The sequence below is a fragment of the Cognatishimia maritima genome (genome assembly GCF_900129685.1).
Taxonomy (GTDB): domain Bacteria; phylum Pseudomonadota; class Alphaproteobacteria; order Rhodobacterales; family Rhodobacteraceae; genus Cognatishimia; species Cognatishimia maritima.
In genome coordinates this window covers 57672-115342 of sequence record NZ_FQWM01000007.1, presented here as the reverse complement: position 1 = coordinate 115342, position 57671 = coordinate 57672, and the positions used below count along the sequence as shown (strand labels likewise).

Below are 57671 nucleotides of genomic sequence, written 5' to 3'. Positions count from 1 at the left end.
AACTACCTGCGGGTGCTTGTGGTGCGCGAAGCCGGACCGACGTTTATGAGCCTGACGAACTACCAAGTCCCGATCTGGGCTGTGGTCATGGGGGCGTTGATCTTGGGCGAACCGCTGCCTCCAACGCTGTTGATTGCGCTGGCGCTTATCCTTTCAGGCGTTGGCCTTAGCCAATACGGAGCTTTACGCCGCCTCTTTAGAGGCAGCGCCTCAGGGACTTAGACACTCGCTTCGACTTCGGTCACGATGCTGTCCACGACATCGGACAGCAAATCGGCATCTTCACATTCCGCCATCACGCGGATCAGGGGTTCCGTCCCAGACTTGCGGATCAACAACCTGCCCTTGCCGTTCAGACGCATTTCAGCATCTGAAATAGCCGATTTGACCGAGGCGACCTCGAGTGGTGCCTGCCCCGCCTCATAGCGCACGTTTTTCAAGAGCTGGGGTACGGTTTCAAAGTTGCGGGCCAGTTCAGATGCGGTTTTGTTGCTTTCAACCATGGCGGCAAGGAATTGCAGCCCGGCCAAGAGGCCATCGCCCGTCGTGGCGTAGTCCGTCATCACGATGTGACCGGATTGCTCGCCCCCAAGGTTAAACCCACCCTGCCGCATGCGTTCAACCACATAGCGGTCGCCCACAGCAGTGCGTTCCAACCGCAGCCCGCGGTCCGTCAGATAACGCTCAAGGCCCAGGTTGGACATCACCGTCGCGACAAGCGCGCCGCCGGCAAGTTTGCCAGCATCCGCCCAGCGGCTCGCCAACAGCGCCATGATCTGATCACCGTCGGCCACATGTCCGGTTTCATCAATGATCATCACACGATCTGCGTCGCCGTCCAAAGCGATGCCCACATCTGCACCATGGGCGACAACCGCCTCTGCGGCGGTTTGAGTGTGGGTCGAGCCACAGCCAGCATTTATGTTTGTGCCATTCGGCGAAACACCCACAGGGATGACTTCGGCCCCAAGTTCCCAGAGCGCTTCGGGCGCAGCACGGTAGGCCGCACCATTCGCGCAATCGATCACCACTTTCAGGCCCTTGAACGGGACACCGGATGGCAAAGAACTTTTGACCCGCTCAATGTAGCGGAACCGCCCGTCATCAATCCGCTTGGCGCGCCCGATGTTCTGTGGCTGCACCGCCTCCACACCTTCAAGCACGAGGCGTTCAATCTCTAGCTCGGCCTCGTCAGACAGTTTGAAGCCGTCAGGCCCAAAGAATTTGATCCCATTGTCGATCGCCTGATTGTGGCTGGCCGAAATCATCACGCCCAGATCGGCGCGCATGGATTTGGTCAGAAGCCCGACGGCGGGCGTCGGCACCGGGCCAAGCAGCAACACATTCATCCCGGTCGAGGTCAAGCCAGCGGTCAATGCGTTTTCAAACATGTAACCAGACAGACGCGTGTCTTTGCCGATAACTACACGGTGCTGATTGTCACCATCATTGCGGAAATATCGACCCACAGCGGCGCCGAGCTTCAAGGCCATATCCGCTGTCATCGGATATTGGTTCGCGGTGCCACGCACCCCGTCGGTGCCGAAAAATTTACGCGACATCATGCGCTCCTTGCGTTGCGGCCTGCCAAAGTGTCAGGGCTTGTTGGGTTTCAGCCACGTCATGCACACGCAGGAACTGAACGCCTTGTTGGATACCGGCCAAAGCGATTGCCAAAGACCCCGGCATGCGATCATCGGTGTTCTTCGCACCTGAGATGTGGCCGATCAGCGCCTTGCGCGAAGCGCCCAAAAGGATTGGACAGCCTAAGCTGTGAAACAGGCTCAGCCGCGCCAAAAGGGCAAGATTGTGCGTCAGCGCTTTGCCAAAGCCGATACCGGGATCGACAATAATCTGATCCCGCTGCAGGCCCTTCGCCTCTAGCTGCCGAACCTGTGCGTCAAGGAAGTCAAAGACGTCCAGCAGAACATCATCATAGCTCGGATCGTCCTGCATTGTCGCGGGATCGCCCTGCGCATGCATCACACAGACGGGAACCTGTTTTGTGACCGCCAGATCCGCCAAGCCCGCATCAAAGGTAAAGCCTGACACATCATTGATGATCGCGGCGCCCGCTTCCAATGCGGCAGCGGCGACCGGCGCTTTACGCGTGTCGATGCTGATCGGCGCGCTGATGTTCGGCGCGACTGCGGCAATCACCGGTGCAGTGCGCGCGGTCTCTTCGTCGATCTCTACATAGTTAGACCCCGGCCGGGTCGACTCCCCACCGATATCAATCAGGTCTGCGCCCTGATCGATCATCGCCTGCGTCCGCGCCACAGCCTGATCAGGTGCGTTAAACCGCCCGCCATCTGAAAAGCTGTCTGGCGTCACGTTCAAGATGCCCATGATCTTGGGGGCCTTCATGCTCAGGCCGGCAATGTCGCTGCGCGCGCGGGTCATCTTCGCGATGACATCTTCGGGAACCTGCGAAGCGGCAATGACTCTGGCGGGCTTACCACGCTCAAGACATTCAACATGTGTAAACCACGCCCAGCCGCCAGCTAGTGTTTGGGCGGTATCGGGCCGGGCGATATCCGTTTGCGGAATGGGTCTGAAATAGGTTGTCATTTGCCGTGAATGAGCGATCTGAATTGGCTTGGCAAGACCTCAGCCTTCAGATTGATCCAGTGTTACAATCTCTACTGGAAATGTGTCAGTGGCGGGCAAGGTTCCGCCGACATCAATCACCTGCTTGGCCTGCCATTCTTGGGCGAACCAAAGCGCCAATTCAGCGAACCCTTCTGGCGGCGTATCAGTGGCATCATTGACAAGTTTCGCGGGCGCGCAGATGCAAGGCTGGCCGGTCTTCATCGCCCAATCGATCTCTGTCCGGGTGGCGGCGACACTGACGTCCTCAAGCTGCGCAGAGAGTTGCCACGCTGCTTGCTCGACGGCCAAAAGATCAATTTGGCGCTGACTGTTCGCCGACGCCGCCTGCGGCCGATCTTTTGGGAGATCAAGGACAATGACCAATGGCGATCCGGCTGTCTGAACCACTTTCGTCAGTCGCGCGACATTCGAAAGCGCCGCGTTGCTGACAAAGGCGACAACGGGTTGAACCACCTCGGTTGCAATGGCTCCGCCTTGCCCCGGGACACGTACGATTTCAACGCCTAGCTTGCCGTTGCCTTTGTCGAGTTTTTGGATGCGGACGAAGACCCGTTTTGCCTGAGGCTCTGCAAGGATACGGTCCGCGATGCGTTCAGCAAGGGTTTCCAGCAAGTTCAGCCGTTCAGCCGCAAGTTCGTGTTCAATCGCCCAAGTCAGACGGTCATAAGACAGAATGCGGTCCACATCATCTTCAAGATCGGCCTCGGGCGCGGCCACCTCGACCACAATGTCAAAGGCGACCCGCTGGGTCATATCGCGTTCTGCCTGAAAGGCGCCGATTTCGACCTCGACCACGTGATCGCGCAATGACAGACGATCATGGACATTGTCCATTGGCATGGCCATAGCCCGGTCTTCGGGATGGGAAAATGCGGTTTGCGTATCGTCGCCCATGGTCTGCCCTCGCACACAAAAGATTGACAGCGCTATAGCAGCCCGTCCCTCGGTAGACCAGCGGTGTGGCGGTGTTTGGATTAGTTCTGCGAAACGCGGATGTGCGGACGGTAGAAGTGATGCACGCCGATGGTTGTCGTGCGCGCAAACTTACGTGCCCAACGCGGGCTAACTGCAACCGTATGATAGTAAGTCGCGCCATCTGTCAGGTCACGTGGCGCACCGTCCAGCATATATTTTGCGATCTTGCCAACGCGAGCATAGGCTTTTTTCTCACGGATTGTTTCCGGGTTACCATCACATGTGAAAGTAAACTGGCAGGCAAATTTCTTGCCAGTGCCCTGATGGATTACGTTGCAAACTGAATTTGGGAATTTTGCGCTGTCGACCCGGTTCAAAATAACCTCTGCCACAGCAAATTGACCGCGCACGCTTTCGCCGCGGGCTTCAAAGTAAAGCGCCTGAGCAAGGCATTCCCATTGCTCATCGCCGCTTACCTTTGGCTGCGCATCCACCCATTCCTTCGAACGCTCAACCTGCAGCGTTTTGGATTTTTTGCGGGGGGCAAAGAAGTCTTTCAGTTTCTGTTTATCAAGTGACGCGATTTGCTGCTCTTCTGCAGAAATCGCCTGTTGGACAGGGTCAACACTCGCGCCGCTAAACGCGGTCTGGGACGCCATTAAGATGGCAAAGATCGAAATCGCTAACGTGCGCATGGCAGCCTCGCATTCGGTGAAACCGGACTCCCCGCCCCGGCAAACATCGCGGTGACTTACCCAAAAAAGAGCAATTCGTCTACCCGCTGAGCCATTTCAGAAATTTTGGCAAAAATGCGACCAATATGTTGCGCAATTGCGGCAGCTTTCTACCCGATCTTGTCTTGGATCGTCAGCTGGGCGGCGGCAAGCCGCGCAACAGGAACGCGGAAGGGCGAGCACGAAACATAGTCCATTCCGACTTTTCGGCAGAATGCAATCGATTCGGGGCTGCCGCCGTGCTCTCCGCATACTGACAGAGTCAGGTTTGGTTGCGCCGCACGTCCGCGCGTCGCGCCGAGTTCCAACAGTTCCCCGACACCCTCGGCGTCCAGCGTATGGAACGGATCCTCGGGATAGACACCCTGCTGCACATAGGCCGACATAAACCGCCCCGCATCGTCGCGCGAGAGACCATAGGTCATTTGGGTCAAGTCGTTTGTCCCGAAGCTGAAGAAATCACAATGCGGCGCAATATCTTCGGCCCGGAGCGCGGCGCGCGGTGTCTCAACCATCACACCCAGCCGAAAGCTAAATGCCTCACCGCGTTCCGTGCGCACTGCGGCAGCCACGGCGTCGATCCGTTTTTTCACCAGTTCGACTTCGCGTTTTGCGCTGACCAATGGGATCATAATCTCTGGTACGACGGGTGCGCCATCTTTGGAGGCATCCAACGTCGCTTCAAAGATTGCGCGTGCCTGCATGTCATAAATTTCAGGCACGGTGATCCCCAAACGCACACCGCGCATGCCCAGCATTGGGTTATATTCTGACAGCGCTTCGATGCGGCGCTCGACATCCGACAAAGGTAAATCCAGCGCTTCGGCCAGATCACGCATACCAGTGCGATTGCTGGGCAGAAACTCATGCAGGGGCGGGTCAAACAAACGGATACAAACCGGCTTGCCGCCCATGATCTTGAAGAGTTCGACAAAGTCCGCCCGCTGAATGGGCAGCAGTCGTTCCAAGGCGGCGCGGCGATCTTCGGGGTCGTCGGCAAAAATCATTTCGCGCATCACCGTCAAACGATCTTCTTCGAAGAACATGTGCTCGGTCCGGCAAAGGCCAATCCCCTGCGCTTTGAAGTTGCGTGCTGTTTTCGCGTCTGCTGGCGTGTCTGCATTGGCGCGGACGCCAATATCGCGGGTTTCGTCGGCCCAGATCATCAGCTGCTTAAAGGCCCCATCCAACGTGGCCTCCAGCATCTCTGGCTCACCAGAGAGGACTTCGCCGTTGGTGCCGTCGATGGTCAGGATATCGCCTTCGCGGAACACGCGGCCATCGCGGGCGGTCAACAGCCGCTGCTTGGTCTGAAACCGGAGACTACTGGCCCCAACCACGCAGGGCAGGCCGAGCCCGCGCGCAATCACCGCAGCATGACTGGTGACACCGCCACGCTCTGTCAAAACGGCTGCCGCCGCGTGCATGCCCCGAACGTCTTCGGGGCTGGTTTGACGGCGCACCAGAATGCAAGCTTCGCCCCGCGCCGCAGAGGCCTGCGCAGCGGCCTCGGTAAAAACAATCCGGCCACTTGCCGCGCCGGGGCTTGCCGCGACGCCAGCACCGATGACATCACGCTTGGCGTTTGGATTAACTTGCCGGTGCAAAAGTTCATTCAGCGCCCGCGGCTCTACCCGCATCAACGCTTCTTCATGGCTGATAATGCCCTCTTCGGCCAAGGCCACCGCGATCCGAACCGCCGCGCGAGCGCTGCGCTGAATACGCACGCCGTCCAAAATATAGACCTCACCGTCTTGCACGGTGAACTCCATCTGCATTTCTTCACGCAGTTTCTGTCGCATCAGCTGCGCATGGCTGATCAAATTGGCAAACGCCTCGGGCTGGGCCTCTTCCAAAGAAGGGCCACGACTGTCACAGGTCAGAAAGAGCGACTTGGCCCCGGCTTCCAAAGCCTCTCGGCCCTGCGATTGCGTCAAGTAACGCCCTTTGATGACTGGCATGCCGGTATCGCCATCAACCAGTTGCAGCACACCTGACCCGCTTTCACCCCGCCCAAGACCAAAGACCATGGCCTGTACGACAAGCCCCAACCCCGCATCCGCAGGCGCCCCTTTGGCCATCCGCAAGAGGCGCGCCGACGTGCCCTCCCACGCCCGCGCCATAGAGCGTAACACGCCACCCAACTGGGTCGCCATGTCTTGGGGAAACGGTTCCTCGGCTTCGTCTTCATAAACCTCAAGCGCCGCGCGCAGGGCATCCGGGCCAGAAAGATCAATGTCATCAAACATATCCGGATCAAGCCGCGCAACATGTTCGGAATAGGCTTGAATGAAACGCAGATAGATTTCATCTGCCGCTTCTTTGCCAATCGACCCAATCAACGCCGCATGCCGGTCGTGGTTGATGCCAATGTTCAGAATCGCGCGCGGCCCGCCCCAATCGGGGTCTTCGGAACTGGGGCGCACGCAGAGCAACTGATCGTCGCCAAATGGCTCAATCAAACGCGGGATATCAGGCATATCCCCGCTGGCCAGCCGGTGCACGGCGTCAAAGGAGAGCGCGACGGTGGTTGGCACCGGCAGGTCAAGACGAAACAGCCGCTGCAGACATTTTGCACGTCCGCCGTGTGTCTGCACCGCAATGGGCGCATCCGGCGTCACAAGCGTGATAAATGGACTGTTTTTCTGCACTGCGGCATCCTCCTGTGGCGTGCAGCATACGACGCCCGGCGGCTGTGGCAAGAAAAAGCTTTCAGTCCAATCGTCGCGTCACCGGAAAGGGCGCAGGCCGGATTTTCGATGAAAATCCGGCGTTTGAGTATTTTCGGAAAGATGAAATCGAGGGGCTTTAACCCTCGACCTTCGTCAGGTCAGCCACAGACAGGCAGAGTGTGCGAATGCGCGCCAAGAGGTTCAGGCGGTTGCGGCGCACAACCTCGTTGTCGCTGTTGACCTGCACCGCCTCAAAGAAGGCATCAATTGGCGCGCGCAGGCCCGCGAGGCCTGCCATGGCAGCGGCAAAATCTCCGCCAAGGATCGCTTCCGCGATGGGGGCTTCGAATTTGTCGAGCGCCGCAAAGAGCGCCTTTTCCGCATCGTCCTCAGCGTATTTGATATCTGCGCCGTAGGAGTATTCAACGCCGTCTTTATCTTCCGCTTGGCTGAGGATGTTGTTGGCGCGTTTGAAGCCTTGCAGCAGGTTCTCGCCGTCATCGGTGGAGAGGAAGGCTTGCAGAGATGCTATGCGTGCGTTGCTCCATGGGAGCACATCACCTGTCTGCAATGACAAAACTGCGTCTACAATATCGTGCTTGTAACCCATATCGCGCAAAACGACTTTATATCGATCAAGGAAGAACCCCATCAACTCAAATCGTGTGTGCTCATCCGGACGGGAATAGGGCTTGCCGTCGTGAGCTGCTAAACCCGGATCCAAAATCCCTTCTAAAGAGTGATCAATATTATTGACCAAAACCAACCGAATAACACCCAAAGCCGCGCGACGCAGCGCAAAGGGGTCTTTTGATCCTGTCGGCTTTTCATCAATCGCCCAGAAGCCTGTCAGCAGGTCCAGCTTATCTGCCAGTGCAACAGCCACCGAAACCGGTGCTGTCGGCACATCATCGGATGGGCCCAGCGGCGAGTAATGCTCGGTCGCAGCCGCAGCCACTTCCGCCGGATGCCCCGCGAACTCCGCATAGTAGCGGCCCATTAAGCCCTGTAGCTCAGGGAATTCATAGACCATCTCGGATGACAGGTCCGCCTTCGCCCAACGCGCGGCTTTTTCTGCCAGATCAGCATCAGCGCCAACAATCGGCGCAATCTCACGCGCCAGAGCGGCAATGCGATCAATGCGTTCCGCCTGAGACCCCAGTTTGTTGTGGAAGGTCACATTCGACAGCTTCTCAATCCACTCAGACGCGCCAGCTTTCGCGGTGCGCACGTCGTTTTCCCAGAAGAATTTCGCATCCGACAGACGCGCGAAGAGAACCTTTTGGTTGCCTGCCAAAATGGTCGCGCCATTGTCTTTGGTTTCACGGTTGGCAACGGTGATGAACTTCTCAATCCGGCCCGTCTTTGGGTTTTTCACAGAGAAGAACTTCTGGTGTTCTTTCATCGAGGTCTGCAGCACCTCGGGCGGCAGATTGAGGAAGTCCTCAGCAATGTCGCCCATCAGTGTGACCGGCCATTCAACCAGACCGGCAACTTCGGCCAAGAGGCCTTTGTCGTCCACAACTTCGAGACCCTGCGCAAAGGCGAGGTTTTGGGCATCTGCCCAGATCGCCTCGGCGCGCTCTTCTGCTGAAAGGATCACGTGGTTGCGTTTCAACTTGGCAGCATAGTCTTCAAAGCCAGTGACGGCAAAGCGCCCTGCCCCCATGAATCGGTGGCCTTCAGTGGTGTCACCCGATGTGATCCCGTCGATGTCCATTGGCACAACCTCGGTGCCCGCCTCATCCGACATGATGCAAAGAATGGAATGCAGCGGGCGTACCCAACGCAATGCTCCCTTGCCCCAGCGCATGGATTTTGGCCATGGGAAGTTGCGGATGGTGTCTTCCAGAACCTCTGCCACGATCTCGGCCGCCGGGCGGCCCGGCTTTTCGATCATCGCGAAATAGACAGCACCCTTCGGCGTGTCGCGCTCTTCCAACTGGTCCATAGTCAGGCCAGCACCGCGCAAGAAGCCTTCGATGGCTTTCTCTGGTGCGCCAACCTTCGGGCCTTTGCGTTCTTCGCGGATCGTTGGGCTTTCAGCCAACATCCCCTCCAGCGCGAGCGTCAGGCGCCGCGGGGTCGAGAAGCTGGAGGCATGCGCATAGGTCAGACCCGCGGCCACCAGCCCATCGGTCACGCGCTTTTTCAGGTCTTCCACCGCGCGGGCTTGCATGCGTGCAGGGATTTCTTCGGAAAAGAGTTCAATCAGCAGATCAGGCATAATTATTGGCCTTCCGGTTTTGGCGGGCAAGTGGCGGGGAGATCTTCGCCGTCAAAGGCAAGCTTTCCGCATTCGTTGATTTCGTGCCAGGCAAATCCCCGGCCATCGGGCATGATCGCAACAATGCGGTCGATCCCATAATCGATATTTTCAGTGCCCATAAAGGCCAGTGCCTGACCGCTGCGCAGGGCCGCGCCGATTTCGGCGGCGTCAAAGCAATCAAACCAGCCCGGCGCGTTCAAAGGCGTTGCTTTGTCGACCGGCTGATAGGTTTCGCTCAGCATGGCTTGGGACATCGATGTCGTGAAGCAGGCGCGGTAGCGGATTGGGGAGCTGCCCGCGTCAATTGCTTCGAAATCCTCATAAAGGACAACTTCGGGTTCGCCAGTTGCCAACAGCGTCATGCGCACATCGTCAGAGCCGGTGGCATTCACCGGTTCATAGAAGGCGTAAATCTGAGTGTACCAGAGGCCGATGCCCATCGCGATGGCTGACAAGACGAGAACTCCTGCGAGAAGCTTACCGGTCACGCGGCTTCTCCGGTGGCGGCGCGGGTTTGCACGAAGGCGTCCGCACATTGTTTCGCCAGAGCACGCACGCGGCCAATGTAGGCTTGGCGTTCGGTCACAGAGATCACGCCACGCGCATCGAGCAGGTTGAAGATGTGGCTGGCTTTGATGCACTGATCATAGGCCGGGTGCGCCATGATGATGGTTTTGCCGGTTTTCGGATCAACGTGCTCCTGCGCGAGGATCGCCTGACACTCGGTTTCAGCCTCTTCAAAGTGGCGCAGCAGAACTTCGGTGTTGGCGACGTCAAAATTCCAGCGGGCGTATTCTTCTTCGGTTTGCTTGAAGACATCGCCATAGGTCAGCGCAATAGGCGCGTTAGGGTCGTTGAATGGCATGTCCATCACGTGGTCCACACCGAGAATATACATCGCCAAACGTTCTAGGCCGTAGGTCAACTCACCTGACACAGGATGACAATCATAGCCACCAACCTGTTGGAAATAAGTGAACTGGCTGACTTCCATACCGTCACACCAGACTTCCCAGCCAAGTCCCCAGGCGCCCAAGGTCGGGCTTTCCCAGTCGTCTTCCACGAAGCGGATATCGTGCATCTCCATGTCGATGCCGATGGCTTCCAAGGAACCAAGATAGAGCGCCTGCAAATCCGGTGGGCTTGGTTTGATCAGCACTTGATATTGGTAGTAGTGCTGCAGGCGGTTCGGGTTTTCGCCATATCGTCCATCGGTTGGGCGGCGCGAGGGCTGAACATAGGCAGCCGCCCATGGTTTTTGACCCAAAGAGCGCAGCGTCGTCGCCGGGTGGAATGTGCCGGCCCCAACTTCCATGTCATAGGGTTGCAAGATCGCACAGCCTTTGCCCGCCCAGTAAGTCTGGAGGCGCAGAATGATCTCCTGGAAGGAGCGCGGTTTGCTGTCCGTGTTTGCCGAAATTGTCATGGCTCTGCCTTTTTCAAACGCGCGTTGTACCTATGCGCAACAGACAGGCGGGTCAATTGCGCCTGAAGCCAAATTAGGGGTGCAAGTGCGCCAAGAACTGGTAAAAGAACGAGCGAATAGGAAACTTTTTTCGATCAAAGGGCTCAACCATCGATGTCGCGTTTATTTTTGTCTATTCTGTTTGTGATTTTGACCGTCGGGCGACCCGCTTTTGCACAAGAAGATATTGCTTGGGTGCAAATTGAGGCCCAGCCCAGCCTGACCGAGGCGAATACAGAAATTCGCAATTACGCAAGCCGTCTGGAAGACGTGAATGGTTTTGCGCTTGGTGGTGGCTGGTATGGGATCGCGCTTGGGCCCTACACGCGCGAAGATGCCGAAGTTGTTCTGAACACCTATCGCAACGACGGATTGATCCCGCGCGACAGCTACATCACCTTTTCATCGACCTTTGAAAGCCAGTTCTGGCCAGTTGGAGCGAACCTTTTGAACTTGCGGTTGGAAGCGCCGGTTGCAGAGCCTGAAACCGACGCGTCCCTGACGACGGAGGAAAGCGCTGCAGAAGCAGATGTCGAAATCGCCATTCCAGATGAAACCCCACGCGAAGCGCGCGCCAGTGAGGCCCGGCTGAGCCGCGCCGAAAAGCAGGAACTTCAGACTTGGCTGCAATGGGCCGGGTTCTACAACAGCGCGATTGACGGCGCTTTCGGTCGCGGCACCCGCGCGTCGATGTCAGCGTGGCAGGCCGCGAACGGCCATGAAACCACGGGTGTTCTGACAACTGCGCAGCGCGCGCAGCTTAAGGCGCAATACAATGCGGTCCTCGATGGGCTTGATTTGCAGCCCTACACCAGCCTCGAAGCTGGGATTGAAATCATGATCCCAACCGGTGTGGTCGAGAAGGTCTCTGCCGAATATCCCTTTGTGAATTTTGCATCGACTGGCGACATTGAGGCACAGGTGGTTCTGATCAGCCAAGCGGGCAATCAGGCGACGCTGTTTGGCCTCTATGACATTATGCAGACGCTGGAACTGGTGCCTTTGGAAGGCCCACGTGAACGTCGCAACAACAGCTTTGTCCTTGTCGGCGAAGATGCCAATCGCATCAGCCACACTGAGGTCGAACTCGAGGGCGGCGAAATCAAGGGCTTCACGCTGGTCTGGCCTGCCGGGGACGAAGAACGCCGTCGCCGCCTGCTGTCTGAAATGCGAAATTCCTTTACGCGCCTTGATGGCGTCATGGACCCTTCTGTTGGCTCAGAGGCGTTGCAAGATCTGGATCTTCTGTCTGGCCTTGAAATCCGCCGCCCGAAAATGTCGCGTTCTGGTTTCTACATTGATCGGTCGGGCACTGTCGTCACCACCGCAGAGGTCGTGGGCAACTGCCAGCGCATCACGTTGGACAACGACTATGATGCGGAGCTGATGGGTGTGAACGACCAACTGGGTGTCGCTGTCCTGCGACCCTCCACGCGGCTGGCCCCGATGTCTGTGGCGACCTTCAGCGAAGCGACCCCACGTCTGCAGTCAGAGGTCGCGGTGGCGGGCTATTCCTTTGAAGGTGCATTGGGCGCACCAACCGTCACCTTCGGCACATTGGCTGACCTGCGCGGGCTGCAAGGCGAAGAGGAATTGACCCGCCTCGCCCTAGCCCCATTACCCGGCGACGCGGGCGGCCCGGTGTTTGATGCTGGAGGGTCTGTCGTTGGCATGCTGCTGCCGCCCCCAAGCGCGTCTGACCGCCAATTGCCAGCAGATGTTAGCTTTGCGGCACGCGGCGACTTAATCCGCGCGGTCCTTTCGGAAGAAGGCATCACGACGGCCACCAACACGGCCAACGCTGCCATGCCCCCAGAGGATTTGACAACATTAGCCGGAGAGATCACGGTACTGGTCAGTTGCTGGTAAGCCCCTCAAAACGAAACAGAAAAACCCCGCCATCGGCGGGGTTTTTATTTGCGGTCTGTTAGGTGTTCTTCCCAATTTTACCAAGATGCGTGGATTGGAAGCTTTCTTCTGATTTCAGGCCGTAGCCAAGCATCCGGTCAAATCCGCTATGCCCCAACAAAAGCACGCCGATTGCAGCCACTAAGGAAGCGTCAATCACATAGCCCAAGGCCATGATCAAAGCGCCCAGTCCGTAAAGGTGGCAAAGGTTATAAACACGCGCCCCAAAACGATTGTCTTTCAGGTAAGCTAAAAAGCTAAGATCAGGCGCAAAGAAAATTAGCAGAGCGCTCCACCACGCCAAGGGACTGTCCACCTGCGTGTATATCACCAGACTGGCCGCAAATACCGCAGCCCCCTCTGCCTGTTGCCATTTACGTGCAATAATCATTGTGCCCCTACTCCGCTCTGACATGGTGCAATCTTAGTCTGTAATACAAAAAAGGGAGCCGGAAATGTGGCTCCCTATGAATTCAGATGTGCATCGAAGATTAACGATCAAGGTCCAACGCTTCGAGAAGCTCTTGCAACGTGGCCTTTTCCGTTTGATTCATCTGCGCATTCCGAGACCGGAACAACGTCGCCTGCGACCGCAGGATTGGACCATCTGACAGAATCTTGAGGTGGTTCGCGCGCAGGGTCTCCCCGGTCGAGGTGATATCGGCAATCGCCTCTGCCGTCATGTTTTTGACGGTGCCCTCGGTCGCGCCTTGGCTGTCGACCAGTTGGTAATCCGCGACCCCGTTTTCACGCAGGTAATCCCGCACCAGCCGGTGGTATTTGGTGGCAATCCGCAGTCTGAACCCGTGTGCTTTGCGGAAGGCCGCCGCAGCCGCGTCCAAATCTTCGAGCAGGTCAACATCCACCCAGCATTGCGGCACGGCAATAATCAGGTCCGCGCGGCCAAATCCAAGTTCGGCAAGCGGTTCGACCTGTTGTTCCCACAGACCGAGCTTTTCCTGAATCAGGTCAGTGCCCGTCACACCCAGATGAATGCGCCCGGCTTTGAGTTCGCGCGGGATTTCCCCGGCGCTCAGCAGCACAAGTTCAACACCATCAATGCCGTCCACAGCACCTGCATATTCGCGCTCAGACCCAGTGCGCGTCAAAGAAACACCCCGGGCACCAAACCAGTCAAAAGTCTTTTCCATCAAGCGCCCTTTGGAGGGCACACCCAGTTTGATCGTCATGCCTGCCCCTCCAGCGCCAAAAGAACTTCGGGGCGGATCACCGCACCCACAGCTGGAATTTCATTGCCCCCGCCGAGAACGCGGGTCAGCGCGTCATAGCGACCGCCAGTTGCCACCGCAGGTAGGTCCGCTCGACCTTCGGCGTGGAATTCAAAGACGAAGCCGTCGTAATATTCCATGTTCGTACGGCCATAACTTCCTTCAAATTCAATCGCACCAACGTCGATGCCTTTGGCGTCCATCGCGTCAATCCGCTCGCGCAGGCTGAAAACGGCGTGGGTGATTGCAGGCATGTCGACCGCAATATCGCGCAGACGTTCCAGGGCAAACGGCAGGGTTTCCCGCACATCCAGCAAGGCATCCAGCAACTCGACCTGAACCGAAGAGATCGGGGCGGCGTTCACGTCTTCGCGCAGCGCCTCGATACGCTCTGAAATCTCATCCGGTGAGCGCAAGCCAATGAAAGGCACACCAGTTTGCAAAGGCGCATCCATGTCTAGCAGCGCCTGACGGCTTTGGGGCACCGTCATGCGGCCTGAATAACGATCCAGAAGCGCGCGGAATCGTCTTGGCCGCCAGATGTGGCGCTTCAAAGCCTCCTTGCGGCGGTCTGTCGTTTCAAGCCCTTGTACGGCCGCCATAAGCAACCCGATGTCTCCGGTGCTTGCGCGCACGTCGACATCTGCCAAAGCCACGTGGATTAAACCAAACACTTCTGCATCCGCAGCGGCTGGGTTGTCACGGTCAAAGACCTCGTATCCGACCTGCGTGTATTCGTTCGCACGGCTGGTGTCGGCATCCTGACGGCGGAAAACTTCACCGGCATAGGTATAGCGCGCCGGTTCTGCCCCGTGCTGCATGTGCATCTGCACCACTGGCACCGTGAAATCCGGGCGCAGCATCTGTTCACCCAGCAGGCTATCGCTTGTGACATAGGCACGTGCACGGATGTCCTCACCATAGAGGTCCAGAAGCACCTCGGCAGGCTGCAGCAAAGGGGTTTCGGCGACCGTTGCGCCCGCTGCCTCGAAGGTGGCGCGCAACTCTGCAGCGCGCGCACGGATCAACGCTTTTTGTGGCATCAGCCCTGCCCTTCCGACTGGCTTGCCAATATCTCGCGGACCTTTGCGACAAGATCACCGCGCGGCACTTCAAACTGGCTTGGGCGTTCTTTCCACTCTTCCAGAGTGGCGCTTTCGGCAATTTTTGCGCCAAGGATCAGGTCTTTGATCTGAATGACGCCATTTGCCTTTTCGTCGCCACCTTCGATTACCGCGATCGGAGATTGGCGTTTGTCGGCATATTTCAACTGGTTGCCAAAGTTCTTGGGGTTGCCAAGGTAGACTTCGGCCCGGATGCCAGCATTACGCAGCTCTGCAACCATGGCCTGATAATCCGCCATGCGATCCCGATCCATAACGGTCACCACAACAGGCCCCGTAGCAACGCCACCAATGCGACCCTTTTCACGGAGGGCCGCCAATAGGCGATCAACACCAATGGACACACCTGTCGCTGGCACGGCTTGACCTGTGAAACGCTTCACAAGGTCATCATAACGACCACCACCGGACACGGACCCAAACTGGCGCTTGCGGCCTTTTTCGTCGAAAATCTCAAACGTTAGCTCGGCCTCAAAGACGGGACCGGTATAGTAGCCAAGGCCACGCACAACAGATGGGTCAATTTCGATGCGGTCCGCGCCGTAGCCACCAGCGGCCAACAGGTCGCCTATCTGTTCCAACTCGGCAATGCCCTCGGCCCCCATCTGCGATGCACCAACCGCCGCCCGCAGATTTGCAAAGGTTTGAGCCACGTCATCTGCTTTGGAGGTCAGGAAGGCAATCACAGGCTCGGCCTGATCATCGGAAAGACCGACGCCATCAATATAAGCGCCCGACGCATCCAAACGCCCCCTGCCAAGCAATTCACGCACACCGCTTTCGCCGACCTTGTCGAACTTGTCGATGGTGCGCAGCACGTTGTCTTTGGCGGCTTGATCTTCGCCGAGCCCCATGGCTTCCAACACGCCATTCAGAACTTTGCGATTATTCACGCGCACCAGATAGTCACCGCGCGGGATGCCGACGGTTTCAAGCGTATCAGACAACATCGCGCAGATCTCAGCGTCCGCGGCCATGCTCGCCGTGCCAACTGTATCCGCGTCACACTGATAGAACTGGCGATAGCGCCCCGGTCCGGGCTTTTCATTGCGCCAAACCGGCCCCATGGCATAGCGGCGATAGGGTGTTGGCAGGTCATTGCGGTGCTGCGCATAGACCCGCGCCAAAGGCGCCGTCAGATCATAGCGCAGCGCCATCCAATCGCCTTGCCCGTCGTCATCGGATTCTTGCCATGCAAAAACGCCTTCGTTTGGGCGATCGACATCCGGCAAGAATTTCCCAAGCGCTTCGACGGTTTCCACCGCCGCGCTTTCCAAAGCGTCAAAGCCATAACGATGATAGACACCCGCAATCTGATGCAGCATTTCGGCGCGCTCGGTCACTTCTTCGCCGAAATAGTCGCGAAATCCCTTGGGCGTGATTGCCTTGGGGCGCGGGGCTTTTTTCACTTTGGCCATCGCTTTTCATTCCCTGATCGCTGGGTGGTCAAGTTTACTTGGCCCGCACTTACCCCAGCCCCATCGGGCAGGCAACCCAAGGTGCAGCGTCAAAGCCCATCGGACTGCAAAAGACATGATTTGGGCTAGTCGTCCTCGTTTGACCAGCGTTTGGTAAAGGGTTCCGACAGAAACATCAGCGCCACGATCATGAAAGTCACCCCCCCGGCAAGCCAAAGCTCACCGATTCCACAGATTAGGCCAATGACCCCGGCGCTCCAGATACTGGCGGCGCTCGCCGCGCCTTTGACATAGTCGCCCTGACGATACATCGCGCCAGCGCCCAGAAATCCGATTCCGGTCAAAACACCCTGCATAACCTTGGTCGCATCCACACTTTCCACCGTGCGTCCACCTGTCAGTGGAAAATCCAAGGTTGCGATCAGCACAGCACAGGCCACAACCGAGATGATCACAAAAGGTCGGAAATCTATGGGTTTCCTGTGCCAAAACCGTTCCAGCCCAATGGCCAGCGGCAACAGAATCGCCGCTATCAGTTTCAAAATGGCGTTCGCCCATGTCAGATTGTCAGGTGCAAAGAGTTCATTCATAGGAACAGTCTATACGGCAACCTCCTTGTATTGCTACGTTTTCCTAAGGGCGCATCGAAATCTTGACCTACTCACAGACAGCGCCTAGGGCAGAGCCATGGAAAAACTCGAAGAACAAATCGCCCACCTGACCAAAACCGTCGAAGACCTGTCGGATGTGATTGCCCGTCAGGACACGGATATCGCCCTGTTACAGCGGCGCGTTCAGATGCTTTTGGAACGCGAAGCCGACCGTGAAGCGGCTGGCGGGGGTGGCGTTGTCATCGGGGATGAGCGCCCGCCACATTATTAATCCGTTCGTAAATTTGATCCAAATATCAGCTTGGTTCGTAACTCTCCTACAACAAACTGGGAGAGAACCATGAAGAAGACACTTTCTGTAGCCGCTGTTTCGCTGATGTTTGCCGCCCCGGCCTTTGCTGGCGGGCATTGTGACGGTGACGCCTGCGTGGTCAATAAAGCAGGGAAAACCGTCTGGACCATCGATAGCCTTGAGAACCTAGAAGGCACCAACCCTGGCGGCAAAGGTCGCACCCAGAACGCGGCGGGCGGTCTTACCAAGGCCGTCGGCGCTGGTGGGCTAAATTTGGTCGTGCCATCTGAGGACTAAGAAGAACCTGAGACGGCAGATGCTGCCGTCTCAACGCAACGCCAGCTAAAGACCCTAGACCGTTTTTAGGCTTGGCAGCAGCGATGATTTCGTCTCTAGCAACCGGTCGCAGAACGATTAGGGTTAGTGTTTCGGCTGTATGTAGATGCCTCTTGCTCTTTGAGCTTCTTCATATGTGTCGAAGAACCCTTCAACATCTAACAAAAGCTTCTTGTCGGCGTAAAAGTCGTAAAAATCCCTCACGACGTTGCTTTCTTCAATATATTTCAGCAGACCAAGGCGAAACTTCCTTGATTTAGCTTTTGCAGGGAGGCGTGATAGCCAATGATTGTTGGGGCGACCTAGGCGTTGACCTTTCACCAAACTTCCTCCGCTGGGCAACGGATTCATTCCCATAACGAAAGTAAATTGATCCAATTCTGGCGGCATTGAAAACAGCAGCAAGATGTTTTGGTATTCTATCTCAAGTTGGCACCATAGTTTGGAGCTGGTCAGAAATGGATGCCGAACGACAGCTGGCCCCCTTTCAAATGACTGATTTGAATACGCGAACTTCCGAGCGCCAGCCCAACCACTAATGGGCCCCCAACAAAACTCCTTAGAATAGGTTAATTTCGCCTTCTTCACGCGATTAAAAATCCTCAACCGCCATTACGCCCGGCAGCGACTTGATTGCGCCTTTGATCTGCGGATTGGCCGGGAATTCCATGCCGGTGTCGATCTCCACCTCGCCGGGCAATTCAGGGTCCATGAGGTTCAGCATCACAGGGCCGCGCGGGCCGTTTTTGACCGCCTCGCGCGCGCCATTCAGGACGCTGGCGACATTCGGGACGGCCTCTGAATTTTCCACAAATATCCGCAAGCCAGCCGAACCTGCATCGGCCACGACGGTATCAATTGGCCCGATGGACTTGGCGAGCAATTTCAATTGATCGGCCTCCATCGTCGCCTCAACCGTCACAACAACTTTCGATCCGGTCTCCAGATGCTCTCGGCATTTTTCTAAGGTTTCCGAGAAAATTGTGACCTCATAGGCCCCGGTTGGGTCAGACAATTGCGCAAAGGCAAAGCGATTGCCACGCGCAGATTTGCGTTCCTGACGGCCAGAAACCCGCCCGGCGAGTTTTGCAACACAAGGACCAGAGCGCGCTTTGTCGGTCAACTCATCCAAGGTCAGAATTTTCTTCCGTTTCAACGCTGCCATATAGTCTTGCAGCGGGTGGCCCGACAGAAAGAAGCCAATCGCGCGCGCTTCTTCGTCGAGCTTCTCTGCCGGTAGCCAATCTGCGACTTTGCTTAGGCGTGGTTCTGGCAGATCATCCCCTGCTTCGCCGAACAGCGACACCTGATTGCTTTCTTTTTGTTCGTGAATGGCGGCAGAGTAATTCACCAGCCCCTCAAGACTTTCAAAGACTTTGCGTCGGTTGCGATCAAGTTCATCAAACGCCCCGGACCGCGCCAGCATTTCCAAAGGCCGCTTGCCCACCTTTTTCAGGTTCACCCGGCGAGCAAAGTCAAAGAGGTTGGTAAAAGGCTTATCGACCCCGTCCACCTTGCGGCCCTGCGTCAAAAGCGTCATCGCCTCAACACCCACGTTTTTTAATGCGCCCAGCGCATAGACCAAATGCCCGTCGCGCACGGTAAACGTCGCCTCCGACCGGTTCACGCAGGGCGGTATGTAGGGCAGCTTGAGAGCCTTTTTCACCTCTTCGAAATAGACCGCCAGCTTATCCGTTAAATGGATATCGCAGTTCATCACGCCGCCCATGAACTCGACCGGGTGGTTCGCTTTTAGCCATGCGGTGTAATAGGACACCACCGCATAGGCTGCCGCGTGGGATTTGTTAAAACCGTAGTTCGCGAATTTCTCAAGCAGGTCAAAGACTTCCGAAGCTTTCTTCTTGTCGACGCCATTTTTGGCGGCACCTTCTTCGAACTTTGGACGTTCTGCGTCCATCGCTTCTTTAATCTTTTTACCCATCGCGCGGCGCAAAAGGTCCGCGCCGCCAAGGCTATATCCCGCCATCACCTGAGCAATCTGCATCACCTGTTCCTGATAGACGATAATGCCTTGCGTTTCCTCAAGAATATGGTCGATCAGCGGGTGAACGGATTCAATTTCCCTAAGCCCGTTTTTGACCTCACAGTAGGTCGGAATGTTCTCCATCGGGCCGGGACGATACAGCGCCACAAGCGCAACGATGTCTTCGATACAGGTCGGTTTCATGCGCTTCAGCGCATCCATCATACCGGTGGATTCCACCTGGAAGACAGCAACGGTCTTGGCGGCTGCGTAAAGTTCGTAGGTCGCCTCATCGTCCAGCGGGATGGCGTTGATTTCATTCACCGCCCCTTCGGGCGGATCATAAAGCTTTGTGCCATCCGCCTTGATGTGAATATCGCGCCCTTCGCCGTTGATCAGGTTCACGGCGTTCTGCACGACCGTCAGGGTTTTCAGACCCAAGAAGTCAAACTTCACAAGACCCGCTTGCTCCACCCATTTCATATTGAACTGGGTGGCAGGCATGTCAGATCGCGGATCTTGATACAGCGGCACCAAGGCATCCAAGGGCCGGTCGCCAATTACAACACCCGCCGCGTGGGTTGAGGCGTTGCGCAATAACCCTTCGACCTGCTGGCCATAGGTCAATAGCCGGTCGACAACGGGTTCGGCCTTGGCTTCCTCCCGCAGGCGCGGTTCGTCCTTCAATGCCTTTTCGATAGAGACCGGCTTGACGCCCTCAACCGGGATCATCTTGGAAAGACGGTCCACCTGCCCATACGGCATCTGCAACACACGCCCAATGTCACGCACGGCGGCCTTAGAGAGTAGCGCACCAAAAGTGATGATCTGCCCCACTTTGTCGCGGCCATATTTCTCTTGCACGTAGCGAATGACCTCTTCGCGGCGGTCCATGCAAAAGTCGATGTCAAAGTCGGGCATCGAGACCCGTTCTGGGTTCAAGAACCGTTCAAACAGCAGCGAATAGCGCAGAGGATCAAGGTCGGTGATGAGCAATGCATATGCGACAAGGCTACCTGCCCCCGAGCCGCGCCCCGGCCCAACCGGGATGCCCTTATCTTTGCCCCACTTGATGAAATCCGCAACGATGAGAAAGTAGCCTGGGAACCCCATCCCCTCGATGATCCCCAACTCAAAATCTAGCCGCTCTTGGTATTCTTCGACACTTACGGCATGGGGAATCCGCGACAAGCGATACTCTAACCCTTCTTGGGCTTGGCGGCGCAGTTCTGCGACCTCGTCATCGGCAAACTTAGGCAGGATCGGATCACGGCGATAGGTCGCGAAAGCGCAGCGCTGCGCGATTTCAACCGTGTTTTCAATCGCTTCCGGCAGGTCCGCAAAAAGCGTCATCATCTCTTGCGGGGATTTCAGGTAATGCTGCGCCGTGAGGCGGCGGCGCCCCTCGGACTGATCGACATAGGCACCTTCGGCGACACAAATCAGGGCGTCATGCGCTTCATACATCTCGGGCTTTGGGAAATAGACATCGTTGGTCGCAACCAGCGGGATGTCCATCGCATAGGCCATTTCCACGAAGCCACGTTCCGACAGGCGTTCAGCCTCGGGCTGGCCATCCTCGCCCGGGTGGCGCTGCAATTCGACATAAAGCCGATCCGCATAAATCTCCTTGAAGGCGCGCATCATCGCCTCGGCCGCCGGGCGCTGCCCTTGGCGTAACATCCGCCCCATTGGGCCATCTGGTCCGCCTGTCAAACAGATCAGCCCGTCGGCATGGGTACCCAGTTCCTCCATCGTGACATGAGGCACCTCACCCGGTCGTGCCACATACAGGCACGAACTTAGCTTCATCAGGTTCTCATAGCCTTCTTCAGACTGGCTCAGCAGAACAATGGGCGCAGGTGGCGGGTCTTGAGTGCGGCCTGTCGGGTCATCGTGCGGCATCTGCAGATCAACCTGACAGCCCACGATGGGCTGAATACCAGCGCCCTGCGCCGTCACCGAGAACTCTAGCGCGGCGAACATATTGTTCGTGTCGGTGATGGCGACGGCGGGCATGTCCATATCCGCGCAGATACCGGGTAACTTCTTGACCCGAACGGCCCCTTCCAAAAGGGAATATTCAGTATGGACGCGGAGATGAATGAATCGGGCTGTGCTGCTCATGGGAGGAAGCTACCGCAGCAAGACCGATGATGGAATGACAGTTCTTCTGTGGTTTGCTAATCCTAGGCGAAACTTTCGTAGCCCAGACCATGCATTGGCTGTGCGTAAGAGTGAAGAACAAAGGCAACGCGACGTGGCGCGAACGAAATCTGGCAATAAAGATGCGCAGTTGCGCAAAGCGGCGATAGAGGAAGTGGCTGAACACGGGCTTGCCGCGGCCTCAGTGAACCGGATGGCTGACCGTGCCGAGGTCTCTGTCGGCACCGTCTATCGTTACTACGCAGACAAAAATGCCGTTCTGCGTGACGCCTATTTGCACCTGAAATTTGATCTAAGTCGTGCAATGCTTGAAGCGGCAGCGCCATGCGCAACATCAAAAGATAAAATTCGCACCGCGCTTCGGGCATTTGCCAATCACGTTTTAGCAAACCCGCAACATGTGATTTTCCTTGAAACCGTGGGGACGGCCACCATCCTTGGGCCCGAAGACCTGCAAAAGGTTGCGGCTATCGATGCTGATCTGAACCAGCTCCTGAACGACGGGATTGCGGATGGCACGCTTCGACCGGCACCGATAGAGGCAATTGCAACGATGTTGCTAGCCCCAATCATCCACACAGCGCGGCGTGCAGCGCACCAATCGATCCGGCAAAAGCCCGCGCATGTCGATGAAATCCTTGAAATGTGCTGGTATTCGGTTGCGCGCGACCATAAATGAGTAAGAACTCATTTATTAGAAGCCGGAGCCTCCATGCGCCTTTTCAAACTTACCCGACTGCCCTCACTTGCGCTTGCCGGCGCATTGCTTTCTGTCCCGACAATCAGTTCTGCTGAAATCACAACCGACGACATATTATCGGGCTACAAGACCAATGCAGCGCTGGCGCAGTTTTACCGCTGGTTCCAGTATTACGAGCGACCAGAAGGCGGGATCGAGAACGCGCTTGGTATTCTTGCTGACGACATTTTCGTTAAGTCCACTTTGGGTGAGGCCAACGGACATGACGAATACCGTAGCCGTGTCGAAAGCCTGCCGAAGGAATGGAAAAACAGTCATCAGGTGCAATCTGTTGGCGTAACGGTTGGTCCCGATGCCGCGATCTCGCTGACTGCAGAGATCATCTATCAAAACGTCGGCGTCCTGCCAGATGGCGCGACTCGTACAGCGCCGTTGGCTTACGAGATGCTGCTGACCGATCTTGATGGCGCTTTGCCCAAGATTTCCACTGTCACCATCGGCGGCCAAAACAGCAGTACAGATGTGCCCTATCAAGACGCCTATGCGGAAAACCGCGTGCGCAGCTTGATCCACTATTGGCTGAGCATCATCGAAAATCCAGCGCGCGACGCGTCTCCGTTCCGCAATATTCTGGCTGAATCCCCCAAGATCAATTTCTCCTCCGGTCTGATCGAAGATTACGACGGCCTCGCCGTTTGGCTGGCTGGTCCAGGCAGCCAAGTAAAAGCGAGCACGCATATCATCGAAGACCTAGAGGTCGCCGATTTGGATGGCGGTCTGTGGCAAGCCACTATGATCTTTGACTGGGCCGGCATCCTACCCGATGGGGCGGAATTGTCAGCGAAAACCAAACACACATGGGTCATCGAAAACGACGTGACAGAGCCTTTCGCGCGCATTCAACAGGTCGATGTTGAAGTGCTACAGCCTTTCCAGCCACGGCGATAATCTAATTGTTTCCCGGCCTTGGCACCTGTGCACGGCCGGGAACCCTACGGGTACCAGTTCCCGCGTCAGTGACTGAAAATTGAGCGAAAGACTTTCACGATCTCGTTGAAAGTCGCGCAAAACACAGCGATTTCAATGCCCTTGCCCCGCCGCGCGAATGACAAGAAAAGAGGCACTTAGCGAAACTGATCCCCTCTTCCGCCCAAGTTTTTCTTGCCAGACAGACCCATGGCTCCCTATCATTTCTTATAGGACAAAGGGGAGCCGCGTTTTTTCTACGTCGCATCGAGGAAACGCATCAGGGCGCAATGTATTGGTAAGGCGACGGGTTTTCTGAATGGATATCACGTTTCTTCTGAATGGAGAGACCGTGGAACTTCGCGACGTGGAAGCGAACACGACGCTATTGCAATGGCTGCGTGAGACACGCGGGCTGACTGGCACCAAAGAAGGCTGCAACGAAGGCGACTGTGGCGCGTGTTCTGTGCTGGTCACGGATCACGACGGCATCAAAGCCTTGAATGCCTGCATCCTGTTCCTGCCGCAATTGCAGGGCAAAGCCATCCGCACGGTCGAAGGCGTGTCAGGTCCAGATGGTGCGTTGCACCCGATTCAACAGGCGATGATTGCCCATCACGGCAGCCAATGCGGTTTCTGCACGCCGGGGTTTGTGACGTCGATGGTGGCCGCACATCACACGGGCCGAACCGATTGGGACGATCAATTGGCAGGCAACCTCTGCCGCTGCACAGGCTATGCGCCGATCATCAAAGCCGCCGAAGCTGCGAGTGAAGTGGCCCCGGTGGACTGGCTTGATGACGCCTTGCCGGATGTCTCCGAAGAAACTGGTGGCGGCGACATCATGCGCCCGGCGTCGTCGGATGAGCTTGCCAAACAATACCGGGACCACCCCGATGCCACGCTGATCGCTGGCGCGACGGATGTTGGCCTTTGGGTCACCAAGCAATTGAAAGATCTGTCCCCGGTTATCTTCCTGAACGGCTGTGGCGACCTTCAAAAAATTGAAGACACTGGCAACGAACTCAAATGCGGCGCGATGGTCAGCATGGTCGCTTTGCGAAATGCGCTTGAACCGATCTATCCAAGCTACGCGGAAATGCTGCGCCGGTTTGCCAGCAACCAAATCCGCCAAGCGGCCACCTTGGGTGGCAATATCGCCAATGGTTCTCCGATCGGTGATAACCCTCCAGCCCTGATTGCCCTTGGGGCCACTTTGCACCTGCGGCGCGGCACAGCTCGGCGCCAGATGCCGATTGAGGATTTCTTTGTCGATTACGGCAAACAAGACCGCAAGCCGGGCGAGTTTGTCGAGTGGATTTCCATTCCCAAACAACCTGACCGACTGCGGGTCTACAAACTCTCTAAACGGTTTGATCAAGACATTTCAGCGGTGCTTGGCGCATTCTACCTGACGGTCGAAGATGGCACGGTGAAAGAGGCTCGTATTGCTTTTGGTGGCATGGCGGGCATTCCAAAACGCGCCTACCACGTCGAAGATGTTCTGCGCGGTCAGCCGTGGAACGAAGAAACCATCGCCAAAGCATGGCCCGCTTGGTCACGGGACTTTGAACCAATGTCTGACATGCGTGCCTCGGCCGACTACCGCCTTGACGCAGCCCGCAACATGTTGACGCGATATTTCCTCGAAAACCTCGGCGCGGCCACCTCTGTTCTGGAGGTCACCGCATGACAGTCGCTGCCCCCCTTCCCCATGACAGCGCGGAACTGCACGTCACCGGCAAAGCCCGCTATGTGGACGACTTGCCATCGCCTGCTGGCACTTTGCATTTGGCCTTCGGCCTCTCGGCCATCGCGCGTGGCCGCGTGACGGACATGGACCTAAGCGCCGTACGCGCTGCGCCCGGTGTGGTTAAGGTGCTGACCGCCAATGACTTGCCCCACGCCAATGACGTCAGCCCCTCGATCCATGATGAGCCACTTCTGAGTGACGGCAGCGTCCATTACCTCGGCCAGCCGCTGTTTTTGGTTGTTGCGACAAGCCACACCCTCGCCCGCAAGGCCGCGCGGCTGGCGGATGTGTCATATGACGAAGAGCCGCCGCTTCTTACAATTGACGACGCGATGGCGGCAAACAGCCATTTCGAAGATGGCCCTCGCATCTGGCAACGCGGCGACGCAGATGCCGCCGTGGCCAACGCGCCGCATCGCATTAGCGGCACAATAGAGATGGGCGGGCAAGAGCATTTCTATCTTGAAGGTCAGGCTGCATTGGTGCAGCCGCAGGACAATGGCGACATGCTGGTGCACAGCTCCACCCAGCACCCAACCGAGATTCAGCACAAAGTGGCCGAGGCGCTCGGCTTGCCAATGCACGCCATCCGCGTCGAGACCCGGCGCATGGGCGGCGGCTTTGGTGGCAAAGAAAGTCAGGGCAACGCGTTGGCAGTGTCTTGTGCGGTTGCGGCATCACTGACGGGTCGCGCCTGCAAAATGCGCTATGACCGCGACGACGATATGACCGTGACCGGCAAGCGGCACGATTTCCGTATCAGTTATGAGGTCGGGTTTGACGATCAGGGCCGCGTACTTGGGATTTCGTTCTTGCAACTCGCCCGCTGTGGCTGGGCGCAGGACTTATCATTGCCGGTCGCCGACCGCGCCATGCTGCATGCAGACAATGCCTATCAGCTGGACAACATTCGCATTGAAAGCCACCGCCTGAAGACCAATACGCAATCCGCGACCGCCTTCCGGGGATTCGGCGGCCCGCAGGGCATGCTGGGCATCGAACGGGTGATGGATCATATCGCCCATGCGCTTGGCACGGACCCGCTCGAGGTGCGCCGCGTGAACTATTACGCCGAAAAGGATGGGGCGGACGACGCGCCCAAAAATACCACCCCCTACGGTCAAGACGTGACCGATTTTGTCTTACATGACCTGACCGCAAAGCTGATCGACGGCAGCGATTATACGAAGCGACGTGCGGCGGTGGCGGAATGGAACGCTGCGAACCCTGTTCTGAAAAAGGGAATTGCTTTCTCGCCCGTCAAATTCGGGATTTCCTTTACGCTGACGCACCTCAACCAAGCCGGCGCGCTGGTGCATGTCTACGCCGATGGGTCGATCCAGATGAACCACGGCGGGACAGAGATGGGTCAGGGTCTGAACCAAAAGGTCGCGCAGGTCGCTGCAAGCCGATTTGGCGTGGCCATGTCGGCGGTGCGGATCACAGCGACAGACACCTCGAAGGTGCCCAATACCTCGGCCACGGCCGCCAGTTCTGGCAGTGATCTGAACGGGATGGCGGTGCGAAATGCCTGCGACCTCATCCGGGCGCGCATGGCGGATTTCATCGGACGCTATCATCAGTGCCCATCCGACGCGGTCGAATTTGCGGGCGGCTTTGTGCATGCAGGCGACAACGTGATGACCTTCGCGCAGGCCGCCAAGCTTTGCTATGAAAATCGCGTCAGCCTCTCGGCAACAGGGTTTTACAAAACCCCCAGCCTCAGTTGGGACCGGATCAAGGGACAGGGACGTCCGTTTTATTACTTCGCCTACGGGGCGGCGGTGACTGAGGTTGTGATCGACACCTTGACCGGAGAGAACCGCATCCTGCGCACCGATATTCTGCATGATGCGGGAACATCGCTGAACCCAGCCTTGGACATCGGGCAGGTTGAAGGCGCGTATGTGCAGGGGGCCGGTTGGTTGACAACCGAAGAACTCGTCTGGGATAACAAAGGACAGCTCAGGACTCACGCGCCCAGCACCTATAAGATCCCAGCCTGCTCGGACCGACCCGACATTTTCAACGTCACGCTCTATGAAAACGCGAACGCCGAAGACACGATCTATCGCTCCAAAGCGGTGGGGGAACCGCCATTCATGCTTGGGATTTCCGCGCTTTTGGCCCTGTCTGATGCCGTCGCTGCCTGCGGAGCACCCTACCCGGACCTGCAGGCCCCAGCCACGCCGGAACGCATTCTGAAAGCTGTGCAAAAGGTGCAAGATGCTTGACCCTAGGCACCTTACCCAACGAGTCGCCACCCATGGCCCCTACATTCGGGTTGTGACGGCAGAGGTCAAAGGCTCTGCCCCACGTGAAGTTGGGGCCGCGATGCTGGTTTGGCTGGACGGCCAAGAGGGCACAATCGGCGGCGGCGCGCTGGAGTATGAAGCCACGCAGGCAGCACGGGCAATGCTGAACAGCGACCAGCGCAGCAAAGTTACCCGCCACCCCTTGGGGCCGAACCTTGGCCAATGCTGCGGCGGTGCAGTGACTTTGGTGAGCGAACGGATCGACGCGCATTTTCTCAGCACCCTTCCCAATGATCTGCCATTCGCCCGGCGTGTGGAAGGGTCTGCAGACCAGCCCCTTGGCATGACACGCGATTTGGCTATGGCACGGGGCCAGGGCCAACCCATTCTGGCGCGCCTTGAAGACGGTTGGTGGATAGAGCCAGTCCATCAATCCCAACGTGCGCTCTGGATTTGGGGCGCAGGTCACGTGGGCCGCGCCATCGTGGATTTTTTGGCCCCGCTACCGCAATTCGCCCTTACCTGGGTCGACACGGCGGAAAGCCGATTTCCAGATGTGATCCCCGACGCGGTCGATCATATTCCCGCAACAGACCCCGCCCGTTTGGCCGGGCATGCACCCAAAGACGCCGAACATTTGATCCTGACCTATTCGCACGCATTGGACCTCGCGCTTTGCGATGCGCTTTTGACGCGCGGATTTGTCAGCGCGGGTCTGATCGGCTCTGCAACCAAATGGACGCGATTTCAGAAACGATTGGCGGCAGTGGGCCACCAGCCTGACCAGATATTGCGCATTACCTGCCCGATTGGCGACCCAAGACTTGGGAAACACCCACAGGCCATTGCCATAGGTATCGCTGCCAAGTTATTGAATGAAAAAGCAGAACACGCATCCCGGGGGACATTGACCGCATGAGCACACCACTGCTTTCGATCCAAGGGCTAACCAAAGCCTACCCCGGCGTTGTCGCCAACGACAACGTGTCCTTTGACATCGGAGAGGGCCAGGTTCACGCGCTTTTGGGCGAAAACGGTGCGGGTAAATCCACACTTGTGAAAATGATCTACGGGCTGGTCAAACCCGACAGCGGATCGATGACATGGCGTGGCCAACCCTTTGCACCGCCCGAACCTCGCGTGGCACGCGCCACGGGCGTGGCCATGGTGTTCCAGCATTTTTCGCTGTTTGACGCGCTGAATGTGGCCGAAAACGTCGCCCTCGGCATGGAAAACCCGCCGCCATTGCGCGACTTGGCCAGCCGCATCCGCGACGTGAGTGAGACCTACGGCCTGCCGCTTGACCCCTCGCGGACGGTTGGCGACCTTTCTGCCGGGGAACGCCAGAGGGTCGAAATCATTCGCTGCCTGTTGCAAGACCCGAAGCTGTTGATCATGGACGAGCCGACCTCGGTCCTGACTCCGCAAGAGGTTGAAATCCTGTTCGAAACCCTGCGCAAACTAAAGGCTGAGGGGACGTCGATCCTTTATATTTCGCACAAACTTGAAGAAATTCGGTCGCTCTGCGACCATGCCACTATCCTTCGGCTGGGCAAGAATGTTGGCGAGTGTGTGCCCGCAGAAACCTCTGCGCGGCAGATGGCGGAACTGATGGTGGGCGACACATTGCAGACGCCAACGCGCACCGCGCAGGATGGCGGTGCAGAGGTGCTGCGGGTGCAGAACCTGACGGCTAAATCCGGCAATCCCTTTGGGACCTCCCTCAAGGACATCAGCTTTTCGGTTCATGCGGGTGAAATCCTTGGCCTTGGCGGCGTGGCTGGCAACGGGCAGGACGAACTTTTGGCTGCGCTGTCCGGTGAGTTGCTGACCACCCCAGAGGCGGTGAAAATTCGCGGGGATGCTGTGGGCCACCTTGGGCCAAACCAACGCCGTGGCATCGGTACGCTTGCAGCCCCCGAAGAACGGCTGGGTCATGCCGCCGCGCCGAACATGTCGCTTGTGGAAAACGCCCTGCTGACCGGAGCCATTCGTAAAAGCCTGACAAAGAACGGTTTTGTGAACTGGAAAGGCACCAAGGATTTTGCCGAAGATGTCATTACAAAGTTCGACGTCCGCACCCCCGGTTCCGACCGCGCCGCACGCGCCCTGTCGGGCGGCAACCTGCAGAAATTCGTGATCGGGCGCGAGGTGTTGCAAGACCCCGATGTGTTGATCGTCAATCAACCCACCTGGGGCGTGGATGCCGCCGCCGCTGCTGCCATCCGGCAATCGCTGATGGACCTCGCCGCCAAGGGTGCTGCGATTGTGGTGATCAGCCAAGACCTTGATGAACTTATGGAAATCTCGGATCGTTTTGGTGCCTTAAACGAAGGCCGCCTTTCCACTCTGCGCCCAACCGCAGGGCTAACCATTGACGAAATCGGCCTGATGATGGGCGGCAGCCACGGCATGGAAGTGGCCCACATCCAAGAGGAGGCAGGCGCATGATCCAGCTTGAGAGACGCCCGCAGCCCAGCCGATTCTGGTCGTTCTTCACCCCGGTTGTTGCCGTGATTGTCACCATGATCGCGGGCGGCTTGCTTTTTGCGGCGCTAGGCAAAAACCCCATAGAGGCGATCCGCACGATATTCTATGACCCGCTTTTCGGAGAGTTCTCGTTCTACTACCGCCCACAGCTTCTGGTGAAAGGTGGGCCGTTGATCCTGATCGCGATTGGCCTGAGTCTTGGGTTTCGTGCCGGGATTTGGAACATCGGGGCTGAGGGGCAATATATCCTCGGCGCGATTTGCGGCGCGGCCGTCGGGCTGGCATTCTATCCGACCGAAAGCGTGTTTATCTTTCCTTTGATGATCATCGCGGGGCTTTTGGGCGGCATGGCCTGGGCCATGATCCCGGCCTTACTAAAGGTCAAATTTGGCACCAATGAAATCTTGGTGTCGCTCATGCTGGTCTATGTGGCGGAACAACTTCTGGCGTCCATGTCTTTGGGATTGCTAAGAAATCCTGAAGGGCACGGTTTTCCCGGCAGCCGCAATTTCCAGTCATATGAAAGCGGCCACAACGCCGAACTCATTGCAGGCACCGGGCTGCATTGGGGGCTGGCCGCAGCCTTTATCGCAGTCATTCTGGCCTATGTTTTGCTGAACAAACATATCCTTGGCTTCAACATCCGCCTCACTGGCGAAGCCCCTCGTGCAGCCCGGTTTGGCGGCGTGAACCCGACGCGCCTGATTGTTCTCTGCATGGGCATTTCGGGTGCTTTGGCAGGCATGGCGGGCTTGTTTGAGGTTTCTGGCCCGTCCGGGCAAATCAGCATCGACTTCAACGTCGGCTATGGCTTCACCGCCATCATCGTCGCCTTCCTTGGTCGTTTGCACCCGATTGGCATTCTGCTGGCCGGGCTACTCATGGCGCTGACCTATATTGGCGGCGAAATTGCGCAGGCCAATCTTGGCCTCCCTGCCGCCGCTATTCAGGTGTTCCAAGGCATGCTGCTGTTCTTCCTGCTGGCGCTTGACCTACTCTCAAACTTCCGCATCCGATTTGCCGCGAAGGGAGCCGTATAATGGACCTATCCGCCATCAGCCCCACCCTTCTCATCGCGTCCCTCATGGTCGCCGCAACGCCGCTATTGCTGGCCGCCATCGGAGAGCTTGTGGTTGAGAAAGCAGGCGTTCTGAACCTTGGTGTCGAAGGCATGATGATCGTCGGTGCGGTCTGCGGTTTTGCGGTGTCAGTGGAAACCGGATCCCCCTACTTGGGTATCCTTGCCGCCATGGCAGGGGGTGCGATTCTGTCGATGCTTTTTGCCTTCCTCACACAGTTTGCTTTAGCAAACCAAGTGGCGTCGGGCCTTGCCCTGACACTCTTTGGTCTCGGCCTGTCTGCGCTGATGGGGCAAAGCTATGTGGGCATCAAGCCGCCAGCGATGGGCACCGTGGATATTCCGGTGCTGTCAGATTTGCCGGTAGTTGGCCCAATCCTCTTTGGCCATGACATCGTGCTTTATATGGGGCTGGGCCTGACCGCCGCCGTATGGGCAACACTGAAATTTACGCGCGCCGGATTGATCCTGCGCGCAGTAGGTGAAAACCACGAGGCGGCACATGCGCTTGGCTATCATGTGGTGCGCGTCCGCATCCTCGCCATTCTGTTCGGCGGGGCCTGCGCGGGGCTTGGCGGGGCCTACATCAGCCTGATCCGAGTGCCACAATGGACAGAGGGTATGACCGCCGGCATCGGCTGGATCGCGCTGGCGCTGGTGGTTTTTGCCAGTTGGAAACCATGGCGCGTCTTGCTGGGTGCCTATTTGTTTGGCGGCATCAATGTGCTGCAACTGAACCTGCAGGCGGCAGGTATTGCCATTCCCGTCGAATACTTGGCAATGTCGCCCTATCTGATCACCATTCTGGTGCTTGTCATTCTGTCGGCCGACAAAAGCGCGGCACCTGCCTCGCTTGGCCGACCATTCCATGCCTCTCACTGACTTGCCAGTGCTGGGCCAATACTTTGAACAACAGGGGAGTCCCAAATGAAATTCACGAAACTTTTGGCCACCGCAGCGGTTGCCATGGGCCTTGCGACCACAGCGATGGCCGAGAAAACCAAAGTCGGCTTTATCTACGTCGGCCCCGTCGGTGACGGCGGCTGGACATATGAACACGACCAAGGCCGCAAAGCCGTGGTCGAGGCGTTCGGCGATGACGTCGAAACCGTGTATCAGGAAAACGTACCCGAAGGTGCCGACGCAGAACGCGCGATCACCCAGATGGCACTGCAAGGGGCGGACCTGATCTTTACGACCTCCTTTGGCTACATGGACCCAACAATCAACGTCGCGAAGAAATTCCCGAACGTGAAATTCGAACACGCGACCGGTTATAAAACCGCCGAAAACGTCTCCGTCTATTCCGCGCGTTTCTACGAAGGTCGTGCCGTTCAGGGCCATATCGCGGGCAAGATGACCGAAAGCAATATCATCGGTTACATTGCTTCTTTCCCGATCCCAGAAGTGATCCGGGGCATCAACTCTGCGTATATCCACGCCAAGAAGGTGAACCCGGATGTTCAGTTCAAAATCATCTGGGCCTACACGTGGTTTGATCCTGCCAAAGAAGCCGATGCGGCGAAGGCGCTGATTGAACAGGGCGCGGACGTGATCCTGCAACACACCGACTCTACCGCGCCACAGGCGGCGGCACAGGCGGCGGGCAATGTCATCACATTTGGTCAAGCGTCTGATATGGCGGAATATGCGCCCTTCCCACGCGTGTCTTCTATCATCGACAACTGGGGGCCCTACTACGTGGCGCGCACCAAAGCAGTCATGGATGGCACATGGGAAACCGCAAACACTTGGGATGGGATCGGCCCGGGCATGGTTGGCATAGGCGAGATCTCTGATCACGTTCCAGCAGACGTCAAAGCCGAAGCGATGGACATGGTCGCGAAACTGGCGTCGGGCGAATATCACGCCTTCACTGGCCCGATCAACAAACAGGACGGCACGCCATGGTTGGCCGAAGGTGAGACGGCTGATGACGGCACCCTTGCGGGCATGAACTTCTACGTCGAAGGTATTGAAGGCAGCATCCCGAACTAATTTCGGTTCAAATTGCAAAACACCTTTAAGCCCCGCCACTGGCGGGGCTTTTACGTTACGTTTGTCGTTTTGCCGGTTTGCAGACAGCAGACGATCCGTCAGTGTCAGCGTGAGATCACAACGCACCACAGAAAGCGGAACATCATATGCCGGAACACACGCCAAGATTTGCGGGCTGGGAAAACAAGGTCCGCGAAAGCTTTGGGAAACAGGCCGCGATGAAAAGCCTTGGCGTCGAAATCAAACAACTGGCTCCTGGTAAGGTCACCCTTTCGATGCCGTTTGACAGGCGGTTCACCCAACAGCACGGGTTTCTCCATGCTGGAGTTGTCACAGCAGCGCTCGACAGCAGCTGTGGCTATGCCGCGCATTCGCTGATGGACGAGCATGCCGCTGTCCTTTCGGTTGAGTTCAAAACAAATCTATTGGCCCCAGCACGTGGCGATCACTTTCTGTTTGAGGCCGAAGTTGTGAAATCCGGCCGCACCATCACTGTGGCCGAGGCGACGGCCTATGGTCTGCACAATGATGCCCCGAATGAGAAAAAGCCAATTGCCACGATGACGGCCACCTTGATGGCGGTGCGCGATCGACCTGATGTCATAGAATAGAACGGCGCACTAAGGCCATTTGAGGCTTGAGAAAATGCCGTCCAATGTGCAGACCTATGGCGACATCAAAACAAGGGACGCCCCCATGACTCGCCAAATCACCGCGCCAGACGGCACACCAATCAGCCCTTTCGCATTTGGCACCATGCAATTTGGCGGGCGCGCAGATGCAGACGAAAGCCGGGCCATGTTTGACGCAAGCGTCGCGGCGGGGATCAACCATTTTGACACCGCTTACGTCTACACAGATGGGGCCTCTGAAACACTTCTAGGCGCGTTCGCTGCCCCGATCCGAGACCAGCTGATCATCGCGACAAAAGCGGCCTATGTCGGCGGGTCGGGCCGCGCCAATATCCTCAGCGCTTTTGACACCTCTCGTCAGCGGCTTGGGATGGATAGCGTCGATATCCTTTACCTGCATCGGTACGATCCGAATACGCCGCTTGAAGAGACCTATGACACACTTGCAGAGCTAAAGCAGCAAGGCAAAATCCGACACATCGGCGTCAGCAACCACGCAGCTTGGCAGGTGATGAAATCGGTCGCCGTCGCTGCCGAACGTGATCTGACCATCGATATAATACAACCGATGTATAACCTTGTAAAACGGCAGGCAGAGGTCGAACTTTTACCCATGGCACAGGATCAAGGCATGGCGGTTGCGCCCTATTCCCCGCTTGGAGGTGGATTGCTCACTGGTAAATACGCAACAGAGTCTGGTGCGGGACGACTGACCGAAGACACACGCTATCGCGCACGCTATGGGCAGGACTGGATGTGGCAGACGGCACGCGACCTGACCTCGCTGGCCGATAAACATGGCATAGATCCGGCCACACTCGCTGTGGCCTGGGCGGCTGCCCATCCAGGAGTGACCTGCCCGATCCTCTCTGCCCGCTCCGTTGCGCAGTTACAGGCGTCCCTTGATGCGATCAACTACGACCTCAGCGAGGAATTGCACGCGGCCATCACCGCGCTTAGCCCAACGCCGGCCCCAGCCACTGACCGACTGGAAGAAGGCTGATGGTACGCAAACGCCCCGAAGGCGCGAGTATCGCCGAGCAAGGCACTGGCGCCAAACTGGTTGCGCCGTCAGCAGAGCGGAACAAACATGTCATCGCAGAGGTCGTAAAAGCCCATGCCCCCACCAGCGGGGCCGCGCTGGAACTGGCCAGTGGGACAGGGCAACACGTCGTGACACTCGCCGCCACTTGCCCCGGCTTACGGTGGCAGCCAACGGAAATTGATACAGAGCGACGCGCCAGCATTGACGAGTACACCGCTGAAAGCGGACTACCGAACATTCGCCCTGCCCTGCATCTTGACGCCACAAAAACCGGATGGGCGGCAGATTTTCCACCGCAGGATTTTGTGTTCTTGGCCAACTTGCTGCATCTTATCTCTGCACGCGAAGCCCAGACCTTGATTGATGAAACGGCTAAAGTGCTCGCTGAAGATGGCGTTTGTATTTTCTACGGGCCGTTTAAACGCAACGGTACATTGGTCAGTGAAAGTGATCAGGCCTTTCACCTCAAGCTGATCACGCAAGACCCTGAAATTGGCTACAAAGACAGTTCAGACGTTATCGAATGGGCAAAAGGGGCAGGTCTAAGCCATGTGGCTTCGCAAGACATGCCTGCAAACAACCTCGCGATTGTTTTGCGGAAGCAAGCCTAGTGATGCTTTGCACTCGCCTGTTTGTGCTTGGGGTCAGCAGATTCTTCTATGCCATGCGCCGCCAACCAACGGTCGGGCGTGTCGATCACAAGCTCCCCTAAACCGTCTGCAATCAAGGGGCTGGGTAGCGTCTGCATTTGGTTCAGCGATTGGTAATCGATATGATCCATCACCTGCTTGATCACCTCTTCTGGCGCATGAGCACGCAATTTCAGCACGACGCCACTGCCCAGCGAGGCAAACATATAGCGCATTTTCTCATCTCGGCGCGCGGTTTTGTCTTTGGCTGATAACCAATAGACGCCGTTGACTGCGTGAAAATGCTCATGGTCCTTGGCGTTATAGATGCTCTCGCCTTTGCTGGTCTCTTCGATATTGGTCCAGAAATAGCTTGCACGTGGACGTCCCTCGCGCAGGCGATCCAGCGAACGACCTGTTTCAACCACCCAATAGGACTGCTGCAAACGTTCGGCCAATGTCTGCGTCGGCTCTGCAAATTCAGCGCGCAGGTAGATTGAACTGCGCCCGTGCAAGTAAATCGCAATATCCCGACCCGTGTCAGGGGAGTATTTAGACATATGATCGCCTGTCATCCCATCGGGCCAGCCAAAACCTGTGTGAAAGTCATCGCGCCATGCGATGCGTTCCCAACCTGGCTCGCCTTCTTCAGACGGTTCGGGAAAGTGCGATGCTTGCGGAAAATAACTGTTCAAAGGAGCAGCGCGCAGCACCTGACGGCGCAGCTTGGCCGTTTCTAGTGACGGATCAGGCAGCCCCTCTGTAATGCCGACCTTACTTAACAGATGGTCCGTATAACTGACGTCTGCCGCTTCGAAGTCTGCGTCGATCTTGCGCGCAGCCATATCAAGGCTTGCCAATTCCACCGACCGTTCGCGATAGCCCAGATAATCGAATGTGACGAAGACACCAAAAGCAATCGTGGCAACGGCGACAGGAACATATTTCAACATCTGTTGACTCCGAACTTAGAACATCAAATGAGGTTAATGCTGTGTTGCGGCAGGATTAGGATGGAATGCGGGCAAGAATTCGCCCCTTTCATGCCGGACCATCCGGGTCATGTCGGGCCTTCACTGGGTCAGTGTATCGACCTCAACCGGTGTCACGGCGGGAACGGCATGGCTGTAATCCTCTGCCTGCGCTGTCTGCGATTGCAAAACAGCATAGCCAACAAGGCCAAGACAGGTGACAATCATGGGCATAACGCGGGACATAGAAGCGACTCCTGCAAATATCCGTTGGAGATAAAGCACTTGTGCCACGCGAAGGTGCCGGAATTCAGGGCAAATCGTGCCGAAATCAGGGCAAAGTTCGTGACGGCACATTTGACCGCAAAGGCGTTCTCAGGCTTGCCGCGATGCAGCGTTGGCTGTTACACCTTGCACCAAGAAAAGGGAGGGACAGATGCAGGTCGTTCGCACGATCCCTGAATGCCGCTTGGCGATCAAAGACTACCGCGCTGCCGGGGAAACCTTGGCCTTGGTTCCGACCATGGGCTTTCTGCATGCGGGCCACATGGAACTTGTTGCCCGCGCCAAGGCGCTGGCCGACCGCGTGGCAGTGACGATTTTCGTCAATCCAACACAGTTCGGAGAAGCCGCCGACCTAGAGGCCTACCCACGCGACGAAGCGCGCGACTTGGCGATGCTGCGCGAGGCAGGTGTGAACCTCGTTTTGATTCCCGAGGTGATCGACGTCTATCCCGAAGGCGATGAAACCATCGTCGAGACCACGCGTATGGCAAATATCCTGCACGGCAAAGTGCGCCCCGGACACTTCCGCGGTGTGACGACCGTTGTGGCGCGTCTGTTCAATTTTGTGCAGCCCGATTGGGCCGTCTTTGGCGAAAAAGACTACCAGCAACTCCAGATCATCAAACGCATGACCCGCGATCTGGCGTTTCCGATTGACATCGTCGGCGTCCCCATCGTGCGAGAGCCTGACGGGCTGGCGATGTCGTCACGCAATGTGCGGCTGGGCCCTGAGGATCGGCAAGCCGCTTTGGTGCTGTCATGCGCCTTGGATGCGGCCGAAGCTCTGCCCGGAAAAACGGTCCAGGGGCTGAAAGATCACATCGCCGAAACCATTAACGCCGAGCCGCGCGCAACCTTGCGCGGGTTAGATATCGTCGAAGCTGAAACGCTGAACACCATCAGCGGTCCGCTGACTTCCCCCACTGCCATCATGCTTTCTGCTGAATTTGGCGGTGTCCTGCTGCTTGATCAGAGGGTGATTGAACCATGAGCAAACAAACCAAAATCCGCCGGACAACTGTCCCGCAAATCGCGTCACGTAAAGGCGGAGAGCCGATTGTCTCTTTGACAAGCTATCACGCACACACGGCGGCGATCGTGGACAAATATGCGGATTTCATTTTGGTCGGCGACAGCCTTGGCATGGTAATGCACGGCATGGAAAGCACCATCGGGGTGCCGCTTGACCTGATGATCATGCATGGCAAAGCCGTCGTGCGCGGCACCGAAAAGGCGCTGATCGTCGTAGATATGCCCTTCGGCACCTACGAAGAAAGCCCCGGCGTTGCCTTCCGAAATGCGGCAAAGATCATGAAAGAAACCCAATGCGGCGCGATCAAACTGGAGGGCGGCAAACGAATGGCCGAAACCATCCATTTCTTGGTCGAGCGCGGCATTCCGGTGATGGCGCATATCGGGCTGACGCCGCAAAGCTCTCATGTCATGGGCGGGTTTAAGACCCAAGGCAAAGACAAAGCTGGTTGGGACACCATCATCGAAGACGCCATCGCCGTGGCCGAGGCAGGCGCATTCTGCGTTGTGGTGGAAGGTGTGGTTGAAGAACTGGCTGATAAAATCACCGAAGCTTGCCCCATCCCAACCATCGGCATCGGGGCCTCTGCGAAATGTGACGGTCAGATTTTAGTGCTCGAAGACATGCTGGGTCTGAACGAATGGACGCCGAAGTTTGTAAAAGTCTACGGCAACCTCGGTCCGGCCATTGAAAATGCGGTGAAAACCTATGCCGAAGAGGTCAAAGACCGCAGTTTCCCCGGACCAGACAACACCTATTGATCCGTTTAAATTGAAGGGGCGCGTCGCTCGGCGCGCCTTTTAGTCAATCACCTCGTCTTCACCGACGCCCCAGATATCAGACTTACGTGCCCACCCCCGGTAACCTCCGGCAGAAATGCGGCACCAGTCGATCTGACATTTGTCGATATGTGCCACGACTCCCAACTCCAAATGCGCGACGATTTGTGTGTTGGGCTGCGGGCGGGCGTTCAACGGCATCATATCTGCCTGCACGATGACCGTGCGATTGCCTGACAGCAGCGCGTAATGCACCCAGCCCCCGGCCCCATCGCGATCTTCAACACGGCGCCAGTGTTCGTGCTCTGCCGTGACCACCAGCGGCATGTCCCGGCGTTTGAAAATCCAGTCGATCCTGTGCGTCAATGAAGGGCCGCGCCGCACGTTGGCGGTGGCCGCTTTCAAGCTCACAAAACGCGGGATCGGCAGATTGGTCACCGGACCGCGCTTTTCTTGGGCCACAGCCCCACCGGTGAGCGCTGCCGCCAGCACCACGGTTGCCAAAAGGCCAGAAACCCGACGCCTGATCTTTAGCGAATTCATTTGCCTGCTCATAAAATTGCGCGGGGGTTCTTGTGCCCCGTCTTTCTGTGAGGCACTGTGCCAGCAGCGCTCTGATTTGAAAAGAACCCTGAGGTATGACATGGCAAAGCAGCGTCTGAGTGTTGTCGTTACGCGACGGTTGCCAGAACCGGTCGAAACGCGGCTCGCAGAACTGTTTGATGTCACGTTGCGCGATGACGACACGCAGATGTCTCGCGAAGACCTGTTACAGACAGTCCAGACAGCCAACGTCCTTGTCACCAACCTGAATGACCGAATTGATTCCGAAGTGATCGCCGCCTGCGGCCCGCAGTTGAAACTGATTGCCAATTATGGCGCGGGTGTCGACCACATCGAGGTCGAAGAGGCGCGCGCCAAAGGGATCACCGTCACCAACACGCCCGGCGTGATGACCGAAGACACCGCCGATATGGCCATGGCGCTTGTTCTGGCCGTCACGCGGCGCATCCCCGAAGGCCTTGCGCAGATGGAGCGCGGCAAATGGGAAGGCTGGTCGCCAAGTGCCATGCTCGGCGGGCGCATTCGTGGGCGCAAGCTGGGGATTCTCGGCTTAGGTCGCATCGGTCGCGCCCTTGCCCATCGAGCGCGTGCCTTTGGGATGGAAATCCATTACCACAACCGCCGGCGCGTGCATCCCGGCATCGAAGAGCAGTTGCAAGCGACCTATTGGGAAAGCCTTGACCAGATGCTGGCGCGCATGGACGTGCTTTCGATCAACTGCCCCCACACCCCCGCCACGTATCATCTGGTGAACGCGCGTCGCCTCAAACTGATGAAACCGGACGCGGTGATCGTGAACACCTCACGCGGTGAGGTCGTCGACGAAGCGGCCCTCGCCCGTGCGCTCAAGGCGCAGGAAATTGGCGGTGCCGGGCTAGACGTTTATGAAGGCGGCGAAGAGATGGCTGCCGAACTGCGCAGCCTCGGCAATGTTGTAATGCTCCCGCATATGGGCTCAGCGACCTTGGAAGGTCGTATCGAAATGGGCGAGAAGGTCATGCTGAACATCAGAACCTTTGAAGACGGCCACCGCCCGCCGGATGTGGTTCTGCCGGAGATGCTGTAGGACCCAGCCTTAGGTCGCCTGCGCGCGCCGCCTGTTCTGCAAGGTCATCCAGATGGCTGCCACAATCACAAGGTTGATGCCGCCAGCGATAGTTGCATTCGCGTAGGTCCAGAAATAGGCCCCTGTCAGGTCAAAGAACCACCCACCTTGCCACCCACCCAAAGCGTGCCCCATCCAACCGAACGCGAGAACAAACCCGGTCGCTGACGCCCGGTAAGCCGCAGGCGTCATCTCGCGCACTGTGACCAGAACACCTGTCATCACACCGCCATACCCAAACCCGTAGATCGGCGCGAACCACCAAAAGCCGGTGAGGCTGTCGATCATCACAAAGCCCAGCATCAAGGCCGTTTGCCACGCCGTCGCCACCATCCAGGCGCGTATCGGACCGATCATGTCCGCCAGCTTGCCGAAAAACACCCGGCCACAGATCGCGGCAATCAACATCAAAAGCAGCGGTCCGCCTGCTTCGGCCCCCACTCCGCTGACCCCTTGGATCAAAGGCACAAGGTGCATCAAGGGCACGGCCATGCCGGTGCAGCAGCCCAGCACAGCAATGGAAAGCGCGGGTAAAACCAACCAAGGTGAAAGCAAGGGTGCACCCTCCCCCGCAGCGGCCATCGCAGCCGCGGTTTTTGGTGGTGGTCGCATCAACATGGACAGCGGCAGAAGCGTCACCGCCATAAATATCCCAAGGATCGTGAAGGCCTGTTGCCAACCAAAGGCCTCAATCAAATGGCCAGAAGCAAAGGGCACCATGCCCTGTCCCAGCCCCTGCCCTGCTGAGGCGATCCCGATCGCAAGCCCCGCACCGGTCCGAAACCAGCCGCCGACCAAAGCAATCACAGGCGCGAAAAGCGCGCCGCCTCCGATGGCCCCACCGATAAAAAATAACGCATAGAATTGCCACAGGGCGCTCGCGCGCGCCGCTAACATCAACACACCGACCAACGTTGTGGCCCCAACAAGGCAGATCGTACGCGTTTCAATCCGGTCGGCAAGAAAGCCCATGACGATCCCGCCAAGCGCGATTCCCACAAGGCCAATCGAATTAATGGCCGAAACTTCGGCCCGGACCCACCCGAAATGCGTCTCTAGAGGGACAAGGAAGCTCGACAGCCCATTCACAAGCGTGCCCATCGCAATGCCTAAAAGCAAAGCGGCTGAAAAGACGATAACCCACCGAAACGGCGGTTCTGGGGAGGTTTGCGTTGAAGCGTCAGACATAGATCACAGCCAGTCTCCGCCCGAATGGTGTCGGTCGGGAAAGACCAAATTATAGATCAATCTCTCAAAAATTGCACGCAAGGGTGCGCAACCACATACGCGTCGAAACTAACCCTTGGCGCAAGATCAGGCGATAGACGCCTTAATCGCGCGGATGTTCTCGCCATAAGGCGCAGGGTTTTGCACGCTACCGCCTTTGAAAACAGCAGAACCTGCGACCAAAACGTCAGCGCCTGCTGCGGCCATCAGCGGTGCGGTTTCGGGCGTGATGCCGCCGTCGATTTCGATGTGGATCGGACGATCCCCGATCATCGCCCGCAGTTTTTTCACCTTGTCGACTTGGCTGTGAATGAATTTCTGGCCGCCAAAACCCGGGTTCACCGTCATCACGCAGATCAGGTCCACCATATCCAGCAGGTATTCCACATCCTCAATACCGGTCCCCGGGTTGAGCGCCAGACCAGCCTTACAGCCCGCCCCACGAATAGCTTGCAAAGTGCGGTGAATGTGTGGGCCAGCCTCAAGGTGCGCGGTCAGAACGTCTGCGCCGGCCTCTGCAAAGGCGTCGATATAGGGATCAACTGGTGCAATCATCAGATGCACATCCATCACCGTTTTGATGTGCTTGCGGATGGCGGCACAGAGAGGCGGGCCGAAGGTTAGGTTTGGCACGAAATGCCCATCCATGACGTCGACGTGAATCCAATCAGCCCCCTGCGCCTCAACGGCCTCGATTTCTTGTCCAAAGTTGGCGAAGTCGGCAGAAAGGATCGATGGGGCGATCTTGATCGAGCGGTCGAACGTCATGGGCTATGTCCTCGGGCCTTTGATTCGTTGTCGGGAAAATGCGCGGAAACCCACAAAAGTGCAACGCGCCGCCCACAGTTGCCGCCGTTTTAGGCAGTTCCGCGCATTATGCCGCATTGCAGCATCACCTGTGATGAAATTCACTCAACCTATAAGGTCCGCGACGCCGCTTTGTCATATAAGCGAGTTACAGCACAAACATATTTTCGGGTCGCGAGCCCAGCAAACTGAATTCTAGCGCACCCTGCAGGTGCCTCACCAGAGAAGGACATGCCAAATGCAATTGTTTGTTGATCCCCTCAGCGCAACCGTCGCCAGTTGGTCGCTTTTCGGCAAAGCCATTGAACAACAGCTACGTGTAAGTCGCATCATGCAGCAAGCCATGATCTCTACGCTTTCGGTTGCTGGTCTCGGGGTCGCGGCCCCAAGTCCAAAACCCACGCCCGATTTTACCAGCAAGCGGATTGTGTCATCGCCAGCCAAGCCAGCGCCTGTTATGCCTAAGCCCGCCAAGCGCAAATCGGCGTCCAAGCCAAAATCGGCAGCCCCCGCAAAGCGCGCTGCCAAACCTGGGGCGAAACCGAAAGCAGCGCCAGCCGCCCCGGTAGCGCCAAAAGTTGCCGCGAAAACCACTGTGCCCACCCCTGCGGCAACGCCATCGGTGGCATCAAAGCCAAAACCTGCCCCGAAAACGTCGGCATCTGCCGCTCAACCAGTGGCCAAGACCGTCCAGAAGGCGGCGACGCCCCCGGCGCCTAAGCCTGCAGAGCCAACGCCGACAAAGCCCAAAGCAGCGGATGTTCCGGCCACGCCCACACCACGCAGGCGCACGCGTCAGCCTTCAACGCCGCCATCTATGCCGGGAAAGCCAAAGAAATAAGCAATTGATGAACGGCTTTGCACAAAACGCATGGCGGGCATGCCGCATCGGCACTAACACCCGCCTGCGCCATGCGTTAACTTAATCCACAGGGAGGGACAGTTTACTCAGGAGACGTCCCATGGCGACCGCAGCACTTCATTCCGCACAGGGCACCAGCCTACTGCGCATTCTTGCAACACCCTTTTCCGCATTCGCACGCTTTTTGGTTTTCGCAGCCGAAAACAGCACCCGTATGCAGACCATCGAACGTCTGAACGCAATGACCGATGAACAACTTGCCGCCAAAGGCCTGACACGCGAAACAATCGTACGCCACGTTTTCGCGGACCGTATGGGTCTCTGATCTGGCGGGTCATTGAGCAAATGACATCCAAACAAAACGGGGCGCCCATGCGCCCCATTTTTTTGTCCATCAGTGTTCAGAGCGCCCTTGCGAAAGGCCGCTCTGTTTCAACACTTTAGTCGTCGTCTTCGTCAATCATGCGCACCGCACCGAGCGAGGCGTTGGCAACATGGGCTGCATAGACCTTTAGTGCTTTGGATACGGCACGTGGGCGACCAACGGCTTTCCAGACTTTTTTGTCTGCCTGCGGGTGATTGGCGCGGCGACGCTCAAGTTCTTCATCGCTGACATCCAGATGGATTGTCCGGTTTGGCACCGAGATCTTGATCTTGTCGCCATCTTCTACCAACGCGATCACACCCTTTTCAGCTGCCTCAGGCGAGGCGTGGCCGATAGACAGGCCCGCTGTGCCACCAGAGAAACGACCGTCTGTTAGCAGAGCACAGGTCGTATCAAGCTTTTTCGACTTCAGATAGGCGGTTGGGTAAAGCATTTCCTGCATACCCGGCCCACCCTTTGGGCCTTCGTAGCGGATCACCACAACAGAATAGGGCTGCACTTCGTTCTGCAAGATGCCGTGCATGGCGTCTTCCATGGATTCAAAGACCTTTGCGGTGCCTTCGAATTCATACATTTCTTTGATCACGCCCGCGGTTTTCAGGATACAACCCTGTTCTGCAATATTGCCGAACAACACGCAAAGTCCGCCTTCTTCGGAGTAAGCGTGCGCGAAATCACGCACGCAGCCGTCTTCTGTGTCCAGATCCAAGTCTGTGTACATCCGGGATTGGCTAAAGGCCTGCGTTGTCCGAACGCCGCCGGGCGCAGCAATGAACAGATCACGCGCTTCGTTGCCGGCGCTTTCGCGGCGCACGTCCCATTTGTCGATGAACTCACCCATGGTGCGTTCATGCACGGTGGCCACTTCGCGGTGGATTTTGCCCTCGCGATCCAGCTCACCCAGAATACGCGCGATGCCGCCCGCGCGGTGCACGTCTTCCATGTGATACTTCGGCGTGGAGGGCGCGACCTTACAGAGGTGAGGGATCTGACGGCTCAGGCGATCCATGTCCGCCATGGTGAAATCAATCTCGCCCTCATGCGCAATCGCCAGAAGGTGCAGAACGGTGTTGGTGGACCCGCCCATCGCGATATCCAGCGCCATGGCGTTCTCGAACGCTTTGAAGTTTGCGATACCACGCGGCAGCGCGGTTTCGTCGCCGTCTTTGTACCAGCGTTCGCAAAGTTCGATGATCTTGTGACCGGCCTCTTTGAACAAAGCTTCGCGTTTGGAATGGGTCGCCAGCAAAGAGCCATTGCCCGGCAATGCCAGACCCAGTGCTTCGGCCAGACAGTTCATCGAGTTCGCAGTGAACATGCCAGAGCATGACCCACAGGTTGGGCAGGCCGACCGTTCAAGTTTCTCGACCTCTTCCATGCTGCGGTCTGTGTCGGTCGCCCCTACGATGGCGGTCACGAGGTCGGCTTTGTGCTCGCCGTCTTTCAGGATCACCTTACCGGCTTCCATCGGACCGCCGGAAACGAACACGGCTGGGATGTTCAGGCGCATCGCGGCCATCAGCATGCCCGGAGTGATCTTGTCACAGTTGGAGATACAAACCAGCGCGTCCGCGCAGTGCGCATTCGCCATATATTCAACGGAATCCGCTATGACTTCACGGGACGGCAGGGAATACAGCATGCCGTCGTGGCCCATGGCGATACCGTCATCCACGGCGATGGTGTTCATTTCTTTGGCAACACCACCCGCTTTTTCAATCTCGCGCGCGACCAGTTGGCCCATGTCCTTCAGGTGCACGTGACCCGGCACGAACTCGGTGAAAGAGTTCACGACCGCGACAATCGGCTTTCCAAAGTCTTCTGTTTTCATCCCAGTCGCACGCCACAGCGCACGAGCAGCGGCCATCCGGCGGCCAAAGGTCGAAGTCTTGGAACGAAGATCGGGCATATCGCTATCCTCTAAGGTCTACGTGTGGTTTGTCTGGCCCCACCGGGTGCCACCCCGACGAAAGATTTGCAAGTGAAATGGGGCGGAATCTTGCGAATTCCACCCCGTTTTTGAAATGTCATTCGCTTTTGGCTTAGCGCGACAGTTGGCTGGCTTCGCGCGCGAGTTCTTCGATCGCTTTCCAATCGCCCTTTTTCACGAGGTCCGATGGTGCAACCCAGCTGCCGCCAGCGCAGACAACATTAGGCAGCGACAGATAGCTGTTCGCGTTCTGCGGGCTGACGCCGCCTGTTGGGCAGAATGAAATCTGCGGCAAAGGCGCACCGATGGCTTTCAGCGCGGGCGCGCCGCCGTTTGCTTCTGCCGGGAAGAACTTGAGCATGGTATAGCCTCGCTCCAGCATCTTCATCGCTTCAGAAGAAGTTGCCACGCCCGGAAGTGTGGGTAGGTCTTCCGCTTCGCAGGCATCCAGCAATTTGTCCGTCGCGCCCGGCGACACGCCAAATTTCGCACCCGCTTCCTTGGCGGCTTTCACATCTGCGGGCGTCAGCAAGGTGCCTGCCCCGACAACGCCGCCTTCCACCTGTGCCATTTCACGGATCACGTCCAAAGCGGCAGGCGTGCGCAATGTCACTTCAAGCGCAGGCAGACCACCGGCAACAAGCGCTTCCGCCAAGGGCCGCGCATGGGCCACGTCATGCACAACGAGCACCGGCACAATCGGGGCCAATTCGCAGATTTCGCGCGCCTGCGCGCTGGCTTGGGTTGGGGTGATGGTCATCGTCTTTAGGCTCCGAAAACTGAGGCACCCTGATTGGCAGAGCCAACCGAGGCACGGAATGCTGTGAACAGTTCGCGTCCAACCCCGGCTTCATTGCCGCTAAGGTCGGCCTGCGCCGGGGCGCGGTCAAACACGCCTTCAGTGAGAACTTCGAGCGTGCCCGCAACTGCGTCGACGCGCACCATATCGCCATCCTGCAAATATGCAATCGGACCGCCGTCCAGCGCTTCTGGGCAGACGTGGATGGCCGACGGCACTTTGCCAGAGGCACCGGACATGCGCCCGTCGGTGACCAAAGCCACCTTTTGGCCGCGTCCCTGCATGATCTGCAAAAGCGGCGTCAGGCTATGCAGTTCGGGCATACCGTTGGCCTTTGGTCCCTGGAACCGCACCACAAGAATGACATCCCCTGTCATTTCGCCTGCTTTGAAGGCGTCTTTGGCCGCGTCTTGTGTATGGAAAACCCGTACGGGTGCCTCAACGACACGATGTTCTGGCGCAACCGCTGAAATCTTCATCACTCCGGTGCCGAGGTTGCCGTTCAAATGCGAGAGGCCGCCGTTTTCTTGGAACGGATCAGACAACGGGCGCACGATCTTATCGTTCAGCGACACTTTGGTGCCCGGACGCCATGTCAGCCCATCATCGCCCAAGAAAGGCTCGCTGGTGTAGTTTTCCAGCCCCTCTCCCGCGATGGTTTTGGTGTCTGGGTGCAGAAGGCCCCCGTTCAACAGTTCGCCGATCATATAACCCAAGCCACCAGCGGCGTGGAAATGGTTCACATCCGCCAAACCATTTGGATAGACGCGCGCCAGCAAGGGAACCACGGCTGACAGGGCAGAAAAGTCCTGCCAATCCAGCACAATACCCCCTGCCCGCGCCATGGCCAGCAGGTGGATCAGAAGGTTGGTGGAGCCACCGGTTGCCATCAGCCCGACGATGCCATTGGCAAAGGCTTTTTCATCAAGGATGTCGCAGGTCGGCGTATAGTTATTGCCCAAAGCCGAGAGCGACAGCGCCCGACGCGCGGCTTCTTTGGTCAATTCGTCCCGCAATTCCGTGTTCGGCGTCACGAAAGACGACCCTGGCAAGTGCAGCCCCATGAACTCCATCAACATCTGGTTGGTGTTGGCGGTGCCATAAAACGTGCAGGTGCCCGGACCATGATAGGCCGCCATTTCAGACGCCATCAATGCCTCGCGCCCGACTTCGCCTTTGGCATACTGCTGACGCACCATCGCCTTTTCGTCGTTGGAAATGCCGCTGGTCATTGGCCCCGCAGGCACAAAAACCGAAGGCAGGTGTCCAAAGGCCTGCGCACCGATGATCAGGCCCGGTACGATCTTATCGCAAACGCCCAAATAGACCGCCGCATCAAAGGTGTTGTGGCTCATGGCAATGCCCGTGGCCATGGCGATGACATCCCGCGAAAACAGGCTTAGCTCCATACCCGCCTCGCCCTGCGTGACCCCGTCACACATGGCAGGCACGCCGCCAGCAACCTGTGCGGTGCCACCGGCTGCGCGCACCGCATCGCGGATCAGCGTTGGATAGCGTTCAAAGGGCTGGTGGGCCGAAAGCATATCGTTATAGGCGGTCACAATCCCCAGATTGCCAGCGCTGCCGGTCGCAAGTGCGGATTGATCCTCGCCCGCGCCGGCATAGGCATGCGCCTGCCCCGAACAAGACAGATGCGCGCGACTTGGGCCTTTGGAGTTGGCAGCAGCCATACGATCCAGATAGGGGCGACGCGTGTCTTCACTGCGCGCGATAATCCGGTCCGTTACAGCTTTCAGCGTGTCATTCAAACTCATCTCAACTCTCCCCGCGCGTTACGCGCCAATCGAGCGCCAGCGACGCCCATCTTTGTGCATCAACAGCAGCGCGTCTTCCGGCCCTGCGCTGCCGACATCATATTGCTGTGGCTTCGTTTTCCGCTCGGTCCAGCCCGCGATAATCGGGTCTGCCCAAGCCCACGCGCTTTCGACTTCGTCGCCCCGCATAAACAGCGTCTGATCGCCACGGATCACGTCCATGATCAGCCGTTCATATGCGTCCTGCGGCTGCTCAGACCCTTTCAGACTGTCCGCAAAGGTCATATCCAACGACGCTTCGGTCAGCCGCATGCCGCCCGGTCCGGGATCTTTGATCGTTGTGTGCAACGTCATGCCTTCGTCAGGCTGCAACCGAATAACCAAAACGTTGCCTTGCGGCGTTTCAGCGCCGGGAAAAATCATGTGCGGCGGATTGCGGAAGAAAACGGCAATCTCTGATAGCCGCTGGCGCAGGCATTTGCCAGTGCGCAGATAAAACGGTGTCCCGGCCCAGCGCCAGTTGGCAACTTCGACCTTCATCGCGATAAAGCTTTCGGTCGTGCTGTCGGGGTTGCCCGAGTGGTCGCGATAGCTGCCTTGCTCGCCAAACGCCCGGTATTGGCCGCGCGCGATGTCACTTGGTGGCACAGGCTCCAGCGCCTCGATCACCTTTAGCTTTTCGTTGCGCACCGCGTTCGGCGTGAACTTTGACGGCGGCTCCATCGCTGTCAAACAGAGCAGCTGCATCAGGTGGTTTTGCACCATATCGCGCATTGCACCGGACTGATCGTAATATTCCCCACGTCCCTCAACCGAGAGGCTTTCGGCCACGGTGATCTGCACATGGTCGATCTGGGAAGAGTTCCACAGCGGTTCAAACAGCGAATTGGCAAAGCGAAGCGCCATCAGGTTCTGAACCGTTTCTTTGCCAAGATAATGGTCGATCCGGTAGATCTGATGTTCTTGAAAACAAGCGCGCAGTTCTTCGTTCAGTGTCTTGGCGGATTCCAGATCATGACCAAACGGCTTCTCCACGACGATCCGGCTATCAGGCGTCGCAATGCCGAATTTCTCAAGCCGCCGCGCAATAGGGCCAAAGAACCGTGGCGCAACAGAGAGGTAAAACGCCCGCACCGTATCTGGCCGTACCGCTTGGGCAAGCGCATCCCAACCGCGCTCTCCGGTGGCGTCGATAGAGATATAGTCGACATGCTCTAGGAACTTCTCAATCAGGTCTTTGTCGGCCTTGGGGTCTTCAATTGATTTCGCCACTTTCTTGCGAAAGGCTGCTTGGTCGAGGTCAGAGCGGGACACGCCCAGAATGCGGCTGTGTTCATCGAACTGCCCAGCGACAAAGCGGTGAAACAACCCCGGCCAAATCTTGCGCTGCGCCAGATCACCAGTCGCGCCAAACAGGACCAGATCGAATGCTTTAACGGGGATGACTCTTGAAACCATGATATTCCTCGGGGCAATGCTTGATGGGCTTGCAGCTAGCACCGCTATGTAACGTCTTTTGGGCCATGCGAAACCGCCAACTGTCGCTTCGCAGTATAACACGACTCAATACTGATAGCGCTAACATAGAACAACATGTGCGCAATGCAAGGCGCTTTCCAAAGCGCTTTTGTTTTGAATTGCCACACGAACGCAGACTGCGCGCGTTTGTCAGTCGGGCGACAGAACCCGAGGTTTGCGCCTGCGAAAGGTCACCATGTCTTTGACTTTCCCTTTCAGTCCACGCGGCGGCAGAATCTCTCGATCTTGCTCAAATGTCGTGCCCATAAGGTCAGGCGCGACCTGCAAAGCAAGCTCTACTCCCCATTTCGCAGCGACTTCAGGCGGCAACCCCTCTGGCAGCCCCATCTCTGTGCGCAGCATGCCCGGCATCCAATCGCTTATCACGATATTCGGATAGCGATCCGCCAGATCCGCCACCAGCGCGCGGGTGAATATACGCGCAGCCCCTTTGGAGACCGAATAAGCCGACGCGCCGGGCAGCGGGTTAAGATCAGCAAAGGTCGCGACATTCAGAATGCGACCCCAGCCGCGTCTCGTCATCTGGTCAAGCGCCGCCATCGAACAGGCCACAACACCGCCGAAATTGATATCACAGGTCCGAGCGTAGCTTTCCGGCGTTTCGTCCAGAATATCCCGCTGCGGATAGACCGCTGCATTGTTGATCAGCAGGGCGATCTGCCCGTGCTGGTCGGTGATCTTCTCAAAGCCCTGCCGCACGGCATCGCTGTCTGACACGTCTAGCACCATTGGCACCACACGCTCGCCAGCCAAAGATTGCGTTTCAAGCAAAGGCGCTTCACGTCGTCCGATGGCAACAACAGTGAAACCCAGCGCGCACAGACGCAGCACAAGCGCGCGCCCTAGGCCAGAGCCACCGCCGGTGACAACCGCCACGCCATCTTCTGGTGTAAGCCGCATCTCGCCCCCTATGCTTTCATCATGCACTCTGCCACGCGCAGGGCGTTGGCAGCAATCGTCAGACTGGGGTTGACCCCCATCGAAGTTGGCATGAACGACGCATCGGCAACCCAGAGGTTCTGCAAATCATGCGCACGGCAGTCTGCATTCAGAACAGATGTCTTTGGATCAGCCCCAAATCGCAGAGTCCCGCTGGGGTGGCCAAGATTCAGCTCCGGTCCCCAGCCCAAGGGCAACCGCCGCAAGCCCTTTGTGCGCCGAAAGATTTGACGCCTGAACGCCTTACGCCGCGCTCGCAATTCGTCATGGATACGATAGTCGACCTTGATGACATCCGGCGTCTTTGGGTCAAAGACCACACGGTTTTCTGCGTAGGGCATATCCTCCAGAAGGCCGACAAATATCTGCGCCTCGCCAAAAAGGCGCGCCGCCATGGCGGCCGGCAGGCGCAACAGATGGCCCATGCGCGCGCCACTCCCGAACCCAGATTTCGCAGCCATCTGACAAAGGTAGTGATGAATTTCACCATAGGAGGCCCGCACCCCCATCGCTTGGAAGGTGCCAAACCGTTGCCCGTCATGGCTGTAGAAATCCCGGAGCGACAGTGCTTTGGTTGGCCCCATTGAAGGCACACCCCTGCCCGGCCAAATGGCGAACAACTCATTCAGGTGAAACATCAAATTGCGCCCGACCAGACCGGACCCATTGCCTGCACCGTCTGGCCATGCTTCAGAGGCGGATGCCAGCAGAACGCGTGGCGATCCCAAAGCCCCTGCAGCCAGCACGTATTGATCGGCGCGCAGGATGTGCGTTTCACCACCATGCCGGATTTCGACCCCGCTGATCGCTTGCGCATCCCCGAGCAATTTCGAAACGCGCGCGTCAGACAAAAGAAACGCGCGGCCCGTCGCAAGCGCAGGCTCGACCCCCGCAGATCGGCCATCCATTTTGCAGTTGTCCTTGGCACACCTGCGCCCAAGGCAATCGTCATGCGCCGCCCCCTGCGCCATGGCCGTATGCGCATGATAAGGATGTAATCCTGCTTTCTCGAACGCCTCTTCCAAGGCGCGTTCGGCCTCATTGAAGTCTGGCGCATCCCGCAACTCGACCGGCGCGTGATCCGACAAGGGATCTGCAGTCCCATAAACCTGAAACTGCCGCGCAGCACGGTCATACCATGACTGCATGTCTTGAAAGCTGACGGGCCATCCCCCCGTCGGATGTGGCATCGTTGGCGAGGCCTCAAGATCATGCGGTTCAGGTCGCTCAAGTGTGGCGGCATAAAACACCGAAGACCCGCCCACCCCAGCACCGATGGGCGCAAAGACTTGCGAGGTTTGCCCATCGACCTGCACCTCCATCGGGTATGGCCACAAACCCCGTGCCAACCGCGCGGCAGGCAAGGGCGTTTCGGACAGGCCGTTGGTCTCCATCCGGTGCCCGTCCGAGCCGAATTCGACAAAGAGCACCTTCTTGCCCACCTCTGCCAAAGCGCGCCCTACGGTGCCACCGCCCAAACCAGCGCCGACTACAATGACGTCCCAATGCTCTTGGATCAGAGGATGGCTCATGGGCGCGTGGCCTCAAAAAGCGGGGCAAAGACAGCGCGGATGCGTAAAGCGGCCAGATTGGTCAGGTGGTTGTTGTCAAAATACTGCCCGACGCCGTCGATGACAGCGTTGCAGCTTCCTTCGACACAGAAGGCGTCCCAACTTTGCAAGGCTTTGATCGCCCCCCCGGCAGACAGGCCCTCCCAAAGGGAGTTCGCCGTCCCCTGTCGCCGCTCCACATCAGCGCGGGCCACATCTTGCGCGACCTCGTCGACCACCGACCCCGGCAGGTGCTTCAACGCAAATGCCCGTGCGGCATGGCGACTGTCGTAGTTTTCAACCTCCGGCGGTTGCTGAAAAACAAAAACCTGCGCGCCGCCAGCGCCTAGTTTCGCGACCGTGTCACGCGCCGTCTGCGTCAATGCCTCTTGCTGGTTCTGATCCGGTGCAGAGGAGGCCCAAACGCGGATTTCATTCACAGCATCTCGCCCGACGCCCTGCCCGTTCCAATAATAAGCCCAGCGCCCGACCAGCAGGACAGACTGGAACTGATCCATTTCGGTCATAGCCACCTCAATTTGGCGGTTCGCATCCCCGCAAGCGCGGTTTTGGGCGGGGGTTGCGGCCGTCTCTTCTTTCTCAATTCCAAAGAATGGCGGACAGCCAGCGCGCCAAATGATCACACCGGGCACGCCAGCTTCCAAACTGGCAAGGTCCAGCCCCTCGCGCAGCGCGCGCACATGGCTGTCTCCCCAGATCAGAACCTCGGGCGTGCCTTCAGGGCCAATGGGGCAAAGTTCCAGCCCAGCGAAGGGGCCGTCTGGCGCGATCTCACACCGGCTCCAATCCTGCAAAAAATCCGCCGAGGCCGCGATATGCACCTGCGCCTCGTCAGAAAACCGGGTCTGTAGGCCGTCGTTTTTGAAAATCATCCCGGCGAGTGCCAGTGCCCCCACCGTTGCCACAGCCGTTCCGCCGACAACCGCGCGCGCCGATAGCGCTCGAGCCTCGCGCACCGGCCGTTCCACAAACCGCCAACTCAGAACCGACAGAAGGAAGGCGACCGTCAGCCAACCCAGAGTTTCTAAGGGCGAAGCAAACTCAGCACGGTAGTAAAGCGCCAGCACAAAGACCGGCCAATGCCACAGGTAGAGCGAATAAGAAATCTTGCCAAAGAAGACAGGTAACGGATGCGCCAATCCGCGATTGACGCCATTCGCCGAAGTCACATTTGCCAAAAGCAATACCGTCCCAACCACCGGCATCAAGGCCCAAGCGCCGGGAAATGCCCCGCCCGCTGGTATGATCAGCACCGAGACGAGGACCAAAAGAAGTCCAATGTAGGAAACCAAACTCGGCAGAGCATGCGCGGGCCTTTCAGCCAAAAAGATGGCAAGCAGAACCCCCGCCAACAACTCCCACGCCCGGAATGGAAACAGGTAAAACGTCGCCGTTGGCATCGACGGCGTCAGCCAGATACACCCGATCAGCGATAGGGCAGCCAAGCCGGCCAATATCGCTGGCACACGCCCCGACATGCGCACTAACAGGATCAGCAACAAAGGCAGCACGATATAGAACTGCTCTTCGACGGCCAAAGACCACGTGTGCAGCAGTGGCTTTTCCTCGGACAGGGTATCGAAATAGCCAGCGCTTCGGAAAAACAGCACATTGGACAAATAGACCGTCGCCGCAATCGCCGATTTGCCCAGCTCCCGATATTCAAACGGCAGTAAAATGACCCAACCGACCGCTAAAACTGCAAACAGCATTGCAAAAAAGGCTGGGGCCAGTCGCCGGAAACGACGCATGTAGAACGCCCCAATGCGGATGCTGCCCGTGGCTTTCAATTCGCGCCACAGGATGCCGCCAATCAGAAAGCCCGAAATGACAAAAAAGACGTCGACCCCGATAAAGCCACCCCGAAGCGGAACCCCAAAATGATACAGCACCACCGACAGAACAGCGATGGCCCGCAAGCCATCAATTTCGGGCCGATAGGGCATTTGGGATGATGGCGACATGGGCGCGCGTGCCTCTGTAACTGCTCGGCCCGGTTGTTCGGGCTTCAACTTCGGTCTGCCCCCAAAGGGGTGATGTCCGATGCCACTAATGAGCAATCTGGGCAAAGATAAGTCAAGCGGGCGTTGGTTTCGCCTTGCAACGCCCGCAAGACATCAGATGTCGAATTTCACACCCTGCGCCAAGGGCAATTCCGCAGAGAAATTCACGGTCGAGGTCTGACGGCGCATATAGCCTTTCCACGCGTCAGCCCCGCTTTCGCGTCCGCCACCGGTTTCTTTCTCTCCGCCGAACGCCCCGCCGATCTCTGCCCCGGACGGGCCGATATTCACATTGGCAATACCGCAATCAGACCCGGCTGCCGACAGGAACTGATTGGCCTCGCGCAGATCAAGCGTGAAGATGCAAGATGACAGCCCCTGCGGCACGTCGTTTTGCATCGCGATGGCTTCGTCCAAAGTGTCGTAACTCATCACATAAAGGATTGGCGCAAAGGTTTCGTGTTTCACAATTGCGCTTTGACCCGGCATTTCCACCAAGGCAGGCTGCACATAGACGCCGCCTTTTGGGCCTTCTGCCGGGGCACCGCCAAAGACCGCCCCGCCCTGTTCCTTGGCTTGCGCAAGGGCCGATTGCATGGCTTCACCAGAGGCTTGATCGACCAGTGGCCCGATCAATGTCGCAGCATCGCGCGGGTCGCCGACAGGTAGGCTGGCGTAGGCCTTTTTCAGGCGACCCACCAGATCGTCACGCACCGAATTGTGCACAATCAGGCGACGTAGGCTGGTGCAACGCTGCCCTGCTGTGCCCACCGCCGAAAAGACAATCGCACGCACCGCCATCTCCAGATCCGCAGAAGGCGCGACGATCATCGCGTTGTTGCCGCCAAGTTCCAGAATCGACCGGCCCCAACGTGCCGCAACGCGCGGGCCAACGATGGACCCCATGCGGGTGGACCCGGTGGCCGACAGAACCGGAACATCTTTGCTTTGCACCAGGGCGTCGCCAATCTCTGCGCCGCCAATCACAACCTGCGACAGATGCGCGGGGGCATCGCCAAACCGTACCAAAGCGCGCTCCATGATTTTCTGGCAGGCGAGTGCTGTCAGCGGTGTTTTCTCGGACGGTTTCCAGATCACTGGGTTGCCGCAAACAAGCGCAAGTGCTGCGTTCCAGGACCAGACCGCGACCGGGAAGTTGAACGCAGAAATCACGCCGCATGGCCCCATCGGGTGCCAGGTCTCCGTCATCGTATGCCCGGGACGTTCAGAGGCGATGGTCAGCCCGTACAATTGACGACTGATCCCGACGGCAAAGTCGCAGATATCAATCATCTCCTGCACTTCACCAAGACCCTCAGAAACAATCTTACCTGCCTCCAATGTCACCAATGCCGCGAGGTCTTCTTTCGAGGCGCGCAGTTCCTCCCCCAACAAACGTACCAGTTCGCCGCGACGCGGAGCTGGCACCGTCCGCCAAGCACGAAATGCGGCCTGCGCATTCGCAATGACCGCTGTCATCTCATCCACCGTAGTTTCCCGAACCTGCGCGACCTCTGCCCCATCAATCGGAGAACGCACAGCAAGCGTTCCTCCCGTAAGCTCGGCATCCGTAAATCCCAGATTTTTCAGAACATCGGCGTGTGACATTGAGGGCTCCTAGGCTAGGGCAACGCTCGGCATAGCGTTGCATGGGCATTGGTTTCAGACTAAACGCGCCGACACTGGACAAAAAGGCATAACTTATGCAATTTTCGATGCATAAAAGGCATTCAAACCCATGCACAAACCTCTAAACACACCTTTGCCCAGCATCTCGGTCCTGCGCTGCTTCGAAGCTGCAGCCCGGCACGAAAGCTTTACGGACGCTGCGCAGGAACTGGGGATGACCCAAGGCGCGTTGAGCCGTCAGGTGAAGGAGTTGGAGAACCACGTTGGCTCTGCGCTCTTTCTACGCGAGGGGCGCGGCGTGCGCCTGAGCCAAGCGGGCCGACTGCTGGCACAACAAGTCGGAGCCGACCTTGACGCCCTGCGCGCCACCATCACCCGTGCCATCGCCGGTGGAGCAGACCGCGAAGTTCTAACCATCGCCGCCCCACCGACATTCGCCGCCCGCTGGCTGGTGCCGCGCCTGAAGGCGTTCAAAGCAACACGCCCAGCCTTAGAACTTTATGTACTCAGCCGATCAGAACCCTTTGATCTCCTGACCGAAAAAGTGGACGTCGCCATTCATTTTGGCCAAGGCAACTGGCCCGGTGCTGCGATCACGCCGCTTTGCCCTGAAAACCTGGTCGCCGTGGCCGCGCCCTCATTGATCCCAAAGGGCAGCCCGCTCAGCGCCGAGGTCTGCCTTGACCTGCCACTTTTGCACAATGCCAACCGCACCGGTCTTTGGCCTGACTTCTTAGCCCCGCTTGGACCTGACCCGCAGCCCCTGCGCACAGGGAGCTACTTTGACCAGATATCACTGATCATCTCAGCCGCTGTGGCCGGGATGGGTGCGGCGATCCTGCCGACCTACCTGATCGAGGACGAGTTGCGCAGTGGCGCGTTGGTGAAACTGGCACCGGTCCAGATCGACACGACCGACGCCTATTACATCGCCCGCCCCTCTGGACTACGCAATGCCTTGGCCAAGGACTTTGGCGACTGGCTGCGCAAACAAGTCAGCACACCGCTCAAGCGACAGCAGGGTTAGATAACGGGAACGAGCCCAGCAATTTTGGCACGTGCGCTGAATTGCTCTGCCCCGCCATTTTGGGCTACGAGGGGTAATGTGGTGGTCCGCCCCCATCGCCCGCGCAAGCCCTCCTGCCGCCTTCCAAAAGGATATCAATGTGACCGAACTGACCTCTGTGACCCTAAGCTGCGACGGAGCACATGTGACACTGATCAACTACGGTGCCATTACTGCGGACTGGCGCATAGACGTTGACGGCACCGCGACCCCCATGATCCTCGGCTATCAGGACCTGAACGACTATCCACGCTCGCCCTACTATTTCGGTGCCATTGTTGGCCGCGTCTCAAATCGCATCGGTGGCGGGCGGTTCGCGCTGCCAGATGGAACCATTGCCAAGCTTGCGACAAACGAAGGCGCAACCACCTTGCACGGCGGGCCAAACGGGCTGGGCAGTGTTTATTGGTCCCTCAGCAAAACCGCCGAGGATCGCGCAGAACTGACGTATCGCTCTGAAGACGGCGAAGGCGGCTTTCCGGGCTGTGTCGACGTCAAAGTGGTCGTGACCTTGACCGAGAAAAGCCTGGCCTATGACATGAGCGCCACCGTTGACCGCCCCACCCCGATCAGCCTTGCGCAGCACAACTATTATAACTTCGGCGGCACGGCAGATATCTGGGATTACAGGTTGAAAATGCCAAGCCATCAGGTGCTAGAGCAAAGCGACATCGGCGTCTCAACGGGCAATATCGTCGATACCACCGGCAGCATTGAGGATTTTCGCGCAGGCCAAAGTATGGCTGCGTTTAAAGAGACCGGCTTAGACGGACACTTTGTTTTTGACGCCAACGCGCTAGAAGCTGACGACCTACCTACCGTGGCAGAAATGCGCGCGCCGAATGGTTTGGGCCTGCGGGTGTTTTCTGACCAATTGGGCGCGCAAATCTATACGGCCCATGGGCTGGACAGCGTCCCCGGCGGCCTGAACGGACAGACCTATGGCCGGGGCGCCGGACTGTGTGTCGAGCCACAGGGCCATCCCAATGCGGTCAATATTGCCGCATTCCCCTCGGTGATGGCGACGCCCGACGCGCCGTATCGGCAGGTTCTGAGGCTGGAGGTTCTACAGCTCGAAGACGCATGAAAAAAGGCGCGAAACCGCGCCTTTACCCTTTGT

General features: G+C 57.7%; 51 protein-coding genes (1 of these 51 only partly in view). 23 read left to right on the top strand and 28 right to left on the bottom strand.

Translation table 11 applies throughout. The features are described 5' to 3' along the window. Window positions 1-222, top strand: the final stretch of a protein-coding gene (locus BUA39_RS14025) for a DMT family transporter (RefSeq protein WP_072793850.1). Its footprint begins 693 nt before the window's first position; only the last 222 of its 915 coding nucleotides appear in the window; its start codon lies beyond the left edge, outside the window; the stop codon is at window positions 220-222. Here BUA39_RS14025 and glmM read toward each other — a convergent pair. The 8 genes from glmM to BUA39_RS13985 form a co-directional block, all read right to left on the bottom strand. Next, on the bottom strand, window positions 219-1562 hold the full coding sequence (gene glmM, locus BUA39_RS14020; RefSeq protein WP_072793849.1) for a phosphoglucosamine mutase: 1344 nt from the start codon (window positions 1560-1562) through the stop codon (window positions 219-221). The two genes, BUA39_RS14025 and glmM, sit on opposite strands and share 4 nt — an antisense overlap. Then, entirely contained in the window at window positions 1552-2571 is a 1020-nt protein-coding gene (gene folP / locus BUA39_RS14015) for a dihydropteroate synthase (RefSeq protein ID WP_072793848.1), read from the bottom strand. Before folP ends, glmM begins: the two co-directional genes overlap by 11 nt. A 39-nt stretch (window positions 2572-2610) precedes the next feature. Further along, complete coding sequence (locus BUA39_RS14010) at window positions 2611-3507, bottom strand: dihydroneopterin aldolase (protein ID WP_072793847.1); 897 nt, start codon at window positions 3505-3507, stop codon at window positions 2611-2613. Window positions 3508-3587: 80 nt separating this feature from the next. Beyond that, entirely contained in the window at window positions 3588-4223 is a 636-nt protein-coding gene (locus BUA39_RS14005) for a cell wall hydrolase (protein WP_072793846.1), read from the bottom strand. 149 nt (window positions 4224-4372) lie between these two features. Then, window positions 4373-6913, bottom strand: a complete 2541-nt coding sequence (gene ppdK / locus BUA39_RS14000) for a pyruvate, phosphate dikinase (RefSeq protein ID WP_072793845.1) — start codon at window positions 6911-6913, stop codon at window positions 4373-4375. Window positions 6914-7070: 157 nt separating this feature from the next. Next, window positions 7071-9113 carry a glycine--tRNA ligase subunit beta gene (gene glyS / locus BUA39_RS13995; RefSeq protein ID WP_423219945.1) on the bottom strand — a complete coding sequence of 681 codons (2043 nt, stop codon included), beginning with the start codon at window positions 9111-9113 and terminating at the stop codon, window positions 7071-7073. Window positions 9114-9163: 50 nt separating this feature from the next. Beyond that, window positions 9164-9691, bottom strand: a complete 528-nt coding sequence (locus BUA39_RS13990; protein ID WP_242648608.1) for a DUF6446 family protein — start codon at window positions 9689-9691, stop codon at window positions 9164-9166. Continuing rightward, window positions 9688-10629, bottom strand: coding sequence for a glycine--tRNA ligase subunit alpha (locus BUA39_RS13985; RefSeq protein ID WP_072793842.1), 942 nt, complete (start codon window positions 10627-10629; stop codon window positions 9688-9690). Before BUA39_RS13985 ends, BUA39_RS13990 begins: the two co-directional genes overlap by 4 nt. Before the next feature lie 153 nt (window positions 10630-10782). On the opposite strand from BUA39_RS13985, the gene BUA39_RS13980 reads away from it, so the two are divergent. Further along, window positions 10783-12537, top strand: a complete 1755-nt coding sequence (locus BUA39_RS13980) for a serine protease (RefSeq protein ID WP_072793841.1) — start codon at window positions 10783-10785, stop codon at window positions 12535-12537. 58 nt (window positions 12538-12595) lie between these two features. Here the strand turns inward: BUA39_RS13980 and BUA39_RS13975 are convergent, their stop codons facing one another. The 5 genes from BUA39_RS13975 to BUA39_RS13955 all read right to left on the bottom strand — a co-directional run bounded on the left by BUA39_RS13975 (window position 12596) and on the right by BUA39_RS13955 (window position 16937). Continuing rightward, window positions 12596-12967 (bottom strand): DUF4260 domain-containing protein, encoded by a 372-nt coding sequence (locus BUA39_RS13975; RefSeq protein WP_072793840.1) that lies wholly within the window; start codon window positions 12965-12967, stop codon window positions 12596-12598. A 100-nt stretch (window positions 12968-13067) separates the two neighbouring features. Beyond that, complete coding sequence (gene hisG, locus BUA39_RS13970) at window positions 13068-13766, bottom strand: ATP phosphoribosyltransferase (protein ID WP_072793839.1); 699 nt, start codon at window positions 13764-13766, stop codon at window positions 13068-13070. Beyond that, window positions 13763-14848: an ATP phosphoribosyltransferase regulatory subunit gene (locus BUA39_RS13965; protein WP_072793838.1), complete on the bottom strand. Its 1086-nt coding sequence runs from the start codon at window positions 14846-14848 to the stop codon at window positions 13763-13765. Before BUA39_RS13965 ends, hisG begins: the two co-directional genes overlap by 4 nt. Then, window positions 14848-16347 (bottom strand): histidine--tRNA ligase, encoded by a 1500-nt coding sequence (gene hisS / locus BUA39_RS13960; protein ID WP_072793837.1) that lies wholly within the window; start codon window positions 16345-16347, stop codon window positions 14848-14850. The genes BUA39_RS13965 and hisS overlap by 1 nt, the downstream gene beginning before the upstream one ends. A 125-nt stretch (window positions 16348-16472) precedes the next feature. After that, on the bottom strand, window positions 16473-16937 hold the full coding sequence (locus tag BUA39_RS13955) for an MgtC/SapB family protein (protein ID WP_072793836.1): 465 nt from the start codon (window positions 16935-16937) through the stop codon (window positions 16473-16475). Between the two features lie 97 nt (window positions 16938-17034). Here BUA39_RS13955 and BUA39_RS13950 point away from each other — a divergent pair, with 97 nt between their 5' ends. Together BUA39_RS13950 and BUA39_RS13945 are read left to right on the top strand one after the other, a co-directional pair. Beyond that, on the top strand, window positions 17035-17229 hold the full coding sequence (locus tag BUA39_RS13950; RefSeq protein WP_072793835.1) for a SlyX family protein: 195 nt from the start codon (window positions 17035-17037) through the stop codon (window positions 17227-17229). 69 nt (window positions 17230-17298) lie between these two features. Then, a complete protein-coding gene (locus BUA39_RS13945; protein WP_072793834.1) occupies window positions 17299-17547 on the top strand; it encodes a hypothetical protein in 249 nt (82 codons plus the stop codon). A gap of 123 nt (window positions 17548-17670) precedes the next feature. Here BUA39_RS13945 and BUA39_RS13940 read toward each other — a convergent pair whose 3' ends face one another. Further along, window positions 17671-18174: a hypothetical protein gene (locus tag BUA39_RS13940; protein WP_072793833.1), complete on the bottom strand. Its 504-nt coding sequence runs from the start codon at window positions 18172-18174 to the stop codon at window positions 17671-17673. Between the two features lie 4 nt (window positions 18175-18178). Then, window positions 18179-21697 (bottom strand): DNA polymerase III subunit alpha, encoded by a 3519-nt coding sequence (gene dnaE / locus BUA39_RS13935; protein ID WP_072793832.1) that lies wholly within the window; start codon window positions 21695-21697, stop codon window positions 18179-18181. A 133-nt stretch (window positions 21698-21830) separates the two neighbouring features. Between dnaE and BUA39_RS13930 the strand changes: the two genes are divergently transcribed. The 12 genes from BUA39_RS13930 to BUA39_RS13875 all read left to right on the top strand — a co-directional run bounded on the left by BUA39_RS13930 (window position 21831) and on the right by BUA39_RS13875 (window position 35264). Then, window positions 21831-22415 (top strand): TetR/AcrR family transcriptional regulator, encoded by a 585-nt coding sequence (locus tag BUA39_RS13930; RefSeq protein WP_165610530.1) that lies wholly within the window; start codon window positions 21831-21833, stop codon window positions 22413-22415. A 33-nt stretch (window positions 22416-22448) separates the two neighbouring features. Then, window positions 22449-23384, top strand: a complete 936-nt coding sequence (locus tag BUA39_RS13925; protein ID WP_072793830.1) for a hypothetical protein — start codon at window positions 22449-22451, stop codon at window positions 23382-23384. 337 nt (window positions 23385-23721) lie between these two features. After that, entirely contained in the window at window positions 23722-25095 is a 1374-nt protein-coding gene (xdhA, locus tag BUA39_RS13920) for a xanthine dehydrogenase small subunit (protein WP_072793829.1), read from the top strand. After that, window positions 25092-27389, top strand: coding sequence for a xanthine dehydrogenase molybdopterin binding subunit (gene xdhB, locus BUA39_RS13915; RefSeq protein WP_072793828.1), 2298 nt, complete (start codon window positions 25092-25094; stop codon window positions 27387-27389). Before xdhA ends, xdhB begins: the two co-directional genes overlap by 4 nt. Further along, window positions 27382-28329: a xanthine dehydrogenase accessory protein XdhC gene (gene xdhC / locus BUA39_RS13910; RefSeq protein WP_072793827.1), complete on the top strand. Its 948-nt coding sequence runs from the start codon at window positions 27382-27384 to the stop codon at window positions 28327-28329. The genes xdhB and xdhC overlap by 8 nt, the downstream gene beginning before the upstream one ends. After that, window positions 28326-29861 carry an ABC transporter ATP-binding protein gene (locus tag BUA39_RS13905; RefSeq protein ID WP_072793826.1) on the top strand — a complete coding sequence of 512 codons (1536 nt, stop codon included), beginning with the start codon at window positions 28326-28328 and terminating at the stop codon, window positions 29859-29861. Before xdhC ends, BUA39_RS13905 begins: the two co-directional genes overlap by 4 nt. Then, window positions 29858-30940, top strand: a complete 1083-nt coding sequence (locus BUA39_RS13900) for an ABC transporter permease (RefSeq protein WP_072793825.1) — start codon at window positions 29858-29860, stop codon at window positions 30938-30940. The genes BUA39_RS13905 and BUA39_RS13900 overlap by 4 nt, the downstream gene beginning before the upstream one ends. Next, window positions 30940-31860: an ABC transporter permease gene (locus BUA39_RS13895; RefSeq protein ID WP_072793824.1), complete on the top strand. Its 921-nt coding sequence runs from the start codon at window positions 30940-30942 to the stop codon at window positions 31858-31860. The genes BUA39_RS13900 and BUA39_RS13895 overlap by 1 nt, the downstream gene beginning before the upstream one ends. A 45-nt stretch (window positions 31861-31905) precedes the next feature. After that, entirely contained in the window at window positions 31906-32976 is a 1071-nt protein-coding gene (locus tag BUA39_RS13890; RefSeq protein ID WP_072793823.1) for a BMP family ABC transporter substrate-binding protein, read from the top strand. A gap of 146 nt (window positions 32977-33122) precedes the next feature. Continuing rightward, the gene (locus tag BUA39_RS13885; RefSeq protein ID WP_072793822.1) at window positions 33123-33587 is read left to right on the top strand and encodes a PaaI family thioesterase; all 465 of its coding nucleotides are present in this window, start codon (window positions 33123-33125) and stop codon (window positions 33585-33587) included. An 85-nt stretch (window positions 33588-33672) separates the two neighbouring features. Continuing rightward, window positions 33673-34611, top strand: coding sequence for an aldo/keto reductase (locus BUA39_RS13880; protein WP_072793902.1), 939 nt, complete (start codon window positions 33673-33675; stop codon window positions 34609-34611). Then, on the top strand, window positions 34611-35264 hold the full coding sequence (locus BUA39_RS13875) for a DUF938 domain-containing protein (RefSeq protein ID WP_072793821.1): 654 nt from the start codon (window positions 34611-34613) through the stop codon (window positions 35262-35264). The genes BUA39_RS13880 and BUA39_RS13875 overlap by 1 nt, the downstream gene beginning before the upstream one ends. Here the strand turns inward: BUA39_RS13875 and BUA39_RS13870 are convergent. Next, the gene (locus BUA39_RS13870; RefSeq protein ID WP_072793820.1) at window positions 35261-36235 is read right to left on the bottom strand and encodes a hypothetical protein; all 975 of its coding nucleotides are present in this window, start codon (window positions 36233-36235) and stop codon (window positions 35261-35263) included. The genes BUA39_RS13875 and BUA39_RS13870 overlap by 4 nt on opposite strands. Window positions 36236-36355: 120 nt before the next feature. Continuing rightward, entirely contained in the window at window positions 36356-36499 is a 144-nt protein-coding gene (locus BUA39_RS16845; RefSeq protein WP_165610529.1) for a hypothetical protein, read from the bottom strand. A gap of 190 nt (window positions 36500-36689) precedes the next feature. Between BUA39_RS16845 and panC the strand changes: the two genes are divergently transcribed. Beyond that, a complete protein-coding gene (gene panC, locus BUA39_RS13860; protein WP_072793818.1) occupies window positions 36690-37529 on the top strand; it encodes a pantoate--beta-alanine ligase in 840 nt (279 codons plus the stop codon). Next, window positions 37526-38332 (top strand): 3-methyl-2-oxobutanoate hydroxymethyltransferase, encoded by an 807-nt coding sequence (panB, locus tag BUA39_RS13855; protein ID WP_072793817.1) that lies wholly within the window; start codon window positions 37526-37528, stop codon window positions 38330-38332. The genes panC and panB overlap by 4 nt, the downstream gene beginning before the upstream one ends. 39 nt (window positions 38333-38371) lie before the next feature. On the opposite strand, the gene BUA39_RS13850 is transcribed toward panB, so the two are convergent. Next, window positions 38372-38893 carry an SH3 domain-containing protein gene (locus BUA39_RS13850; RefSeq protein WP_207546235.1) on the bottom strand — a complete coding sequence of 174 codons (522 nt, stop codon included), beginning with the start codon at window positions 38891-38893 and terminating at the stop codon, window positions 38372-38374. Window positions 38894-38993: 100 nt separating this feature from the next. On the opposite strand from BUA39_RS13850, the gene BUA39_RS13845 reads away from it, so the two are divergent. Continuing rightward, on the top strand, window positions 38994-39980 hold the full coding sequence (locus BUA39_RS13845) for a 2-hydroxyacid dehydrogenase (RefSeq protein ID WP_072793815.1): 987 nt from the start codon (window positions 38994-38996) through the stop codon (window positions 39978-39980). 9 nt (window positions 39981-39989) lie between these two features. On the opposite strand, the gene BUA39_RS13840 is transcribed toward BUA39_RS13845, so the two are convergent. Together BUA39_RS13840 and rpe are read right to left on the bottom strand one after the other, a co-directional pair. Then, the gene (locus BUA39_RS13840; protein WP_072793814.1) at window positions 39990-41207 is read right to left on the bottom strand and encodes an MFS transporter; all 1218 of its coding nucleotides are present in this window, start codon (window positions 41205-41207) and stop codon (window positions 39990-39992) included. A gap of 126 nt (window positions 41208-41333) precedes the next feature. Next, window positions 41334-42014 carry a ribulose-phosphate 3-epimerase gene (gene rpe, locus BUA39_RS13835; protein ID WP_072793813.1) on the bottom strand — a complete coding sequence of 227 codons (681 nt, stop codon included), beginning with the start codon at window positions 42012-42014 and terminating at the stop codon, window positions 41334-41336. Between the two features lie 277 nt (window positions 42015-42291). Here rpe and BUA39_RS13830 point away from each other — a divergent pair, with 277 nt between their 5' ends. Together BUA39_RS13830 and BUA39_RS13825 are read left to right on the top strand one after the other, a co-directional pair. After that, window positions 42292-42894, top strand: coding sequence for a hypothetical protein (locus tag BUA39_RS13830; RefSeq protein ID WP_072793812.1), 603 nt, complete (start codon window positions 42292-42294; stop codon window positions 42892-42894). Window positions 42895-43015: 121 nt separating this feature from the next. Next, on the top strand, window positions 43016-43240 hold the full coding sequence (locus BUA39_RS13825; RefSeq protein ID WP_072793811.1) for a hypothetical protein: 225 nt from the start codon (window positions 43016-43018) through the stop codon (window positions 43238-43240). 115 nt (window positions 43241-43355) lie between these two features. Here BUA39_RS13825 and ilvD read toward each other — a convergent pair whose 3' ends face one another. From ilvD to amaB, 8 genes are all read right to left on the bottom strand, one after another. Next, window positions 43356-45209, bottom strand: a complete 1854-nt coding sequence (ilvD, locus tag BUA39_RS13820) for a dihydroxy-acid dehydratase (RefSeq protein WP_072793810.1) — start codon at window positions 45207-45209, stop codon at window positions 43356-43358. A gap of 133 nt (window positions 45210-45342) precedes the next feature. Then, entirely contained in the window at window positions 45343-45990 is a 648-nt protein-coding gene (locus tag BUA39_RS13815) for a bifunctional 4-hydroxy-2-oxoglutarate aldolase/2-dehydro-3-deoxy-phosphogluconate aldolase (RefSeq protein WP_072793809.1), read from the bottom strand. Between the two features lie 5 nt (window positions 45991-45995). Then, window positions 45996-47804 (bottom strand): phosphogluconate dehydratase, encoded by a 1809-nt coding sequence (gene edd / locus BUA39_RS13810; RefSeq protein ID WP_072793808.1) that lies wholly within the window; start codon window positions 47802-47804, stop codon window positions 45996-45998. Between the two features lie 18 nt (window positions 47805-47822). Continuing rightward, the gene (gene zwf / locus BUA39_RS13805; RefSeq protein WP_072793807.1) at window positions 47823-49262 is read right to left on the bottom strand and encodes a glucose-6-phosphate dehydrogenase; all 1440 of its coding nucleotides are present in this window, start codon (window positions 49260-49262) and stop codon (window positions 47823-47825) included. Window positions 49263-49472: 210 nt separating this feature from the next. Beyond that, window positions 49473-50243, bottom strand: a complete 771-nt coding sequence (locus tag BUA39_RS13800) for an SDR family oxidoreductase (protein WP_072793806.1) — start codon at window positions 50241-50243, stop codon at window positions 49473-49475. A gap of 8 nt (window positions 50244-50251) precedes the next feature. Further along, window positions 50252-51814 (bottom strand): GMC oxidoreductase, encoded by a 1563-nt coding sequence (locus tag BUA39_RS13795; protein WP_072793805.1) that lies wholly within the window; start codon window positions 51812-51814, stop codon window positions 50252-50254. Then, window positions 51811-53817 carry an acyltransferase family protein gene (locus BUA39_RS13790; protein WP_084604993.1) on the bottom strand — a complete coding sequence of 669 codons (2007 nt, stop codon included), beginning with the start codon at window positions 53815-53817 and terminating at the stop codon, window positions 51811-51813. Before BUA39_RS13790 ends, BUA39_RS13795 begins: the two co-directional genes overlap by 4 nt. Window positions 53818-53970: 153 nt before the next feature. After that, entirely contained in the window at window positions 53971-55464 is a 1494-nt protein-coding gene (amaB, locus tag BUA39_RS13785) for an L-piperidine-6-carboxylate dehydrogenase (RefSeq protein ID WP_072793803.1), read from the bottom strand. Between the two features lie 130 nt (window positions 55465-55594). Between amaB and BUA39_RS13780 the strand changes: the two genes are divergently transcribed. Further along, complete coding sequence (locus BUA39_RS13780) at window positions 55595-56512, top strand: LysR substrate-binding domain-containing protein (protein WP_072793802.1); 918 nt, start codon at window positions 55595-55597, stop codon at window positions 56510-56512. Window positions 56513-56588: 76 nt separating this feature from the next. Further along, complete coding sequence (locus BUA39_RS13775) at window positions 56589-57638, top strand: aldose epimerase family protein (protein ID WP_072793801.1); 1050 nt, start codon at window positions 56589-56591, stop codon at window positions 57636-57638. Window positions 57639-57671 lie beyond the last annotated feature (33 nt).

Coding starts and splice junctions, on each gene's coding strand:
- glmM (WP_072793849.1), bottom strand. CDS start 1,562: ATGTCGCGTAAATTTTTCGGCACCGACGGGGTGCGTGGCACCGCGAAC.
- folP (WP_072793848.1), bottom strand. CDS start 2,571: ATGACAACCTATTTCAGACCCATTCCGCAAACGGATATCGCCCGGCCC.
- BUA39_RS14010 (WP_072793847.1), bottom strand. CDS start 3,507: ATGGGCGACGATACGCAAACCGCATTTTCCCATCCCGAAGACCGGGCT.
- BUA39_RS14005 (WP_072793846.1), bottom strand. CDS start 4,223: ATGCGCACGTTAGCGATTTCGATCTTTGCCATCTTAATGGCGTCCCAG.
- glyS (WP_423219945.1), bottom strand. CDS start 9,113: ATGCAAGCCCGCGCGGTGGAAGACCTGAAAAAGCGCGTGACCGATGGG.
- BUA39_RS13985 (WP_072793842.1), bottom strand. CDS start 10,629: ATGACAATTTCGGCAAACACGGACAGCAAACCGCGCTCCTTCCAGGAG.
- BUA39_RS13980 (WP_072793841.1), top strand. CDS start 10,783: ATGTCGCGTTTATTTTTGTCTATTCTGTTTGTGATTTTGACCGTCGGG.
- BUA39_RS13975 (WP_072793840.1), bottom strand. CDS start 12,967: ATGATTATTGCACGTAAATGGCAACAGGCAGAGGGGGCTGCGGTATTT.
- hisG (WP_072793839.1), bottom strand. CDS start 13,766: ATGACGATCAAACTGGGTGTGCCCTCCAAAGGGCGCTTGATGGAAAAG.
- BUA39_RS13965 (WP_072793838.1), bottom strand. CDS start 14,848: ATGCCACAAAAAGCGTTGATCCGTGCGCGCGCTGCAGAGTTGCGCGCC.
- hisS (WP_072793837.1), bottom strand. CDS start 16,347: ATGGCCAAAGTGAAAAAAGCCCCGCGCCCCAAGGCAATCACGCCCAAG.
- BUA39_RS13955 (WP_072793836.1), bottom strand. CDS start 16,937: ATGAATGAACTCTTTGCACCTGACAATCTGACATGGGCGAACGCCATT.
- BUA39_RS13950 (WP_072793835.1), top strand. CDS start 17,035: ATGGAAAAACTCGAAGAACAAATCGCCCACCTGACCAAAACCGTCGAA.
- BUA39_RS13945 (WP_072793834.1), top strand. CDS start 17,299: ATGAAGAAGACACTTTCTGTAGCCGCTGTTTCGCTGATGTTTGCCGCC.
- dnaE (WP_072793832.1), bottom strand. CDS start 21,697: ATGAGCAGCACAGCCCGATTCATTCATCTCCGCGTCCATACTGAATAT.
- BUA39_RS13925 (WP_072793830.1), top strand. CDS start 22,449: ATGCGCCTTTTCAAACTTACCCGACTGCCCTCACTTGCGCTTGCCGGC.
- xdhA (WP_072793829.1), top strand. CDS start 23,722: ATGGATATCACGTTTCTTCTGAATGGAGAGACCGTGGAACTTCGCGAC.
- xdhB (WP_072793828.1), top strand. CDS start 25,092: ATGACAGTCGCTGCCCCCCTTCCCCATGACAGCGCGGAACTGCACGTC.
- xdhC (WP_072793827.1), top strand. CDS start 27,382: ATGCTTGACCCTAGGCACCTTACCCAACGAGTCGCCACCCATGGCCCC.
- BUA39_RS13905 (WP_072793826.1), top strand. CDS start 28,326: ATGAGCACACCACTGCTTTCGATCCAAGGGCTAACCAAAGCCTACCCC.
- BUA39_RS13900 (WP_072793825.1), top strand. CDS start 29,858: ATGATCCAGCTTGAGAGACGCCCGCAGCCCAGCCGATTCTGGTCGTTC.
- BUA39_RS13895 (WP_072793824.1), top strand. CDS start 30,940: ATGGACCTATCCGCCATCAGCCCCACCCTTCTCATCGCGTCCCTCATG.
- BUA39_RS13890 (WP_072793823.1), top strand. CDS start 31,906: ATGAAATTCACGAAACTTTTGGCCACCGCAGCGGTTGCCATGGGCCTT.
- BUA39_RS13885 (WP_072793822.1), top strand. CDS start 33,123: ATGCCGGAACACACGCCAAGATTTGCGGGCTGGGAAAACAAGGTCCGC.
- BUA39_RS13880 (WP_072793902.1), top strand. CDS start 33,673: ATGACTCGCCAAATCACCGCGCCAGACGGCACACCAATCAGCCCTTTC.
- BUA39_RS13875 (WP_072793821.1), top strand. CDS start 34,611: ATGGTACGCAAACGCCCCGAAGGCGCGAGTATCGCCGAGCAAGGCACT.
- BUA39_RS13870 (WP_072793820.1), bottom strand. CDS start 36,235: ATGTTGAAATATGTTCCTGTCGCCGTTGCCACGATTGCTTTTGGTGTC.
- BUA39_RS16845 (WP_165610529.1), bottom strand. CDS start 36,499: ATGTCCCGCGTTATGCCCATGATTGTCACCTGTCTTGGCCTTGTTGGC.
- panC (WP_072793818.1), top strand. CDS start 36,690: ATGCAGGTCGTTCGCACGATCCCTGAATGCCGCTTGGCGATCAAAGAC.
- panB (WP_072793817.1), top strand. CDS start 37,526: ATGAGCAAACAAACCAAAATCCGCCGGACAACTGTCCCGCAAATCGCG.
- BUA39_RS13850 (WP_207546235.1), bottom strand. CDS start 38,893: ATGAATTCGCTAAAGATCAGGCGTCGGGTTTCTGGCCTTTTGGCAACC.
- BUA39_RS13845 (WP_072793815.1), top strand. CDS start 38,994: ATGGCAAAGCAGCGTCTGAGTGTTGTCGTTACGCGACGGTTGCCAGAA.
- BUA39_RS13840 (WP_072793814.1), bottom strand. CDS start 41,207: ATGTCTGACGCTTCAACGCAAACCTCCCCAGAACCGCCGTTTCGGTGG.
- rpe (WP_072793813.1), bottom strand. CDS start 42,014: ATGACGTTCGACCGCTCGATCAAGATCGCCCCATCGATCCTTTCTGCC.
- BUA39_RS13830 (WP_072793812.1), top strand. CDS start 42,292: ATGCAATTGTTTGTTGATCCCCTCAGCGCAACCGTCGCCAGTTGGTCG.
- BUA39_RS13825 (WP_072793811.1), top strand. CDS start 43,016: ATGGCGACCGCAGCACTTCATTCCGCACAGGGCACCAGCCTACTGCGC.
- ilvD (WP_072793810.1), bottom strand. CDS start 45,209: ATGCCCGATCTTCGTTCCAAGACTTCGACCTTTGGCCGCCGGATGGCC.
- BUA39_RS13815 (WP_072793809.1), bottom strand. CDS start 45,990: ATGACCATCACCCCAACCCAAGCCAGCGCGCAGGCGCGCGAAATCTGC.
- edd (WP_072793808.1), bottom strand. CDS start 47,804: ATGAGTTTGAATGACACGCTGAAAGCTGTAACGGACCGGATTATCGCG.
- zwf (WP_072793807.1), bottom strand. CDS start 49,262: ATGGTTTCAAGAGTCATCCCCGTTAAAGCATTCGATCTGGTCCTGTTT.
- BUA39_RS13800 (WP_072793806.1), bottom strand. CDS start 50,243: ATGCGGCTTACACCAGAAGATGGCGTGGCGGTTGTCACCGGCGGTGGC.
- BUA39_RS13795 (WP_072793805.1), bottom strand. CDS start 51,814: ATGAGCCATCCTCTGATCCAAGAGCATTGGGACGTCATTGTAGTCGGC.
- BUA39_RS13790 (WP_084604993.1), bottom strand. CDS start 53,817: ATGTCGCCATCATCCCAAATGCCCTATCGGCCCGAAATTGATGGCTTG.
- amaB (WP_072793803.1), bottom strand. CDS start 55,464: ATGTCACACGCCGATGTTCTGAAAAATCTGGGATTTACGGATGCCGAG.
- BUA39_RS13780 (WP_072793802.1), top strand. CDS start 55,595: ATGCACAAACCTCTAAACACACCTTTGCCCAGCATCTCGGTCCTGCGC.
- BUA39_RS13775 (WP_072793801.1), top strand. CDS start 56,589: ATGTGGTGGTCCGCCCCCATCGCCCGCGCAAGCCCTCCTGCCGCCTTC.